53 protein-coding genes and 1 tRNA gene (1 of these 54 cut by a window edge) are annotated in these 57034 nt (G+C 64.3%); 33 read left to right on the top strand and 21 right to left on the bottom strand.

Annotated features, from left to right (window positions below; genetic code table 11):
• The 6 genes from dapB to PT85_RS08225 form a co-directional block, all read left to right on the top strand.
• Positions 1 to 454, top strand: the 3' portion of a protein-coding gene (gene dapB, locus PT85_RS08250; RefSeq protein WP_039560875.1) for a 4-hydroxy-tetrahydrodipicolinate reductase. The gene continues 347 nt to the left of window position 1, outside the view; only the last 454 of its 801 coding nucleotides appear in the window; its start codon lies off the left edge, out of view; its stop codon occupies positions 452 to 454.
• 183 nt (positions 455 to 637) lie between these two features.
• Positions 638 to 1789, top strand: coding sequence for a glutamine-hydrolyzing carbamoyl-phosphate synthase small subunit (carA, locus tag PT85_RS08245; RefSeq protein WP_027588996.1), 1152 nt, complete (start codon positions 638 to 640; stop codon positions 1787 to 1789).
• A 15-nt stretch (positions 1790 to 1804) separates the two neighbouring features.
• A complete protein-coding gene (leuE, locus tag PT85_RS08240; RefSeq protein WP_139182059.1) occupies positions 1805 to 2452 on the top strand; it encodes a leucine efflux protein LeuE in 648 nt (215 codons plus the stop codon).
• A 19-nt stretch (positions 2453 to 2471) separates the two neighbouring features.
• Positions 2472 to 5693 (top strand): carbamoyl-phosphate synthase large subunit, encoded by a 3222-nt coding sequence (gene carB, locus PT85_RS08235; protein WP_039606414.1) that lies wholly within the window; start codon positions 2472 to 2474, stop codon positions 5691 to 5693.
• The gene (greA, locus tag PT85_RS08230) at positions 5690 to 6163 is read left to right on the top strand and encodes a transcription elongation factor GreA (protein ID WP_027588993.1); all 474 of its coding nucleotides are present in this window, start codon (positions 5690 to 5692) and stop codon (positions 6161 to 6163) included. Before carB ends, greA begins: the two co-directional genes overlap by 4 nt.
• Positions 6141 to 6572: a hypothetical protein gene (locus PT85_RS08225; RefSeq protein WP_027588992.1), complete on the top strand. Its 432-nt coding sequence runs from the start codon at positions 6141 to 6143 to the stop codon at positions 6570 to 6572. Before greA ends, PT85_RS08225 begins: the two co-directional genes overlap by 23 nt.
• Positions 6573 to 6596: 24 nt before the next feature.
• On the opposite strand, the gene yhbY is transcribed toward PT85_RS08225, so the two are convergent.
• Positions 6597 to 6908 (bottom strand): ribosome assembly RNA-binding protein YhbY, encoded by a 312-nt coding sequence (gene yhbY, locus PT85_RS08220; RefSeq protein ID WP_027588991.1) that lies wholly within the window; start codon positions 6906 to 6908, stop codon positions 6597 to 6599.
• Positions 6909 to 6980: 72 nt separating this feature from the next.
• On the opposite strand from yhbY, the gene rlmE reads away from it, so the two are divergent.
• From rlmE to PT85_RS08145, 15 genes are all read left to right on the top strand, one after another.
• Positions 6981 to 7613, top strand: a complete 633-nt coding sequence (rlmE, locus tag PT85_RS08215; RefSeq protein WP_039560881.1) for a 23S rRNA (uridine(2552)-2'-O)-methyltransferase RlmE — start codon at positions 6981 to 6983, stop codon at positions 7611 to 7613.
• 151 nt (positions 7614 to 7764) lie between these two features.
• On the top strand, positions 7765 to 9672 hold the full coding sequence (ftsH, locus tag PT85_RS08210; protein ID WP_039560882.1) for an ATP-dependent zinc metalloprotease FtsH: 1908 nt from the start codon (positions 7765 to 7767) through the stop codon (positions 9670 to 9672).
• 2 nt (positions 9673 to 9674) lie between these two features.
• Positions 9675 to 10526: a dihydropteroate synthase gene (gene folP / locus PT85_RS08205; protein ID WP_039606413.1), complete on the top strand. Its 852-nt coding sequence runs from the start codon at positions 9675 to 9677 to the stop codon at positions 10524 to 10526.
• 16 nt (positions 10527 to 10542) lie between these two features.
• A complete protein-coding gene (gene glmM, locus PT85_RS08200; RefSeq protein WP_027588987.1) occupies positions 10543 to 11877 on the top strand; it encodes a phosphoglucosamine mutase in 1335 nt (444 codons plus the stop codon).
• A gap of 99 nt (positions 11878 to 11976) precedes the next feature.
• On the top strand, positions 11977 to 12732 hold the full coding sequence (tpiA, locus tag PT85_RS08195) for a triose-phosphate isomerase (protein ID WP_027588986.1): 756 nt from the start codon (positions 11977 to 11979) through the stop codon (positions 12730 to 12732).
• A 2-nt stretch (positions 12733 to 12734) separates the two neighbouring features.
• Entirely contained in the window at positions 12735 to 13112 is a 378-nt protein-coding gene (secG, locus tag PT85_RS08190; protein WP_027588985.1) for a preprotein translocase subunit SecG, read from the top strand.
• A gap of 11 nt (positions 13113 to 13123) precedes the next feature.
• Positions 13124 to 13209 (top strand) — tRNA-Leu (locus tag PT85_RS08185).
• A gap of 293 nt (positions 13210 to 13502) precedes the next feature.
• The gene (gene rimP / locus PT85_RS08180) at positions 13503 to 13961 is read left to right on the top strand and encodes a ribosome maturation factor RimP (RefSeq protein WP_027588984.1); all 459 of its coding nucleotides are present in this window, start codon (positions 13503 to 13505) and stop codon (positions 13959 to 13961) included.
• A gap of 45 nt (positions 13962 to 14006) precedes the next feature.
• On the top strand, positions 14007 to 15488 hold the full coding sequence (nusA, locus tag PT85_RS08175) for a transcription termination factor NusA (protein WP_027588983.1): 1482 nt from the start codon (positions 14007 to 14009) through the stop codon (positions 15486 to 15488).
• Positions 15489 to 15515: 27 nt separating this feature from the next.
• Positions 15516 to 18008: a translation initiation factor IF-2 gene (infB, locus tag PT85_RS08170; protein ID WP_027588982.1), complete on the top strand. Its 2493-nt coding sequence runs from the start codon at positions 15516 to 15518 to the stop codon at positions 18006 to 18008.
• A 100-nt stretch (positions 18009 to 18108) separates the two neighbouring features.
• The gene (gene rbfA / locus PT85_RS08165; protein WP_027588981.1) at positions 18109 to 18492 is read left to right on the top strand and encodes a 30S ribosome-binding factor RbfA; all 384 of its coding nucleotides are present in this window, start codon (positions 18109 to 18111) and stop codon (positions 18490 to 18492) included.
• 2 nt (positions 18493 to 18494) lie between these two features.
• Positions 18495 to 19412: a tRNA pseudouridine(55) synthase TruB gene (truB, locus tag PT85_RS08160; RefSeq protein WP_027588980.1), complete on the top strand. Its 918-nt coding sequence runs from the start codon at positions 18495 to 18497 to the stop codon at positions 19410 to 19412.
• Positions 19413 to 19530: 118 nt separating this feature from the next.
• Positions 19531 to 19800 carry a 30S ribosomal protein S15 gene (rpsO, locus tag PT85_RS08155; RefSeq protein WP_027588979.1) on the top strand — a complete coding sequence of 90 codons (270 nt, stop codon included), beginning with the start codon at positions 19531 to 19533 and terminating at the stop codon, positions 19798 to 19800.
• 173 nt (positions 19801 to 19973) lie between these two features.
• A complete protein-coding gene (pnp, locus tag PT85_RS08150) occupies positions 19974 to 22082 on the top strand; it encodes a polyribonucleotide nucleotidyltransferase (RefSeq protein ID WP_027588978.1) in 2109 nt (702 codons plus the stop codon).
• 172 nt (positions 22083 to 22254) lie between these two features.
• Positions 22255 to 22614, top strand: a complete 360-nt coding sequence (locus PT85_RS08145; protein WP_027588977.1) for a BON domain-containing protein — start codon at positions 22255 to 22257, stop codon at positions 22612 to 22614.
• A 48-nt stretch (positions 22615 to 22662) separates the two neighbouring features.
• On the opposite strand, the gene PT85_RS08140 is transcribed toward PT85_RS08145, so the two are convergent.
• From PT85_RS08140 to dksA, 15 genes are all read right to left on the bottom strand, one after another.
• On the bottom strand, positions 22663 to 22965 hold the full coding sequence (locus PT85_RS08140) for a DUF2845 domain-containing protein (RefSeq protein WP_027588976.1): 303 nt from the start codon (positions 22963 to 22965) through the stop codon (positions 22663 to 22665).
• Positions 22965 to 25844, bottom strand: coding sequence for a DUF748 domain-containing protein (locus tag PT85_RS08135; protein ID WP_039606412.1), 2880 nt, complete (start codon positions 25842 to 25844; stop codon positions 22965 to 22967). Before PT85_RS08135 ends, PT85_RS08140 begins: the two co-directional genes overlap by 1 nt.
• A gap of 62 nt (positions 25845 to 25906) precedes the next feature.
• A complete protein-coding gene (locus tag PT85_RS08130) occupies positions 25907 to 26917 on the bottom strand; it encodes a class I SAM-dependent rRNA methyltransferase (RefSeq protein ID WP_039606411.1) in 1011 nt (336 codons plus the stop codon).
• A gap of 202 nt (positions 26918 to 27119) precedes the next feature.
• On the bottom strand, positions 27120 to 27998 hold the full coding sequence (locus PT85_RS08125; RefSeq protein ID WP_039606410.1) for an oxygenase MpaB family protein: 879 nt from the start codon (positions 27996 to 27998) through the stop codon (positions 27120 to 27122).
• Positions 27999 to 28052: 54 nt separating this feature from the next.
• Entirely contained in the window at positions 28053 to 29717 is a 1665-nt protein-coding gene (pgi, locus tag PT85_RS08120; protein ID WP_039606493.1) for a glucose-6-phosphate isomerase, read from the bottom strand.
• A gap of 132 nt (positions 29718 to 29849) precedes the next feature.
• Positions 29850 to 30230 carry an aspartate 1-decarboxylase gene (gene panD / locus PT85_RS08115; RefSeq protein WP_039560897.1) on the bottom strand — a complete coding sequence of 127 codons (381 nt, stop codon included), beginning with the start codon at positions 30228 to 30230 and terminating at the stop codon, positions 29850 to 29852.
• A gap of 78 nt (positions 30231 to 30308) precedes the next feature.
• On the bottom strand, positions 30309 to 31157 hold the full coding sequence (panC, locus tag PT85_RS08110) for a pantoate--beta-alanine ligase (RefSeq protein ID WP_039606409.1): 849 nt from the start codon (positions 31155 to 31157) through the stop codon (positions 30309 to 30311).
• Complete coding sequence (panB, locus tag PT85_RS08105) at positions 31154 to 31951, bottom strand: 3-methyl-2-oxobutanoate hydroxymethyltransferase (RefSeq protein WP_039606408.1); 798 nt, start codon at positions 31949 to 31951, stop codon at positions 31154 to 31156. The genes panC and panB overlap by 4 nt, the downstream gene beginning before the upstream one ends.
• A 201-nt stretch (positions 31952 to 32152) precedes the next feature.
• Positions 32153 to 32650 (bottom strand): 2-amino-4-hydroxy-6-hydroxymethyldihydropteridine diphosphokinase, encoded by a 498-nt coding sequence (folK, locus tag PT85_RS08100; RefSeq protein ID WP_027588968.1) that lies wholly within the window; start codon positions 32648 to 32650, stop codon positions 32153 to 32155.
• Position 32651: 1 nt separating this feature from the next.
• Positions 32652 to 34043, bottom strand: a complete 1392-nt coding sequence (locus tag PT85_RS08095; protein WP_027588967.1) for a polynucleotide adenylyltransferase PcnB — start codon at positions 34041 to 34043, stop codon at positions 32652 to 32654.
• Positions 34044 to 34714: 671 nt separating this feature from the next.
• Entirely contained in the window at positions 34715 to 36118 is a 1404-nt protein-coding gene (locus PT85_RS08090; protein WP_027588966.1) for a sigma-54-dependent transcriptional regulator, read from the bottom strand.
• Positions 36119 to 36141: 23 nt separating this feature from the next.
• On the bottom strand, positions 36142 to 39096 hold the full coding sequence (locus PT85_RS08085; protein ID WP_027588965.1) for a sensor histidine kinase: 2955 nt from the start codon (positions 39094 to 39096) through the stop codon (positions 36142 to 36144).
• Positions 39080 to 39256 (bottom strand): hypothetical protein, encoded by a 177-nt coding sequence (locus PT85_RS18030; RefSeq protein WP_027589012.1) that lies wholly within the window; start codon positions 39254 to 39256, stop codon positions 39080 to 39082. Before PT85_RS18030 ends, PT85_RS08085 begins: the two co-directional genes overlap by 17 nt.
• 108 nt (positions 39257 to 39364) lie before the next feature.
• Positions 39365 to 40252 (bottom strand): tRNA glutamyl-Q(34) synthetase GluQRS, encoded by an 888-nt coding sequence (gene gluQRS, locus PT85_RS08075; RefSeq protein WP_039606492.1) that lies wholly within the window; start codon positions 40250 to 40252, stop codon positions 39365 to 39367.
• 45 nt (positions 40253 to 40297) lie between these two features.
• Entirely contained in the window at positions 40298 to 40741 is a 444-nt protein-coding gene (dksA, locus tag PT85_RS08070) for an RNA polymerase-binding protein DksA (protein ID WP_027588963.1), read from the bottom strand.
• 207 nt (positions 40742 to 40948) lie between these two features.
• Here dksA and PT85_RS08065 point away from each other — a divergent pair, with 207 nt between their 5' ends.
• Entirely contained in the window at positions 40949 to 42130 is a 1182-nt protein-coding gene (locus PT85_RS08065) for a pyridoxal phosphate-dependent aminotransferase (protein ID WP_027588962.1), read from the top strand.
• Entirely contained in the window at positions 42120 to 42824 is a 705-nt protein-coding gene (gene sfsA / locus PT85_RS08060; RefSeq protein WP_027588961.1) for a DNA/RNA nuclease SfsA, read from the top strand. Before PT85_RS08065 ends, sfsA begins: the two co-directional genes overlap by 11 nt.
• On the opposite strand, the gene PT85_RS08055 is transcribed toward sfsA, so the two are convergent.
• Positions 42821 to 43138, bottom strand: coding sequence for a Rieske (2Fe-2S) protein (locus PT85_RS08055; protein WP_027588960.1), 318 nt, complete (start codon positions 43136 to 43138; stop codon positions 42821 to 42823). The genes sfsA and PT85_RS08055 overlap by 4 nt on opposite strands.
• 132 nt (positions 43139 to 43270) lie before the next feature.
• On the opposite strand from PT85_RS08055, the gene PT85_RS08050 reads away from it, so the two are divergent.
• Positions 43271 to 44134, top strand: a complete 864-nt coding sequence (locus PT85_RS08050; protein WP_039560907.1) for a ChaN family lipoprotein — start codon at positions 43271 to 43273, stop codon at positions 44132 to 44134.
• Positions 44135 to 44347: 213 nt separating this feature from the next.
• On the opposite strand, the gene PT85_RS08045 is transcribed toward PT85_RS08050, so the two are convergent.
• Positions 44348 to 44626 (bottom strand): TfoX/Sxy family protein, encoded by a 279-nt coding sequence (locus tag PT85_RS08045; RefSeq protein WP_039606407.1) that lies wholly within the window; start codon positions 44624 to 44626, stop codon positions 44348 to 44350.
• A gap of 71 nt (positions 44627 to 44697) precedes the next feature.
• The gene (locus PT85_RS08040) at positions 44698 to 46260 is read right to left on the bottom strand and encodes a bifunctional aminoglycoside phosphotransferase/ATP-binding protein (RefSeq protein WP_039606406.1); all 1563 of its coding nucleotides are present in this window, start codon (positions 46258 to 46260) and stop codon (positions 44698 to 44700) included.
• A gap of 211 nt (positions 46261 to 46471) precedes the next feature.
• On the opposite strand from PT85_RS08040, the gene mrcB reads away from it, so the two are divergent.
• From mrcB to PT85_RS08025, 3 genes are read left to right on the top strand one after another with little or no spacing between them, the layout of a single operon-like run.
• Positions 46472 to 48787 (top strand): penicillin-binding protein 1B, encoded by a 2316-nt coding sequence (mrcB, locus tag PT85_RS08035; RefSeq protein WP_027588956.1) that lies wholly within the window; start codon positions 46472 to 46474, stop codon positions 48785 to 48787.
• 16 nt (positions 48788 to 48803) lie between these two features.
• Entirely contained in the window at positions 48804 to 49514 is a 711-nt protein-coding gene (locus PT85_RS08030; RefSeq protein WP_052237642.1) for a tetratricopeptide repeat protein, read from the top strand.
• Complete coding sequence (locus PT85_RS08025; RefSeq protein ID WP_027588954.1) at positions 49514 to 49843, top strand: YqcC family protein; 330 nt, start codon at positions 49514 to 49516, stop codon at positions 49841 to 49843. The genes PT85_RS08030 and PT85_RS08025 overlap by 1 nt, the downstream gene beginning before the upstream one ends.
• Here PT85_RS08025 and PT85_RS08020 read toward each other — a convergent pair.
• The gene (locus PT85_RS08020) at positions 49827 to 50261 is read right to left on the bottom strand and encodes a DUF4124 domain-containing protein (protein WP_039606405.1); all 435 of its coding nucleotides are present in this window, start codon (positions 50259 to 50261) and stop codon (positions 49827 to 49829) included. The genes PT85_RS08025 and PT85_RS08020 overlap by 17 nt on opposite strands.
• Before the next feature lie 385 nt (positions 50262 to 50646).
• Here PT85_RS08020 and PT85_RS08015 point away from each other — a divergent pair, with 385 nt between their 5' ends.
• The 6 genes from PT85_RS08015 to msrQ all read left to right on the top strand — a co-directional run bounded on the left by PT85_RS08015 (position 50647) and on the right by msrQ (position 56568).
• Entirely contained in the window at positions 50647 to 52371 is a 1725-nt protein-coding gene (locus PT85_RS08015; protein ID WP_039560913.1) for an acetolactate synthase 3 large subunit, read from the top strand.
• A gap of 2 nt (positions 52372 to 52373) precedes the next feature.
• Positions 52374 to 52865: an acetolactate synthase small subunit gene (ilvN, locus tag PT85_RS08010; RefSeq protein WP_027588951.1), complete on the top strand. Its 492-nt coding sequence runs from the start codon at positions 52374 to 52376 to the stop codon at positions 52863 to 52865.
• 45 nt (positions 52866 to 52910) lie between these two features.
• Positions 52911 to 53927, top strand: a complete 1017-nt coding sequence (gene ilvC, locus PT85_RS08005) for a ketol-acid reductoisomerase (protein ID WP_027588950.1) — start codon at positions 52911 to 52913, stop codon at positions 53925 to 53927.
• 139 nt (positions 53928 to 54066) lie between these two features.
• Entirely contained in the window at positions 54067 to 54903 is an 837-nt protein-coding gene (pssA, locus tag PT85_RS08000; RefSeq protein WP_027588949.1) for a CDP-diacylglycerol--serine O-phosphatidyltransferase, read from the top strand.
• Positions 54904 to 54961: 58 nt separating this feature from the next.
• Positions 54962 to 55954 carry a protein-methionine-sulfoxide reductase catalytic subunit MsrP gene (gene msrP, locus PT85_RS07995; protein WP_039606490.1) on the top strand — a complete coding sequence of 331 codons (993 nt, stop codon included), beginning with the start codon at positions 54962 to 54964 and terminating at the stop codon, positions 55952 to 55954.
• Positions 55954 to 56568 (top strand): protein-methionine-sulfoxide reductase heme-binding subunit MsrQ, encoded by a 615-nt coding sequence (msrQ, locus tag PT85_RS07990; RefSeq protein WP_039560916.1) that lies wholly within the window; start codon positions 55954 to 55956, stop codon positions 56566 to 56568. Before msrP ends, msrQ begins: the two co-directional genes overlap by 1 nt.
• Before the next feature lie 251 nt (positions 56569 to 56819).
• Here msrQ and PT85_RS18205 read toward each other — a convergent pair.
• Positions 56820 to 57034 (bottom strand): hypothetical protein (locus tag PT85_RS18205; RefSeq protein WP_214442706.1); only part of this gene is annotated, 215 nt, incomplete at its 5' end.

Here is a 57034-nt window from a genome sequence, read left to right as displayed (position 1 = left end):
CCCGATCGTCTTCGCCGCCAACTTCAGCGTCGGGGTGAACCTGTGCCTGAAGCTGCTCGACACCGCGGCCCGGGTACTCGGGGACGACGTGGACATCGAGATCATCGAGGCCCACCACCGTCACAAGGTCGATGCGCCGTCGGGTACTGCGCTGCGCATGGGTGAGGTGGTGGCGGAGGCGCTGGGTCGCGATCTGCGGAAAGTGGCGGTCTACGGACGCGAAGGGCAGACCGGTGCGCGCGCTCGGGAAACCATCGGTTTCGCCACCGTGCGCGCCGGCGATGTGGTGGGCGACCACACCGTTCTGTTCGCCGCCGACGGCGAGCGGGTGGAAATTACCCACAAGGCATCCAGCCGCATGACCTTTGCCAAGGGCGCCGTCCGTTCGGCGTTGTGGCTGCAGGGTCGCGCGCCGGCCCTGTATGACATGCAGGATGTGTTGGGCCTGCGCTGAGCGGTCACGCATCGGTCTGCAGTTTGGGTAGACCCAAAAAGGCCGTTTCTGTATGATTCGCGCTTTAGTGTGTCCACTAAAGTTACGCAGATGGCCGAATTCAAAAAAAGCGGGATGACCTTCACACGTCATCCCGCTTTTTTACAACCTGCGTACGCACCAGGCAGATTTACCGGAGGTCTCTTGACTACGCCAGCCACTACGCCAGCGATTCTGGCCCTTGCTGATGGCAGCATTTTTCGCGGCGAATCCATCGGCGCCGATGGGCATACCGTCGGCGAGGTAGTGTTCAACACCGCCATGACCGGCTATCAGGAAATTCTCACCGATCCGTCCTATGCCCAGCAGATCGTCACCCTGACCTATCCGCACATCGGCAATACCGGCACCACGCCGGAAGATGCCGAGTCCAGCCAGGTCTGGGCCGCCGGCCTGATCATCCGCGACCTGCCGCTGCTGGCCAGCAGCTGGCGCAATAAGCAGCCGCTGGATGCCTACCTGAAGGCAAACGGTACCGTGGCCATCGCCGGGATCGATACGCGTCGCCTGACGCGCATCCTGCGCGAAAAGGGCGCTCAGAACGGTTGCATCCTGACTGGTGCGGATGCGACCGAAGAAAAGGCGCTCGAGCTGGCGCGAGCATTTCCGGGCATGAAGGGGCTGGATCTGGCCAAGGTGGTCAGCACCAAGGCGCCGTACGAATGGCGCTCCTCGGTGTGGTCGCTACAGACCGACAGCCATCCGGAAATTCCCGCCGAGCAGCTGCCGTACCACGTGGTGGCCTATGACTACGGCGTGAAGCGCAACATCCTGCGCATGTTGGTCGAGCGCGGCTGCCGGGTGACCGTGCTGCCCGCCCAGGCGCCGGCCAGCGAGGCGCTGGCGCTGAATCCTGACGGTGTGTTCCTGTCCAACGGCCCAGGCGATCCGGAGCCGTGCGACTACGCCATCAAGGCGATCCAGGACATTCTGGAAACCGACATCCCGGTGTTCGGTATCTGCCTGGGACACCAGCTTCTGGCCCTGGCCTCCGGCGCCAAGACCGTGAAGATGGCTTGCGGCCACCATGGCGCCAACCACCCGGTGCAGGACCTCGACAGCGGCGTGGTGATGATCACCAGCCAGAACCATGGTTTCTGTGCCGACGAAGCCACCCTGCCGGCCAACCTGCGCGCCACCCACAAGTCGCTGTTCGATGGCACCCTGCAGGGCATCGAGCGCACCGACAAGGTCGCCTTCAGCTTCCAGGGACACCCGGAAGCCAGCCCCGGCCCGAACGACGTGTCTCCGCTGTTCGACCGCTTCGTCGCCGCCATGGCGGCCCGCAAGCAATAAGGGCTGTCGCGCATGCTGGCAAGCCTGGGAATCGTCGACCTCTGGACCTATGTCCTGGGGACGGTGCTGGTGATCCTGCTGCCCGGCCCGAACTCCATGTTCGTGCTGGCCAGCGCGGCGCGTCGCGGTATCGCGGCGGGTTACAGCGCCGCCGCCGCCGTGTTCGTCGGCGATACCCTGCTAATGCTGGCCGCCGCACTGGGCGTTGCTTCGCTTCTGAAGGCCGAGCCGATGCTGTTCACCGGGCTCAAGTACCTGGGTGCCGCATACCTCTGCTACATCGGCATTGGCATGTTGCGCGGCGCCTGGCGCCAGTGGCGGCATCCCGCGGATGCACGGGTCGAACCCGAGCAGGACCTGGGTCAGCCGTTCCGCCGCGCCCTGCTGCTCAGCCTGTCGAACCCCAAGGCGATCCTGTTCTTCGTGTCCTTCTTCATCCAGTTCGTCGACCCGGCCTACGCCCATCCGGGATTGTCGTTCCTGGTGCTGGGCGCGATTTTGCAAATCATCAGTCTCAGCTACCTGAGCCTCCTGATCTTTACCGGCGCCCGCCTGGCGCACTGGTTCCGCCGACGGCAGCGTCTGGCCGCCAGCGCCACCAGCGGCGTGGGCGCCCTGTTCGTCGGCTTTGGCGTGAAGCTGGCCACCGCAACCCTGACCTGATTACCGCTACGAGACTCCCATGCCAAAACGTACAGACCTCAAAAGCATTCTGATCCTCGGCGCCGGCCCCATCGTGATCGGCCAGGCGTGCGAGTTCGACTATTCCGGCGCCCAGGCCTGCAAGGCCCTGCGCGAGGAAGGCTTCCGCGTCATCCTGGTGAACTCCAACCCGGCCACCATCATGACCGACCCGGCCATGGCCGACGCCACCTACATCGAGCCGATCAAGTGGCAGACTGTCGCCAAGATCATCGAGAAGGAGCGCCCTGACGCGCTGCTGCCGACCATGGGCGGCCAGACCGCGCTGAACTGCGCCCTGGACCTGGAACGCCACGGCGTGCTGGAAAAGTTCGGCGTGGAAATGATCGGCGCCAACGCCGACACCATCGACAAGGCCGAGGACCGTTCGCGCTTCGACAAGGCCATGCGTGACATCGGGCTGGCGTGCCCGCGTTCCGGCATCGCCCACAACATGGAGGAAGCCTACGGCGTCCTCGACCAGGTGGGCTTCCCGTGCATCATCCGTCCGTCCTTCACCATGGGCGGCACCGGTGGCGGCATCGCCTACAACCGTGAGGAATTCGAGGAAATCTGCAACCGCGGTCTGGATCTGTCGCCGACCAAGGAACTGCTGATCGACGAATCGCTGATCGGCTGGAAGGAGTACGAGATGGAGGTGGTCCGCGACAAGAAGGACAACTGCATCATCGTCTGCTCCATCGAGAACTTCGACCCGATGGGCGTGCACACCGGCGACTCCATCACCGTGGCGCCGGCGCAGACGCTGACCGACAAGGAATACCAGATCATGCGCAACGCCTCGCTGGCGGTGCTGCGCGAGATCGGCGTGGAAACCGGCGGCTCCAACGTGCAGTTCGGCATCAACCCGAAGGACGGCCGCATGGTCGTCATCGAGATGAACCCGCGCGTGTCGCGTTCCTCGGCGCTGGCCTCCAAGGCCACCGGCTTCCCGATCGCCAAGATCGCCGCCAAGCTGGCGGTTGGCTACACCCTGGACGAGCTGAAGAACGACATCACCGGCGGCCGCACCCCGGCGTCCTTCGAGCCGGCCATCGACTACGTGGTCACCAAGGTGCCGCGCTTCGCCTTCGAGAAGTTCCCCAAGGCCGACGCCCGCCTGACCACCCAGATGAAGTCCGTGGGCGAGGTCATGGCCATCGGCCGGACCTTCCAGGAGTCCATGCAGAAGGCCCTGCGCGGCCTGGAGGTCGGCGCCACCGGTTTCGATCCCAAGCTGGATCTGGCCGATCCGGAAGCCGAGAGCGTCCTCAAGCGTGAGCTGACCGTGCCCAGCGCCGAGCGCGTCTGGTATGTGGCCGATGCCTTCCGCGCCGGCAAGACCGTCGACGAGGTGTTCGAACTCACCAACATCGACCCCTGGTTCCTGGTGCAGATCGAGGACCTGGTCAAGGAAGAGGAGCGGGTCAAGACCCTCGGCCTGGCCAGCATCGACCGTGACCTGATGTTCCGCCTGAAGCGCAAGGGCTTCTCCGATGCCCGCCTGGCGACCCTGCTGGGCGTGAGCGAGAAAAGCCTGCGCAGCCACCGTCACAAGCTGAAGGTGTTGCCGGTCTACAAGCGCGTCGACACCTGCGCCGCCGAATTCCAGACCGACACCGCCTACATGTATTCGACCTACGAGGAAGAGTGCGAGGCCAACCCGTCCAGCCGCGACAAGATCATGGTCATCGGTGGCGGTCCGAACCGCATCGGCCAGGGCATCGAGTTCGACTACTGCTGCGTGCATGCCGCGCTGGCCATGCGTGAAGACGGCTACGAGACCATCATGGTCAACTGCAACCCGGAAACCGTCTCCACCGACTACGACACCTCCGATCGCCTGTACTTCGAGCCGGTGACCCTGGAAGACGTGCTGGAAATCTGCCGCGTCGAGCAGCCCAAGGGCGTGATCGTGCAGTACGGTGGCCAGACCCCGCTGAAGCTGTGCCGCGCTCTGGAAGAGGCCGGCGTGCCGATCATCGGCACCAGCCCGGACGCCATCGACCGCGCCGAAGACCGTGAGCGGTTCCAGCAGATGGTGCAGCGCCTGAACCTGCGCCAGCCGCAGAACGCCACCGCACGCAGCGAAGACGAAGCCCTGGCGCACGCCAAGGCCATCGGCTTCCCGCTGGTGGTGCGTCCGTCCTACGTGCTGGGCGGCCGGGCGATGGAAATCGTTTACCAGGAAGAAGAGCTCAAGCGCTACATGCGCGAGGCGGTGAAGGTCTCCAACGACAGCCCGGTACTGCTGGACCATTTCCTGAATTCGGCCATCGAAGTGGATATCGATGCCGTATGCGATGGCAAGGACGTGGTGATCGGCGCCATCATGCAGCACATCGAGCAGGCCGGCATCCACTCCGGCGACTCGGCGTGCTCGCTGCCGGCCTACTCGCTGCCCCAGCACATTCAGGACGAAATCCGCGACCAGGTGAAGAAGATGGCGCTGGAGCTGGGTGTGGTCGGTCTCATGAACGTGCAGATGGCCGTTCAGGGCGACGACATCTATGTACTGGAAGTGAACCCGCGCGCTTCGCGTACCGTGCCGTTCGTGTCCAAGTGCATCGGCGAATCGCTGGCCAAGGTCGCGGCCCGTGTCATGGCCGGCAAGACCCTGCAGGAAACCGGTTTTACCGAGGAAATCATTCCGGAGTACTTCAGCGTCAAGGAGGCCGTGTTCCCCTTTGCCAAGTTCCCCGGGGTGGATACCATCCTCGGCCCGGAAATGAAATCCACCGGCGAAGTCATGGGTGTCGGCGACAGCTTCGCCGAGGCCTTTGCCAAGGCTCAGCTGGGTGCCAGCGAGATCCTGCCCACCGGCGGTTGCGCCTTTATCAGTGTGCGAGAGGACGACAAGCCTTTCGTGGCCGATGTGGCGCGTGACCTGATCGCTCAGGGCTTCGAAGTGGTGGCTACTGCCGGAACCGCGAAGGTGATCGAGGCGGCTGGCTTGCCGGTGCGCCGCGTCAACAAGGTGACCGAAGGCCGTCCGCATGTGGTGGACATGATCAAGAACGAGGAAGTGACCCTGATCATCAACACCACCGAGGGGCGCCAGTCGATCGCCGATTCTTACTCCATCCGTCGTAACGCCCTGCAGCACAAGGTCTGCATCACCACCACCCTGGCGGGTGGTCAGGCAGTCTGTGAGGCCATCAAGTTCGGTCCCGAGCGGACCGTGCGCCGGCTGCAGGATCTGCACGCAGGAATCAAGGCATGACGAAATACCCGATGACCGTCCAGGGCGCTCGCGCCCTGGAAGAAGAGCTGAAGATCCTCAAGGCGGAGCGCCCGAAGATCAGCCAGGCCATCGCCGAAGCGCGTGAGCTGGGGGATCTGAAGGAGAACGCCGAGTACCACGCCGCCCGCGAACAGCAGGGGCTGGCCGAGGCGCGCATCCGTGACATCGAGGGGCGTTTGCAGAACGCCCAGATCATCGATGTCTCGACCCTTCCGCATACCGGCAAGGTGATCTTCGGCACCACAGTGGACATCGTGAACGTCGAAACCGACGAGGAAGTGACCTACCAGATCGTCGGTGACGACGAGGCGGACATCAAGTCCGGCAAGTTGTCGGTCAGCTCGCCGATCGCCCGCGCGTTGGTCGGCAAGTCCGAAGGCGACGTGGTGACGGTGCGCACCCCTAGTGGCGTGGTCGAGTACGAGATTGTCGAAGTCCGTCACGTCTGATCCGCCGCGCCTGCGCGCGCCGGTGATCGCCTGGCAGCTGGCCCAGACATTCTGGGTCGGCGGCCTGTGGCTGCTGCACTTCGTATTGCTGCCGGCACTCGGCAAGATCGGCCTCGCGCCGCTGCTGGTGCAGGAGGTGGCGAACGGCTTGCGGCCGCTGCTGGTGGGCTTTGCGGTGGTCTGCGTGCTGCTGCAGGCGCTGAGTCTGGCCGTCGCGCTGGGCGTGCGGGCCGTGTGGAAGGATATGCGCGGCCAGCTGCTGCTGGCGGTGCTGCTGCTGGCGCTTGGCTTTTTCGCCGCGCGCGCCGGCTGGCTCGTGTCCGACTACTGGCAGATGTTCAGCTACCTGGCCATGGCCTGCTGTGGCCTGCTGCTGGTGGTACAGGCGCCACCCGAGGCGCGGTCGTAGACGTTCCGCGCCTCGTCTTGCCGGTTACGCCTGGTGGCGCAGGATGTTGGAGAGGTGGCGGTTCGGTTTGGGGTTCTTGCGGTACACCAGTGCCACCTTGCCGATACTTTGCACCAGCTCGCAGCCCGCGCTACGGCAAAGCTCCTCGACCAATGCGTGACGGTCGTCGCGCTCGGCCACACGCAGCTGAATCTTGATCAGCTCGTGGTCGGCGAGGGCGCGCTCCAGCTCGGCCATTACCCCTTCGCTGAGACCGTTGTCGGCAATGGTCAATACCGGCTTCAGATGGTGGCCGATAGATTTGAACTGTTTCTTCTGCTCTTGCGAGAGCGCCATAATCAAGCCCTGACGTTTCACTGTACGAAAAAGGCGGCTAGTGTACCCGAGCCGCCGCCCAAGAGGTATTCCGTGGCCCGATCCAAGACCAGTCAACGCTGGCTGAAAGAACACTTCGACGACCCTTACGTAAAGATGGCTCAGCGCGACGGTTATCGCTCGCGGGCCAGCTACAAGCTGCTGGAGATCCAGGAAAAGGACCGCATCCTGCGCCCCGGCATGACGGTCGTCGATCTGGGCGCGGCCCCCGGTGGCTGGTCGCAGGTGACCAGCCGGGTGATTGGCGACAAGGGGCGGCTGATCGCCTCGGACATCCTGGAGATGGACTCGATCCCCGACGTCACCTTCATCCAGGGCGATTTCACCGACGATGCGGTGTTCGCCCGGCTGCTCGAAGCGATCGGTGATCATCCCGTCGACCTTGTGATTTCCGATATGGCCCCCAATATGAGTGGGGTGCGGGCCGCGGATCAGCCGCGTGCCATGTACCTGTGCGAGCTGGCGCTGGATCTGGCCAGTCGCGTGCTGCGGCCTGGTGGCGATTTCCTGATCAAGATCTTCCAGGGCGAAGGTTTCGATGCGTACCACAAGCAGACGCGGGAGATGTTCGAGAAGGTGCAGATCCGCAAGCCGTTGTCCTCGCGTGATCGCTCCCGGGAGCAGTACCTCCTGGCGCGTGGTTTCCGCGGCGCTCCGATGCAATGAAGTGCCGAACCGGTAGTCAAAGGTTCATAAAGGGTTACAGACGCCACCTGCCCCGGCAGGGGTTGTGTAGTAAGTTAGGCCGGGTAATCAACCAGCCGCGTGCGGGAGTTGCCTCGAACGGAGCGACTCAGAGGGTAGCGAATTGAACGATATGGCAAAAAATCTGATCCTGTGGCTGATCATCGCCGCCGTCCTGGTGACGGTGATGAACAATTTCTCCAGCCCCAGCGAGCCGCAGACGCTCAACTATTCCGAATTCCTGAGCCAGGTTCAGGATGGCCGTGTCGAGCGAGTCACCGTCGATGGCTTCGTGATCACCGGCAAACGCACCGATGGCGGTACGTTCAAGACCGTGCGTCCGGCGATCCAGGACAGCGGACTGATCGGCGACCTGATCGACAACAACGTGGTCATCGAAGGCAAGCAGCCTGAGCAGCAGAGCATCTGGACCCAGTTGCTGGTGGCCAGCTTCCCGATCCTGGTGATCATCGCGGTGTTCATGTTCTTCATGCGCCAGATGCAGGGCGGCGCCGGAGGCAAGGGCGGGCCGATGAGCTTCGGCAAGAGCAAGGCGCGCCTGCTTTCGGAAGATCAGGTGAAGACCACTTTCGCTGACGTTGCCGGTTGCGACGAGGCCAAGGAGGAAGTCGCCGAGCTGGTCGAGTTCCTGCGTGACCCGGGCAAGTTCCAGCGCCTGGGTGGCCGTATCCCGCGCGGTGTACTGATGGTCGGTTCGCCGGGTACTGGCAAGACTCTGCTGGCCAAGGCGGTCGCCGGCGAGGCCAAGGTGCCGTTCTTCACCATCTCCGGCTCGGACTTCGTTGAAATGTTCGTCGGCGTCGGCGCCAGCCGCGTGCGCGATATGTTCGACCAGGCCAAGAAGCACGCGCCCTGCATCATTTTCATCGACGAGATTGATGCTGTGGGTCGTCATCGGGGTGCCGGCCTCGGCGGAGGCCACGACGAGCGCGAGCAGACGCTCAACCAGCTGCTGGTAGAGATGGATGGATTCGAGATGAACGACGGCATCATCGTCATCGCCGCGACCAACCGTCCCGACGTGCTCGATCCGGCGCTGCTGCGTCCCGGCCGCTTCGACCGCCAGGTGGTGGTCGGTCTACCCGATATCCGTGGCCGCGAGCAGATCCTCAAGGTGCACATGCGCAAGGTGCCGGTGGGTGACGACGTCGACCCGGCCGTGATTGCCCGTGGCACCCCCGGCTTTTCCGGTGCCGACCTGGCCAACCTGGTCAACGAGGCCTCGCTGTTTGCCGCGCGGGTCAACAAGCGCCTGGTGGAAATGAAGGAGTTCGAGCTGGCCAAGGACAAGATCATGATGGGCGCCGAGCGCAAGACCATGGTCATGTCCGAGAAGGAGAAGCTCAATACCGCCTACCACGAGGCCGGCCACGCCATCGTCGGTCGCCTGGTGCCCGAGCACGACCCGGTCTACAAGGTATCGATCATCCCCCGTGGTCGTGCGCTGGGTGTGACGATGTTCCTGCCGGAGGAAGATCGCTACAGCTTGTCCAAGCGCGCGCTGATCAGCCAGATCTGCTCGCTGTTCGGCGGCCGTATCGCTGAGGAGATGACCCTGGGATTCGATGGTGTCACCACCGGTGCTTCCAACGACATCATGCGTGCCACACAGCTGGCGCGGAACATGGTCACCAAGTGGGGCTTGTCGGAAAAGATGGGCCCACTGATGTATGCCGAAGAGGAAGGTGAAGTTTTCCTGGGTCGCAGTGCCGGCAGTCAGCACACCAATGTGTCCGGCGAGACCGCCAAGCAGATCGACGAAGAGGTGCGCAGCATCATCGACACCTGCTATGCCACGGCCAAGCGTCTGCTGACCGAGAATCGCGACAAGCTGGAAATGATGGCCGAGGCGCTGATGAAGTACGAAACCATTGATGCCGAACAGATCGACGACATCATGTCCGGACGTCCGCCACGCGAACCGCGCGACTGGCAGGGTGGTACGGGTGCCTCTGGAAGCTCCGCACCGCAAGGTGAGCGTCCGGAGTCGCCGATCGGAGGCCCGGCGGGCGAACACTGAGCATGAGTAACATTTGTCTCCCGACCCGGCTGCCGTGTGGCAGTCGGGTTCTTGATCTGGCCCGTCCGCATGTGATGGGCATCCTGAATGTCACCCCTGACTCCTTTTCCGATGGCGGCAGCTACACTGAGCGCGACAAGGCGTTGCGGCACGCCGCGGCGATGGTCGAGGCAGGGGCGACCCTGATTGATGTCGGCGGTGAGTCGACTCGCCCCGGTGCGCGCGCGGTCTCTCCCAGCGAGGAGTTGGAGCGTGTGGCTCCGGTGGTCGAGGTCATTGCTCGCGAGCTGGATGTGGTGATCTCTGTCGACACCTCAACCCCCGCAGTGATGCGTGAATGCGGGCGGCTCGGTGCCGGGCTGATCAACGATGTCCGTTCGCTGCAACGCGATGGTGCGCTGGATGCGGTGGCGGACAGTGCCATGGCGGTCTGTCTGATGCACATGCTCGGCGAGCCCGGCAACATGCAGGACAATCCGTCCTATGGAGACGTTACTCGGGACGTTGAGCAGTTCCTGCGTGAGCGCATGGACGTCTGTCAGTCGGCTGGTATTGCTGCTGAGCGCATTGTTCTGGATCCCGGTTTTGGTTTCGCCAAGAGCCTCGACCACAATCTGGTGCTTTTCAAGCATATGGAAGAATTGCACCAGCTGGGTCGCCCGCTGCTCGTGGGTGTATCTCGCAAGAGCATGATCGGCCAGGTGTTGGGGCGCGACGTCAAGCAGCGCCTTCCCGGCAGTTTGGCGCTGGCGGCGCTGGCGGTGATCAAGGGGGCTCGAATCATCCGCGTTCATGATGTGGCGGAAACGGTCGATGTAGTCAGGATGATTGCAGCAGTCGAAACTGCCGATTGAGGCAGATGGAGTAGAGATGACGAGAAAGTATTTCGGTACCGACGGCATTCGCGGTCGGGTTGGCCAGTTCCCCATTACCCCTGACTTCGTGCTCAAGCTGGGCTGGGCGGCGGGCGTCGCGTTTCGGCGCGAAGGCATCTGCCGGGTACTGATCGGCAAGGACACGCGCATCTCCGGTTACATGTTCGAATCGGCCCTAGAGGCTGGACTGGTGGCCGCCGGTGCCGACGTGATGCTGCTGGGGCCAATGCCGACACCGGCCATTGCCTATCTGACGCGCACCTTCCATGCCGAGGCCGGCATCGTCATCAGTGCCTCGCACAATCCCTATTACGACAACGGCATCAAGTTTTTCTCTGGTCAGGGCACCAAGCTGCCCGACGATATCGAGGCGAAAGTCGAGGCGCTGCTCGACGAGCCGATGATTGTGGCCGAGTCGATCGGCAAGGTGTCGCGCATCAACGACGCCGCTGGCCGCTACATCGAGTTCTGCAAGAGCAGCGTGCCCACCAGCACTCGTTTTGCTGGTCTGAAGCTGGTGGTCGATTGCGCGCACGGTGCGACCTACAAGGTGGCGCCGAGCGTTTTTCGCGAGCTGGGGGCTACGGTGAGCGTGCTCTCGGCGCAGCCGGACGGGCTGAATATCAATGAAGGTTGTGGTTCGACCCATATGGAGTCACTCCAGGCTGAAGTGGTCAGTCAGGGTGCGGACCTTGGTGTTGCTTTCGACGGTGATGGTGACCGGGTGCTGATGGTCGACCACACTGGGCGCGTGGTCGATGGTGACGAGCTGCTGTTCATCATCGCGCGCGACTTGAAGGAGCGCGGCCTGATGGGGGATGGTGGCGTCGTCGGCACCCTGATGAGCAACCTGGGTCTTGAGCTGGCGTTGCGCGACATGCAAATCCCGTTCGCTCGTGCCAAGGTGGGTGACCGCTATGTAATGGCTGAGCTGCAGGAGCGTGGCTGGCAGCTCGGTGGGGAAAATTCAGGGCATATCGTCTGCTGCCGGCACACCACCACCGGAGATGCCATAATTGCCGCCCTGCAGGTCCTGCTGGCGCTCAAGCGGCGTGGCGAAACACTGCAGCAGGCCTGCAGTGGCATTCGCAAATGCCCGCAGGTGCTGGTCAACGTGAAGTTCAACGGCGGCAAGGATCCCGTCGATAATCCCTCAGTGCAGGAGGCATGTGATGAGGTTACCCGTAAGATGGCCGGGCGAGGTCGGGTCTTGCTGCGCAAGTCCGGCACCGAGCCATTGGTTCGCGTCATGGTCGAAGGCGATGACGAGGCCCAGGTGCGGCAGCATGCCGAAGCGCTTGCCAGGGTCGTCGCCGACGCCTGCGCATAAGCGAAATGGTCAGGCAGGTGAATCTATGTGTTTGATTCGCTTGCCTGTATTGAAAGTCTTGGGTAACATCTGCGCCCACTTTGACCGACGAGGTAAAGCATGCGTCGACCACTGGTAGCCGGTAACTGGAAGATGCACGGTACCCGCGCCAGCGTAGCTGAATTGATCAGGGGTCTTCGTCAGCTGGCTTTGCCGGTAGGGGTCGAGATTGCTGTGATTCCGCCCGCGCTGTACGTCACTCAGGTGGTGACTGGGCTCGAGGGGAAGGCGATCGGTGTGGGTGCGCAGAATTGCGCGGTCGAGCCGATGCAAGGTGCGTTGACGGGTGAGATAGCTGCTAGTCAGCTGGCTGACTCCGGGTGTGCCTACGTATTGGTTGGTCACTCCGAACGGCGTCAGATTCTCGGTGAAAGCGAGGCGATGCTGAGCCGAAAGTTTGCCGCTGCGCAGGCCTGTGGTTTGATCCCGATCCTGTGTATCGGTGAGACGCTGGCGCAGCGTGAGGCGGGTAAGACCCTCGAGGTCGTGCAGCGTCAGTTGGGCAGTGTGATTGAGCAGCTGGGTGTCGGTGCATTTGCACGAGCGGTAGTTGCGTATGAGCCGGTCTGGGCAATTGGTACCGGGCTGACGGCAAGTCCTGAGCAGGCTCAGGAAGTGCATGCGTCGATCAGGGCGCAGTTGCGAACCGAAAGTGCCGATGTGGCGCGCGGTGTAAGAATTTTGTATGGCGGCAGTGTGAAGGCTGCCAATGCGGCTGAGCTGTTTGCCATGCCGGATATCGACGGTGGTCTCATTGGTGGGGCCTCTCTGAATGCGGATGAGTTTGGTGCGATCTGTCGTGCCGCGGGAAGCTGAAGATGCTTGAGACTGTCGTGATCGTAGTTCATCTGCTAATGGCACTAGGCCTTGTTGGTCTTGTGCTGCTGCAGCAGGGCAAGGGTGCGGAGGCGGGTGCTTCCTTTGGTGCTGGTGCGTCTGGCACGGTGTTTGGAAGCCAGGGTTCTGCTACCTTTCTGAGTCGCGTTACTGGTATACTCGCCGCGGTTTTTTTCGTGACCAGTCTGGGTCTGGCGTATTTCGCCAGCCAGAAGGCGGAACAGCTCGGTCAGATCGGCTTGCCTGATCCGGCGGTGCTGGAAGTGCCGAAGAAGGTTGTCGAAGAAGATGTTCCTGTTCTTGAGGGGCGTTCGGCTCCGCAGGAAGCGGGTGATGTTCCGGAGGTTCCGGAACGGTAAGGCAAGGTTTTGCCGAGGTGGTGGAATTGGTAGACACGCTACCTTGAGGTGGTAGTGGCCATAGGCTGTAGGGGTTCGAGTCCCCTCCTCGGTACCATATCCAAGAGACCCGCTTCATGCGGGTCTCTTGCGTTCCGGCAGGTGCGATTGACCGTGTTGGGACTCCTGCGTATACTCGTGGCCCAGCTTTGTCGCGGCGTGGCGCCGGGAAGCCGGTCTTCCGTTTTTCCGGAGGGCTGATGGTTCCGGTCTCGCAACCCGCTGTAGCCAAGCCCCTGTCCAGGGGCTTTTTGTTGGCTGCGCAGTCTTCGAGTCATTCGTAAGGAATGGCAAGCATGGATGGGCGTCTCGCCCATTTTTTATTTCACAAGAAAAAAGAGGGGGCTCTCGATGTCGAGCAAGCTAGAACAGTTGCAGGCGATAGTTGCTCCTGTAATAGAAGCCCTTGGCTATGAGTGCTGGGGTATCGAGTTTCTCTCCCAGGGCAAGCATTCCCTGCTGCGAATCTATATTGATCATGCCGATGGCATCTTCATCGAGGACTGCGAAAAGGTCAGTCGTCAGGTGAGCGGTGTACTGGATGTGGAAGATCCGATCAGCAATGAGTACACCCTGGAAGTATCCTCCCCGGGAATGGATCGGCCTTTGTTCACCCTGGAGCAGTTTGCTGCTCATGCCGGAGAGCAGGTCAAGATCAAGTTGCGCGTGCCCTTCGAGGGGCGACGCAATTTCCAGGGTGTCCTGCGCGGGGTCGAGGAACAGGATGTGGTGGTGCTTGTAGACGATCACGAATTCCTCTTGCCGATCGATTCGATCGACAAGGCCAACATCGTTCCCCGTTTTGATTAAGGCACGGATCCCGCGGATCCAATGGATTGCGAAGGCGAGGCGTACATGAGCAAAGAAGTACTGCTGGTGGTTGAGTCGGTATCCAATGAGAAAGGTGTACCGGCTGGTGTGATTTTCGAGGCGCTGGAGCTGGCTCTGGCCACCGCCACCAAGAAGCGCTACGAGGAAGAGGTCGATCTGCGGGTCGCCATCAATCGTCAGAGCGGCAATTATGAAACGTTCCGCTGCTGGACCGTGGTCGCCGATGAGGACCTGGTCAACCCGGCTGCCGAGCTGACCGTCGAGCAGGCGCAGGAGCGCAAGCCTGACGCCAAAGTGGGCGATCTGATCGAGGAGCCCATCGAGTCCATCGAATTTGGTCGCATCGCCGCGCAGACCGCCAAGCAGGTCATCGTACAGAAGGTTCGCGAAGCCGAGCGTGCCCAGGTGGTTGATGCCTACCGTGGCAAGGTCGGCGAGATCGTTTCCGGCACCATCAAGAAGGTGACCCGTGACAGCTGCATCGTGGACTTGGGCAACAATGCCGAAGCCCTGCTGCCGCGCGAGGAAACTATTCCACGCGAGATCTTCCGTGTTGGCGGTCGCGTGCGCGCCCTGCTCAAGGAAATCCGCAGCGAGAACCGCGGCCCGCAGCTGATCCTGTCGCGCACCGATCCAAAGATGCTGATCGAGCTGTTCCGCATCGAGGTGCCGGAAATCGCCGAGGAACTCATCGAGGTCATGGCTGCCTCCCGCGACCCGGGTTCGCGCGCCAAGATCGCCGTGCGCTCCAAGGACAAGCGTATCGACCCGCAGGGCGCCTGCATCGGCATGCGCGGTTCCCGGGTGCAGGCCGTTTCCGGTGAGCTCGGCGGCGAGCGTGTGGACATCGTGCTCTGGGATGAAAATCCGGCCCAATTCGTCATCAACGCGATGTCGCCTGCCGAAGTGGTGGCGATCATTGTCGATGAAGACGCCCACGCCATGGATATTGCCGTGGCGGAAGACAACCTGGCCCAAGCCATCGGCCGCGGGGGTCAGAATGTGCGCCTGGCCAGCCAGCTGACAGGCTGGACCCTCAACGTCATGACCGAGTCGGACATTCAGGCCAAGCAGCAGGCTGAAACCGGCGACATTCTAAAGGCCTTTGTCGATGATCTGGAGGTCGACGAGGAACTGGCCCAGGTGCTGGTCGAAGAAGGCTTCACCAGCCTGGAGGAAATCGCCTACGTACCCATGGAAGAACTGCTGAGCATCGATGGATTCGATGAGGAAATTGTTAACGAGCTGCGTGCCCGCGCCAAGGATCGCCTGCTAACCAGGGCGATCGCGACCGAGGAAAAGCTCGCAGACGTACAGCCGGCCGAAGATTTGCTGTCGCTCGATGGGATGACCAAGGAGCTGGCGGTGGAACTGGCAGTGCGGGGCGTGGCTACCCGCGAAGACCTGGCCGAGCAGTCGATCGACGACCTGCTCGAGATCGACGGCATGGACGAAGAGCGTGCCGGCAAGCTGATCATGGCCGCCCGAGCCCATTGGTTCGAGTAAGCAGTCGCGGCCTGAGGAGAGAGATGCATGACGCAAGTCACGGTGAAAGAACTGGCCGATGTGGTCGCAACACCGGTCGAGCGCCTGCTGCAGCAGATGCGTGAGGCGGGTCTACCGCACACGAGTGCCGAGCAAGTGGTGACCGACAATGAGAAACAGACCCTGTTGAACCACCTGAAGGGGGACGGCTCCAAGGCCGAAGGTCCGCGCAAGATCACCTTGCAGCGCAAGACTACCCAGACCCTGAAGGTGTCTGGCAGCAAGACTATTAGCGTAGAAGTCCGTAAGAAGAAGACCTACGTCAAGCGCAGCCCTGCCGAGATCGAGGCCGAGCAGCAGCGCGAGCTGGAGGCCCAGCGCGCCGCCGAGGAGGCCGCCGCGCGCCAGAAGGCTGAGGAAGCCCGCCGTCAGGCGGAAGAAGAAGCGGCTCGCCAGGCACGCCTGGAAGCGGAAAAGAGGGCCGGTTCTCCGGTGGTCGCACCGACTCCGGCAGCTGCCAAGGCCCCGGCTGCCGTGGCCGTTGCCGCGCCGAGCGAAGAACGCAAGAAGGAAGAGCCGCGCCGCGTCGAGCGTGCCCGCGATGACGACGAGCGTCGTGACCGCAAGGGCGCCCAGCGTCCGTCGCTGAAGGACAAGGGTCCGGCGCCGCGTATCGCGCCGCGCAATGCCGAAGACGAGGGCGAAGCCTTCCGTCGTGGCGGTCGTGGCGGCAAGGGCCGCCTGAAGAAGCGCAACCAGCATGGGTTCCAGAGCCCGAGCGGCCCGGTCGTGCGCGACGTGGCCATCGGCGAAACCATCACGGTGTCCGAACTGGCCCAGCAGATGGCCATCAAGGCCGCCGAAGTCATCAAGTTCATGTTCAAGATGGGCTCGCCCGTCACCATCAACCAGGTGCTCGATCAGGAGACCGCTCAACTGGTCGCCGAGGAATTCGGGCACAAGGTCAAGCTGGTGAGCGACAACGCCCTGGAAGAGCAACTGGCCGAATCCCTGAAGTTCGAGGGCGAGAGCGCGCCGCGCGCACCGGTGGTGACCGTGATGGGTCACGTCGACCACGGCAAGACCTCGCTGCTCGACTACATCCGTCGTACCAAGGTGGCGGTCGGCGAAGCCGGCGGCATTACCCAGCACATCGGCGCCTACCACGTGCAGACCGATCGTGGCATGGTCACCTTCCTGGATACCCCCGGCCACGCCGCGTTCACCGCGATGCGTGCCCGTGGTGCCCAGGCGACCGATATCGTCATCCTGGTGGTGGCGGCGGACGATGGCGTGATGCCGCAGACCCAGGAAGCCGTGCAGCATGCCAAGGCCGCCGGTGTACCGATCGTGGTCGCCATCAACAAGATCGACAAGCCCGAAGCCAATCCGGACAACATCAAGAACGGCCTGGCCGCGCTCGATGTGATTCCGGAAGAGTGGGGCGGCGATGCTCCGTTCATCCCGGTTTCCGCCAAGCTGGGCACCGGTATCGACGATCTGCTGGAAGCCGTGCTGCTGCAGGCCGAAGTGCTTGAGCTCAAGGCCACGCCGTCCGCACCCGGTCGCGGTGTGGTGGTGGAGTCCCGTCTCGACAAGGGCCGTGGCCCGGTGGCCACCGTGCTGGTCCAGGACGGTACCCTGCGTCAGGGCGACGTGGTGCTATGCGGCGTGAACTACGGCCGCGTGCGCGCGATGCTGGACGAGAACGGCAAAAACGTGAAGGAAGCCGGGCCCTCCATCCCGGTGGCGATTCTCGGCCTGGACGGCACGCCGGAAGCCGGTGATGACCTCACCGTGGTGGCCGACGAGAAGAAGGCCCGCGAAGTGGCACTGTTCCGTCAGGGCAAGTTCCGCGAGGTCAAACTGGCTCGCCAGCAGTCCGCCAAGCTCGAGAACATCTTCGAGACCATGGGTCAGGACGAGAAGAAGATGCTCAACATCGTCCTCAAGACCGATGTGCGCGGAACCCTGGAAGCCTTGCAGGGCGCCCTGTCCGAGCTGGGCAACCAGGAAGTTCAGGTGCGCGTGGTCGCCGCCGGTGTCGGTGGTATCACCGAGAGCGATGCCAACCTGGCGCTGGCTTCCAATGCGGTGCTGTTCGGCTTCAACGTGCGTGCCGACGCCGGCGCGCGCAAGATCGTCGAGCAGGAAGGCCTGGATCTGCGCTACTACAACGTCATCTACGACATCATCGAAGACGTCAAGAAGGCGCTGACCGGCATGCTGGGCAGCGAGGTGCGCGAGCACATCCTGGGCATCGCCGAGGTGCGTGATGTGTTCCGCTCGCCGAAGTTTGGTGCGGTAGCCGGTTGCATGGTGGTTGAAGGCATCGTGCACCGTAACCGCCCGATCCGCGTGCTGCGCGAGGATGTGGTGATCTTCGAGGGCGAGCTGGAATCGCTGCGCCGCTTCAAGGACGACGTCGCCGAAGTGCGCGCCGGCATGGAGTGCGGTATCGGCGTGAAGAGCTACAACGACGTCAAGGTCGGCGACAAGATCGAAGTCTTCGAGAAGGTCCAGGTGGCCCGTACGCTGTAAGCGGACACCTGCCGGAAGCTGGAAGCCGTCAGCCGGAGCCGCCCTTGTGGGCGGCGCCGGCTGGGGTTTCCAGCTTTTGGCTTTTAGCGAGTAATGAATGATGGCCAAAGAATATAGCCGTACCCAGCGCATCGGCGACCAGATGCAGCGCGAGCTGGCCCTGTTGATCCCCCGTGAAGTGAAGGACCCGCGCCTGGGTTTCATCACCATCACCGCCGTGGATGTCAGTCGTGACATCGGCCATGCCAAGGTGTTCATCACCCTGATGGGCGACTTCGACGACGAGAAGCTGGCGCTGAACCTGGAGATCCTCAACGATGCCGCCGGCTACCTGCGCATGCTGCTGGGCAAGTCCATGAAGCTGCGTAGCGTGCCGCAACTGCATTTCCACTACGACGCCAGCGTGCGCCGTGGCGCCGAATTGTCGGCGCTGATCGAGCGCGCGGTGGCCGAAGACCGTCGGCACGATCAGGGCGAGGAGTGAGCGTGGCGCAAGTCAAACGTATTCGCCGCGCTGTGCATGGCGTGCTGATCCTCGACAAGCCACGCGGTTTCAGCTCCAACGCCGCGCTGCAGAAGGTGCGTTGGCTGCTCAACGCCGAGAAGGCCGGCCACACTGGCAGCCTCGATCCGCTGGCGACGGGTGTGCTGCCGCTGTGCTTCGGGGAGGCCACCAAGTTCTCCCAATACCTGCTGGATGCCGACAAGGCCTACGAGACCTTGGCCCAGCTTGGCGTCACCACCAGTACCGGCGACGCGGAAGGCGAGGTGCTGGAGCGTCGTGATGTCGCAGTGACCCGCGCCGATATCGAAGCGCTGCTGCCGCGTTTTCGTGGCGATATCCAGCAGGTTCCGCCGATGTATTCGGCCCTGAAGAAGGACGGCCAGCCGCTGTACAAGCTGGCGCGCGCCGGCGAGGTAGTGGAGCGCGAGGCGCGTTCTGTTACTATCTCGCAGCTCGAACTGCTGGCTCTGGATAATGACCAGGCACGCCTGGCCGTCAGCTGCAGCAAGGGCACCTATATTCGTACCCTGGTCGAAGACCTCGGGCAGATGCTCGGTTGCGGCGCGCACGTCGCCGAGCTGCGCAGAACCCAGGCCGGCCCGTTCACGCTGGCCCAGGCGGTGAGCCTGGAAACGCTGGAACAGGCCCACGCAGAAGGCGGCTCCGAGGCGCTGGATCGTTTCCTGCTGCCGGTGGATTGCGGCCTGCAGGACTGGCCGGTGATCCAGTTGACCGAGCACAGCGCCTACTACTGGCTGCACGGACAGCCGGTACGCGCGCCTGGCGCACCGGAGCAGGGGCTGATGCGGGTGCAGGATCATGCGGGACGCTTCATCGGTATCGGTGAGGCGAGCGACGACGGGCGCATCGCCCCGCGTCGACTGATTCGGTCGGAATGACCGTAACGCGCCGCCTCGTGCGGCGCACCCCGAGGGTGGCTGTCAACAGGCACGGTCATGCCTCTATTCATAAACACGGGAAGCGATTCCCGGCCTGTTCACTCAAGGAGCCCATACCATGGCACTGAGCGTTGAAGAAAAAGCCCAGATCGTTAACGAGAACAAGCAGCACGAAGGCGACACCGGTTCCCCCGAAGTGCAGGTTGCTCTGCTGACCGCCAACATCAACAAGCTGCAGGATCACTTCAAGGCCAACGGCAAGGACCACCACTCCCGTCGTGGTCTGATCCGTATGGTTAACCAGCGCCGCAAGCTGCTGGACTACCTGAAGGGTAAGGATGCCACTCGTTACAGCGCCCTGATCGCGCGTCTGGGCCTGCGTCGCTAAGACGTACGCGAGCTGGAAGGCTGGAAGCTGGGGGTGGGGAGTTGGAAGTGGGTTAGCTGTCCCGCTTGCAACTCTCCACTTCCAGCTTTCCGCTTTCTGTACTGGAAGGATCGGGTCCGACTCCCGGCATTCCAACCGATTTCCCCAAGGGCAACACAGAGAAGGAAAACACCGTGAATCCGGTTACCAAGAAATTCCAGTTCGGTCAGTCGACCGTAACGCTCGAAACGGGCCGCATTGCCCGCCAGGCCACCGGCGCCGTACTGGTCAGCATCGATAACGATGTGACCGTGCTGGTCACCGTAGTCGCCGCCAAGCAGGCCGACCCGGGCAAGGACTTCTTCCCGCTGTCCGTGCACTACCAGGAAAAGACCTACGCGGCCGGCAAGATCCCCGGTGGTTTCTTCAAGCGTGAGGCGCGCCCCTCCGAGAAGGAAACCCTGACCTCGCGCCTGATCGACCGTCCGATCCGTCCGCTGTTCCCGGAAGGCTTCATGAACGAAGTGCAGGTCATCTGCACCGTCGTTTCCACCAGCAAGAAGACCGATCCGGACATCGCCGCCATGCTCGGCACCTCCGCCGCGCTGGCCATCTCCGGCATTCCCTTCCAGGGCCCGGTTGGCGCCGCGCGCGTGGCCTTCCACCCGGAAACCGGCTACCTGCTGAACCCGACCTACGAACAGCAGCAGGCTTCCAGCCTGGACATGGTCGTGGCCGGTACCCAGGACGCTGTGCTGATGGTTGAATCGGAAGCCAAGGAGCTGACCGAAGACCAGATGCTGGGCGCCGTGCTGTTCGCCCACCAGGAGTTCCAGACCGCCATCCAGGCCATCAAGGAATTTGCCGCCGAAGCCGGCAAGCCGGCCTGGAACTGGAACGCTCCGGTCGAAAATACTGCGCTGCTGGACGCCATCAAGGCCGAGCTGGGTGATGCCGTTTCTCAGGCCTACACCATCACCGTCAAGCAGGACCGCTATGCCCGCCTCGGCGAGCTGCGCGACCAGGTGGTGGCCAAGCTGGCCGGTGACGAGAACGCCGCCTACACCCCGGCCCAGGTGAAGGAAGCCTTCGGCCTGATCGAGTACCGCACCGTGCGCGAGAACATCGTCAACGGCAAGCCGCGTATCGACGGTCGTGACACCCGCACCGTGCGTCCGCTGAAGATCGAAGTCGGCGTGCTGGACAAGACCCACGGTTCCGCGCTGTTCACCCGCGGTGAAACCCAGGCCCTGGTGGTCGCCACCCTCGGCACCGCCCGCGATGCGCAGATCCTCGACACCCTGGAAGGCGAGAAGAAGGATCCCTTCCTGCTGCACTACAACTTCCCGCCCTACTCGGTGGGTGAGTGCGGCCGCATGGGCGCTACCGGTCGTCGCGAGATCGGTCATGGCCGTCTGGCCCGTCGTGGCGTGCAGGCCATGCTGCCCAGCGCCGACGAGTTCCCCTACACCATCCGCGTGGTGTCCGAGATCACCGAGTCCAACGGCTCCTCCTCGATGGCATCCGTGTGCGGCGCTTCGCTGGCCCTGATGGACGCCGGCGTGCCGATGAAGGCTCCGGTAGCCGGTATCGCCATGGGTCTGGTCAAGGAAGGCGACAAGTTCGCCGTGCTGACCGACATCCTGGGTGATGAAGACCACCTGGGCGACATGGACTTCAAGGTGGCCGGTACCGCCAAGGGCGTCACCGCCCTGCAGATGGACATCAAGATCCAGGGCATCACCGAAGAGATCATGGAGATCGCGCTGAACCAGGCGCTGGAAGCGCGCCTGAACATCCTCGGCCAGATGAACCAGGTGATCTCGCAGTCCCGCAGCGAGTTGTCGGCCAATGCGCCGACCATGATTGCCATGAAGATCGATCCGGACAAGATCCGCGATGTGATCGGCAAGGGCGGCGCGGTCATCCGCGGCATCTGCGAGGAGACCAAGGCCTCCATCGACATCGAGGACGACGGCTCCGTCAAGATCTTCGGCGAGACCAAGGAAGCCGCCGAGGCCGCCAAGCAGCGCGTGCTGGCGATCACCGCCGAGGCCGAGATCGGCAAGATCTACACCGGCCGCGTCGAGCGCATCGTCGACTTCGGCGCCTTCGTCAACATCCTGCCCGGCAAGGACGGCCTGGTGCACATCTCCATGCTGAGCGATCAGCGCGTGGAGAAGGTCACCGACATACTCAAGGAAGGTCAGGAAGTGGAAGTGCTGGTGCTGGACGTGGACAACCGCGGCCGCATCAAGCTGTCCATCAAGGACGTCGCCGCCGCCAAGGCCTCCCAGGTCTAAGCGAAACCGGTACGAAAAGGCCCCGTAAGGGGCCTTTTTCGTTTCCGGACAGAGAAAGCGAGCGAGGCCAATCGGCAGGCTGCTCTGAACTGCGCGAGGGATTGCCGGGTCTACCCCTCCACTGCGGCCGGAGAGTGCCGTGGAGTCCCCTGAAAACACAGGAGTGAACAGCATGAAGAAAGTCCAGACAACGTTGAGCGCCTCCGCGCTGGCCCTGGTTCTCGGCCTCCCTCTCGTACCCGCCTGGGCAGACCAGCCCATGGCAGGTGTCCTGCTGGCGGCCGGCGAGTCGACCATGGACGAAGCGGGTGATGCGGTGTCCGACACCTGGATTACCACTAAGGTCAAATCCGCCCTGCTGGTGGATGACAGCACCCCTGGCATGGATATCGAAGTGGAGACCAAGGATGGCGTGGTCTCGCTGACCGGCACGGTGGCCACCGAGGCCGAGCGCGAGATGGCCATTACCAAGGCCAAGGAGATCAAGGGCGTGCGCGAGGTCATGGCGGATGGGCTGAAAACCATGGACTGAGCCCGCCATGCGGAAAGCCCGAAGCCGCCGTCCAGGCGGCTTCGGCGTTTACAGGTTGCGTTCGCTACGGATGTCCCGCAACCGTCCCCCTTCGAAGCGCAGGATGTGGTACATGCCGTTGCGTGGCCCGTAGATCCATTCCTCGACACCCACGTCGTAGCGCAGGCCGTATTCGTCACGTTGAAGCTTGAGGCCCAGCTGGGACTGATTCACCGGCTCGCCGCACTTGCGCAGTACCTCCCAGGCCGAGTCGCCCAGGCTGATCAGCTCGCTGCCGCAACGCAGCGTCGAGGATGCCTGCGCCAGGGACGCGAGTAACAACAGGGCGGCGAGCAGCGTTGTTTTCATCATCACTGACTGTCCAGATGCAAGGGTGTCTCCACGCTGCCAGTGGTGCCGACCGTGACCAGCGCACTGTCCAGCAGATAGATGCGTTTATCTTCGAGTCCGCCCTGATCCACCAGATACGCCTTGATGCCGGCCGCACGTTCCTGGGCCAGGCGGCGCAGGGCCGTGGGATTGTCGCTCCAGCGTGCCAGCAGGGCTTGGCGCATGTTGTCGTGGACCTGCTCGTCCGCAAGCTCAGCCCAGCCGGCGGGAGGTTGCCCCAGCTGGCTGCGGTAGATGGCCTGCAGCAAGGAATCACTCAGGTCCTCGTCGATCTCCAGATCGTCTGGGGTGGCGGGTACCGGCTGACCGCGGCGCTGCAAGCTGTTGTACCAGAGTTGCCGGTACTCACGCTGCAGGCGCCGCTCGGCCAGCAGTGGGCCATCGGCGCTCACCGCGCTGGCGCCTTCCACCTCCAGTCGTAACTGCGGCCGCTGCCTGAGCGCCGCCGCCAGGGTGTCCAGGCGCTGGCGAGCGGCATCGCCCAGTACGCTGCTGCCGGGCTCGAAGGGAACACGGTCGAGGTCCTCATCGCTGCCGCCCACCAGCCCGGCGACGAACTTGAAGGGCGCCTGCACAGCCCGCAGCACCAGATTGCGCAACGTCTGCCAGATGATCGGCATGACGCTGAACTGCGGGTCGTTGAGGTCACCCTGCACCGGCAGTGCAATGTCGATGTTGCCCTTGGTGTCCTTGAGCAGCGCCACGGCCAGGCGCACCGGCAGATCCACCGCGTCGTCGCTGTCGACCCGCTCGCCCAGCTGCAGGTTCTCCAGCAGTACATGGTTCTCGGCATTCAGCCGGCCCTCGTCGATGCGGTAGTGCAGATCCAGGTTGAGACGGCCGCGCCGGATGCGGTAGCCGGCGAACTTGCCGGAGTAGGGTGTCAGGGTGGTCAGCTCCACCTGTTTGAAAACGGTGGCGATATCCAGGCTGTGCAGCGGGTCGAACGGCGTCAGTCGGCCCTTGATGGTGACCGGCGCGTAGCGATCGACCTTGCCGGTGATGTCCACGCTGGCGGCCTGCTTGCTCCGGTTGTCGAGGGTGCCGATACGGCCGTTGAGTTGCTGGATGGCTGTGGCGAAGTTCGGTCGCAGGCTGAAGTCGGCAAAGTTGGCCGAGCCGTCGCGAATCGCGATGCCGCCGACGTGGATACCCAGAGGGGGTTCATTGGCGGAGGTGGCCTCGCCGGCTTCGGCCGTCGTGGGCTGCTCGACAATCAGTTCATTGAGGTTGGTGCTGAGGTCTTCCTGGATAATCAGCCGTGCGTAGGGCTGCTCCAGTTCGATGCCCTCGATGTGCAACTGCTCGCCGTGCCGGTAGTCCAGCCCGTCCAGGCGCAGCGCCTGCCATTTGAGAAGGTCGCGGTGACGCAGGGTGTCACGGGTATGCAGACCTTGTACGCTGGCCTGCCCCCTGACCTGCAGTGCCAGCTGTTCGCCGTGGGCGACCTGCACATCCAGGTTGCCTGCCAGCTCACCGCCGAGAAGTTCAAGACGTACATACGGCGAGAGGTAGGCCTGGGCGACGCGCAGATCGATGGCCTGCAGCGTCACCGCCAGCTGGGCGGCGAGCGGCTGCAACCCGGCCTCGCCCTCGGCGTGCACGCGTCCCTGCTCGCCGAGGCCGCTGTCCAGGCGCAGCTGGAAAGGCGCCTGTCCCGAGCTGTCGAACTGGCGTACGTCCAGGTCCAGCGGGCCGACCAGCAGTTCAACGGGTTGTTCCGTGGCGCGATCGGTCAGGTGGGCGCGGTAGCCGCGCAGTTGGGCGTCATTCAGCAGGATCTGCCAGGGCCTGCCCTCCGTGGTCGGGGCTTGCTCTGTTGCGCCGCCGTCCGCCTTGAGCAGGCGCAGCCAGTCGATTTCCCCGTCCGCTTCACGGGCGGCCCAGGTTTCCAGCCCGGCGCTGCGCAGCTGGCCGATTTCCAGCCGTTGCGCGGCCAGGTCCAGACTGGCTTGCTGGATGTCCAGATGCTCGAGGTTCAGGCGAGGTTGGCCGTCGAGGTCCTGAACCGCAAAGGGCGCCAGGCGCAGGCGGCCATTGGCCAGGGTGAGTTGCGTTCCCTCCGCCAGGTCGAGGCGGTAATCGGCGGCGGCGTTGAGCACGCCGTCACGCAGCGACACCGCGATGTTTTCCTGCACATAGGGCCAGATGCTAGCCAGGCGCAGATCCTTCAGTTCCAGATGGCCGCTGGAGCGGAAGGGCAGCAGATGCAGCTGGCCGCGCCAGTGGAGCGTGCCGCCCGCCGGCCCCTGTGCCACGAACTGAGCTTCGGCTTCATCATCGGAGCGGGTGCGCAGGTTGTGCAGCTCCAGATCGAGCGGGTCGTAGGTGAAGTCGACGGTTTCGCCAGGGCGTCGATCCTGGAAATGCACCAGACCGCGCTCCAGCAGCAGGCGATCGATGCGCAGCGGGAAGGGGCGGCTCGGTTCCGCGTTCACCGGCTTGGGGCTTTCCTCGCTGGCTGGAAAGGCGAAGAGCCGGCTGAGGTTGAGCTTCCCTTCAGCGTCGAACAGCACTTCCGTGTGCGGGCGGACCAAGCGCACCTCGGCCAGATGCAGGGTGCGCTGCCACAGGCTGCGCCATTCCAGGTCGACATGCAGGAGCTCGAAGGCCAGCTGCGGGGTTTCGGTATCGCCGATGCGCAGGTGGTAAAGGTCCAGCGTCAGGCGGAACGGGTTGAACTCCAGGCGCTCCAGGCGCGCCGGTTCGGTGGCATAGAGGGCCAGCTGCTGATTGACGATGCGCAGCGCCACCCCGGGCACGATGAAGAAGCCGATCAGCGCATAGAACGCCAGGAAGATGGCCAGGCCGCGAGCCAGGCGCAGGGGCAGGTTCGACATGAGGGTTCCGCCAGCTTTGACGGCGCCAAGTATGGCAGCTGAATGCGGGTCTGCCCGGGAACTCAGAGCCTCAGGATCAGCGTCTTCAGCGGCGGGTCCCCGGCGAGCGAGGGAAAATCACTGGCCGGGGGCAGGTACTGGCAGTCGCGCACCGGTCGGCCGGCTTTTTCGGCGCAGCGCAGCACCAGGCTGCGCCACTCGTCCAGCGGCACCTTGGCCAGGTTGTTGTTGCACACCAGCGTGCCGCCGTCGGCGGTCACCTGCAGGGCCGGCTTGAGCAGGCTCTGATAGTCGCGCAGCAGATCGACGGTGCCAAACGGGCTCTTCGCCCAGGCCGGAGGGTCGAGGAACACCAGGTCGAACTGCCGCGCCTCAAGGTGCGGGTAGACCGGCAGGCGCTGACCGCGGCGATGGGCGACGGGCTGCCCGGCCAGTTGACGGATGGCCGGGAAGTAGTCGGACTGCACGAAGCGCATGGTCGGTAGTTGCGGATTGAGTGCGGCATTCTCGCGACCGACGGCCAGGTTGCCGGCGGCGAAGTCCAGGTTCCACACCTCCGAGGCACCGCCAGCTGCCCCGCACAGGCCGACGCCGCAGGTGTAGGCGAACAGGTTGAGCATGGACAACCCCTGGCTGTTGGCTTTCACCCAGCCGCGGGCGTTGCGCAGGTCGAGAAACAGCAGCGGATCCTGTCCGGCATGCCGGCCACGCACCCGGTAGTTCAGTCCCCATTCATGTCCCACCTGCTCGGCGACGGCGTCCGCATCGGGGCGGTACGCTCCGCGATCGACCCGCGAGTTGCCGCGCGCGCGATCGTTGTATACCGGCAGCAGCGGATGCCCGAAGAAGGCCTCGACTTCGGCGACCAGCAGGGGCAGCTGTTGCGGATCCAGTGATTCGTGAAAGCTCTGGATCAGCAGCTGCGGGCCGTAGCGGTCCAGCGTGAGGCCGGGCGCGCCTTCCTGGCTGCCATGGAACAGCCGATAGCAGTCGGTACCTTGGCCATGCAGGCGCTCGATCAGTTCGCGGCGGGAGGCGAGGGCGGCGCGCAGCGCCTGTTGCAGAGCAGGCATGCGAAGCTACTCGGGAGGGACGGGGAGAGGCGGCGATTCTAACGGAAATCGCCCGCGACCAGCAGAACCCCCTTGTTCGTGGGTATGGTCCCGCCCGCTCCGCGGCGGGGCTGGCAGGGTGGTCAACGCAACACGTGGGCCACCTCGGCGGCCGGCGCACGTGCCCGGGATCGCAGCGATATGCCGAGCACGTTCTCGAAACCTAGCCGCCCGGCGGCATGCCCATGCGGCGCCGGGCACGGTGGATTGAGCCGTTGCGCACCGCCCAGCGCAGCACGGGCGCACTGTGGCGCACCGCCGTGCGGATCAGCTGGCGGCGTGGTGCCGCCAGGTGAAAGCCCAGCAGGTGAGTCGCCCAGTCGGGCAGCAGCTCGATGCCGGCCTGCAGCATCAGGCTGCCGAAGGGACGGGTCAGGGTGCTCGGGGCTGGCGCATCGAGCAGGGCATCCAGCACCTCCCGGCAGCGCCAGTCGCAAAGCAGTTCCGCCTGCATCGCCCGGAAGTAGTCGGCCACCTGCTGGCGTGAGCGCGGAATGTCGCGGGCACCGAGCAGTTCGCCGACCAGGGCGATCTCGGCGTAGTAGCGGTCCTGCTCGGCGCCGCTCAGATGGGGGTTGCGATAACGCAGGTGCGATTGCAGGAAGCTGTACACCTCGGCCACGTGCACCCAGGTGAGCAGGTGCGGATCGTTGGCCGCGTAGGGTCGGCCATCCGGCGCGATGCCGCTGACCCGGTCATGGATGGCGCACACCCGGGCGATCAGCCGTTCGGCATCGGCGCGGCTGGCGAAGGTGGTGCCGGCGATGAACTGGCCGGTGCGGCGCAGGCGGCCCAGCATGTCCTGGCGGAAGTTGGAATGCTCCCAGACCCCGGCCAGGGCCAGCGGATGCAGCATCTGGATCATCAGCGCGGAGATGCCGCCGATCAGCATCGAGGTGAAGTCGCTGTGTACTCGCCAGCACACCGAGTCCGGGCCGAACAGGCCGGGATCCCCCTTGGGGTGTTCCATGTCGACGCCGGAGAGGGTAAGCCCACTCAGGCTGAGCACATGGCGCTCGATGCGCTGGCGCAGGAATTCCATCGTGGTCGCCTCATGCTCTTGGGGGCCGGTGGACCTCCGGCCTACCCATTACCGCTAGCCGCGATGGCGGCTGCGGAAGAAGTCGATCAGTCCGCGGGTCGAGCCATCCTCGTCGCTGGCCGGGCGCTGGCCGGTGAGGCTGTCGTAGACGTTGCGGCCCAGTTCCTTGCCGAGCTCAACCCCCCACTGATCGAAGGCGTTGATGCCCCAGATGGCGCTCTGCACGAAGACCTTGTGCTCATAGAGCGCCACCAGGGCGCCCAGCCGGCGCGGGTCGATGTGCTCGATCACCAGGGTGTTGCTGGGGCGGTTGCCGGGGATGACCTTGTGCGGCGCCAGGCGCTGCACCTCGGCCTCGGCCAGGCCCTTGGCGCGCAGCTCCGCCTCGGCTTCCGCGCGGGTCTTGCCGAGCATCAGCGCCTGGCTCTGCGACAGGCAGTTGGCGTACAGCCACTGGTGGTGGTCACCCAGCGGGTTGTAGCTGACCACCGGGACGATGAAGTCGGCGGGAATGAACTGGGTGCCCTGGTGCAGCAGCTGGTGATAGGCGTGCTGGCCGTTGCAGCCGACGCCGCCCCAGACCACCGCGCCAGTGTCGCAGGGCGCCGGGCGGCCATCCTGCAGCACGCTCTTGCCGTTGGATTCCATGTCCAGCTGCTGCAGGTGTTTCACGAAGTTGCGCAGGTAGTGGTCGTAGGGCAGGAACGCATGACTGCGCGCGCCCCAGAAGTTCTGGTACCAGACGCCGAGCATGGCCAGCAGCACCGGCATGTTGCGCTCGAACGGCGCGTCGCGCAGATGGCGGTCCATGCTGTAGGCGCCGGTGAGCAGCTCCTTGAAGTTGGCCATGCCGATGGCCAGCGCGGTGGGCAGGCCGATGGCCGACCACAGCGAGTAGCGGCCGCCGACCCAGTCCCACATGGGGAAGATGTTCTCTTCGCGGATGCCGAAGTCGATGGCCGCCTGGCGATTGCTGGTGACGGCGATGAAGTGCCGATACAGCTTGCCCTCGCAGCCGCCGCTGGCCAGGTACCACTCGCGGGCGGCGAGGGCGTTCTTCAGGGTTTCCAGGGTGCTGAACGACTTGCTGGAGACGATGAACAGGGTAGTTTCGGCGTTCAGCCGCGCGGTCAGCTCGCGGAACTCGCTGCCGTCGATATTGGCCAGGTAGTGGCAGCGCACGCCGCGCTGGCGGAACGGCAACAGCGCCTCGGAGACCAACTCGGGACCCAGGTAGGAGCCGCCGATGCCGATGTTCACCACGTCGGTGATGCTCTTCTCGCTGTAGCCGCGCCACAGGCTGCTGTGAATGCGGCCGACCAGGTCGGTCATCTGCCCCAGCACCCGGTGCACCTCGGGCATCACGTCCTGGCCGTTGACCAGCACCTGCTCCCCAACCGGGCGGCGCAGGGCGGTGTGCAGCGCCGGGCGCCCCTCGGAGGCGTTCACCGGCTTGCCATCCAGCAGGGCCTCGATGGACGGCTGCAGACCTGCCTCGCGGGCCAGGCGCATCAGCAGCGCGATGGTCTGCTCGTTGACCAGATTCTTCGAGTAGTCGAGGAACAGCCCGCAGCTGTCCATGGAAAAGCTGGCAAAGCGCTTGGGATCCTCGGCGAACGCCTGGCGCAGGCTGAAGTCCCGCATGGTCTGGCGATGCTCGGCGAGCTGTTGCCAGGCGGGCAGGAGGGTGATGTCGTGCGGGGTCTGGTAGTACGGCAGCATGTCGTCCGGGTTCCTGGGGCGATGCCGCGAAGGCTGTGGCGCGGCGGGGCAAGTCCTGCGCGTAGGCGCGCTACTGTCCTTGGAGCGAAAAAACTCGCGGGGTTTCCCCCGGCCGACCGATGGCCGGCCTCAGGCCAGCTGCACCGGAATGGCGTTGCTGGTATGGCTCAGCGCACCGTCGGCGCCGATGTACAGCACCCGTGGTGTGTGGTCATCCAGCTCGGCTTCGGCGTAGTGAGCATAGGCACAGATGATCAGGCGGTGGCCCACGTCGGCCTTGTGGGCAGCGGCGCCGTTGACGGAAATGATGCGCGACCCGGCTTCGCCACGAATGGCATAGGTGGTGAAACGTTCGCCATTGTCGACGTTGTAGATCTGGATCTGCTCGTATTCGCGAATGCCGGACATGTCCAGCCAGTCGCCGTCGATGGCGCAGGAACCTTCGTAGTCGAGCACCGCGTGGGTAACGATGGCGCGGTGCAGTTTGGCCTTGAGCATGATGGCATGCATGGCGGGGTAATCCTCCAGGGATGCGGGCGGCGGCGAGTGTGCCTCACCCCCGGGGGGTGGGCAAGCCGCCGCGCGGGGTCAGCGTTCGACGCAGAGGTTGTCGATCAGTCGGGTGTTGCCAAGATAGGCAGCGGCCAGCAGGACCAGATTGCGGTCGTCCGCGGTGGCCGGGCGCAGGCTGCTGGCTTCGCGGATTTCCAGGTAATCCGGGCGGAAGCCGGCGGCCTCCTGGCTGCGACGGGCCTCGGCGACCAGCGCGGCATGGTCCGTCTCGCCGTTGCGCAGGCGCTCCGCCAGCTGTTGCAGGCTGCGGTACAGCGCCGGCGCAACGGATCGCTGCTCGGCGCTGAGATAGCCGTTGCGCGAGGACAGCGCCAGACCGTCCGCGGCACGCACGATGGGCGCGCCCTGGATCTCGATGGGCAGGTTCAGGTCGCGCACCAGGGTGCGGATCACCGCCAGCTGCTGGTAGTCCTTCTCGCCGAACACGGCCATATCCGGCTGCACCATGTTGAACAGCTTGCACACCACGGTGGCCACGCCCTCGAAATGGCCGGGGCGGCTGGTGCCGCACAGGCCTTCGGAGACACCGGGCACCAGCACGCGGGTCTGGCCGTCCATGCCATTGGGATACATCTCGGCGACGGTCGGGGTGAACAGCAGGTTGCAGCCGGCGGCCGCCAGCTTGTCCTGATCCTCGGCCAGGGTGCGCGGGTACTTGTCCAGATCCTCGTTGGCGCCGAACTGCAGCGGGTTGACGAAGATGCTGGCGACGATGAAGTCGGCGCTGCGGCGGGCCTGCTCGATCAGCGAGACATGGCCGGCATGCAGGTTGCCCATGGTGGGAACCAGGCCGATGCGCTGGCCCGCGCGGCGCGCCTGGGCGACGGCGTCGCGCAGTTGCTGGACGGTGGTGACGGTGTTCATGCGGAAAATTCGTGCTCGGGGGCGGGGAAGGTGACGGCCTTGACGGCCTGGACATAGGCGCTGAGGGCCGCCTGGATGCTCGGCTGACCCTCCATGAAATTCTTCACGAACTTGGGCGTGCGGCCGGTCAGCGACAGGCCGAGCATGTCGTGCATCACCAGGACCTGGCCATCGGTGCCGGGGCCGGCGCCAATGCCGATCACCGGAATGGAAACCGCCTGGGTGACCTCCGCCGCAAGGGCGCTGGGTACGCATTCGAGCAGCAGCATGGCGGCGCCTGCCTGCTCCAGGGCGATGGCATCGGCACGCAGCTGGCGAGCCTGGGCCTCGCTGCGACCCTGCACCTTGTAGCCGCCGAACACATTGACCGCCTGCGGAGTGAGGCCCAGGTGAGCGCACACCGGAATGCCGCGATCGGCCAAATGGCGGATGGACTCGGCCAGCCAGCCGGCCCCCTCCACCTTGATCATGTGCGCGCCGGCGCGCATCAGCTCGGCGCTGTTGAGCAGGGTCTGCTCCAGGGAGGCATTGGCCATGAACGGCAGGTCGGCAAGGATCATTGTCTCGCTGTTGCCGCGCTTCACGCAGGCGGTGTGGTAGGCCATGTCGGCGACCGTCACCGGCAGCGTGCTGTCATGGCCCTGCAGGACCATGCCGAGGGAGTCGCCAATCAGCAGGATGTCGACACCGGCCGCGTTCGCCGCGGCGGCGAAGGTGGCGTCGTAGCAGGTCAGCATGGCGATCTTCTCGCCGTTCTGCTTGCGGCTTTGCAGCGTGGTCAGCGTGATGGGCATGGTGGATCCTCTTCGCGGAGCGGATGACTCCGGACGTCAACACGGGCCGGAGTGAACTGCAGGAAAGTGGGAGGCTCCGCGCCCCGTCCTTTCGCTGAGGCCCGGGTCGCGCGCCCGGGGCTGTTACCGCCATTGCCGGGTCTTGGGGCGCTTATAGTCCAGATGGGTCCGGGCGAAGTCAATTACGAATGTTACCGGGGGTTACTTCGTGGCTGCCTGGGGTAACCGTTCCAGTCCGGCATACGGGCAGTCGGCGAGCAGCGCGCGCAACGGCCGGCCATCCGGCAGGCTCAGGTCGGGGGCGATCTCCGCCAGTGGATAGAGCACGAAGGCACGGGCGTGCATATGGTAGTGCGGCAAGGTCAGGCGCTCGCTGGCAAGCTGCAGGTCGCCGAACAGCAGGATATCCAGGTCGAGGGTGCGCGGCCCCCAGCGCTCGGCCTTGCGAACGCGGCCCTGTTCACGCTCGATGGCCTGCAGGGCATCCAGCAGCGCCAGGGGCGCCAGTTCGGTGTCCAGCGCGGCCACGGCATTCACGAAGCGCGGCTGCTCCGGCGGGCCGAGCGGATCGCTGGCGTAGAAGGAGGAAACGGCCGCCAGTTGGCTGCCGGGCAGTGCGGCCAACGCCCGCAGTGCGGCGTGCAGTTGCTCGACCGGTGTCGCGAGGTTGCTGCCCAGCGCGATGTAGGCGCGTTCCATCTCAGTCGTCGCTGCCGCCCGATTGGCTGGCGGGACGGCGTTTGCGCGGGCTGCGCCGGCGCTTGCGCGGTGCGGCGCCGCCGTCTTCCTTGCTGAGGTCGCGAATCATGGTGCGACGGGTGCTGTCGTCCACCTCCTGATAGCGGGTCCACCAGTCGCCCAGGCCGCCGGTCTCCTCGCCGGCGCTTTCGCGCAGCAGCAGGAAGTCATAGCCGGCGCGGAAGCGCGGATTTTCCAGCAGCAGATCGGCGCGCTTGCCTTGGCGGCGCGGCAGACGTTCCTGCATGTCCCAGATTTCGCGGATCGGCAGCGTGAAGCGTTTGGGCACTGCGATGCGCCGGCACTGCTCGGCGATCAGGTCGTGGGCGGCTTCCTGCATGGCAGGGATCGGCGGCAGGCCGCGCTCCTGCTGCTGGAGCACGCGTGCCGGCAGGGCCGGCCAGAGCAGTGCGGCGAGCAGGAACGCCGGGGTCACCGGCTTGCCGAGGCGAATGCGCTCGTCGGTGTTGATCAGCGCCTGGCGGATCAGTGTGCCGGTGTACTCGGGGTTTTCCTTCAGGGCCTGGGCGGTCGCCGGGAACAGCGGTGCGAACAGGTCGTAGTGCAGCAGCAGCTCGAAGGTGCGTTCGGCCCGGCCGGCGAGGAACAGCTTGAGCACTTCCTCGAACAGGCGTGCGGCGGGGATGTCGCGCAGTAGCGGCGCCAGTTCTCTGATGGGCGCGGCGCTGTGCTTCTCGATGTCGAAGTCCAGCTTGGCGGCGAAACGCACCGCGCGGAGCATGCGCACCGGGTCTTCCTGGTAGCGCTGGCGCGGGTCGCCGATCAGGCGCACCAGGCGATTGCGGATGTCCGGCACGCCGTGGGTGTAATCGAGGATGCGCTCGGTGACCGGGTCGTAGTAGAGCGCATTGATGGTGAAGTCGCGGCGCTGGGCGTCATCTTCCAGCGTGCCGTAGACGTTGTCGCGCAGGATGCGCCCGCTTTCGTGGTGGGCCGCCCGGTTGCTGTCCTCTTCGGCGTCATCGGCGCCATGGCCGGCTCGGAAGGTGGCCACCTCGATGATCTCGCGCCCGAAATGCACATGAACCAGGCGAAAGCGCCGGCCGATGATGCGTGCGTTGCGGAACTCGGCGCGCACCTGTTCGGGCGTGGCGCTGGTGGCTACGTCGAAATCCTTGGGCGGCAGCTCGAGCAGCAGGTCGCGGACGCAGCCGCCCACGGCGTAGGCCTGATAGCCGGCCTTCTGCAGTCGCTCCACCACCATCACGGCGTTGCGGCTGATACTGGAACGGTTCACGGAATGCTGGCGGCTGCCCAGCACCTGGGGCGTGCTGCGCGGGTGCGCGGCGCGACGCAAGGGGAATCGGAATGACTGGAACAGCTTCTTCAGCATGGGCGCTACTGTGTCGGGAAGGGGTAACCGGCAGGGGGCTGGGCGGGAACGCGCAGGGGGCGATCATGGCCGCCGGTGACTGCCGGGCATGCGATGGCCGGGAATTCTAGCACCGGGGTGGGGCAATCGGGAACGCAAGGTTATTGGCCAATGGAAAGGGGAGCCGAAGCTCCCCCTGAAGTAGTGTTGCTGTTGTTGTTATTGTTTCGGCTGTTGGTGTTGTTATCGCCGAAGCGTAGGCCAGGCCGAAGCCCGCATACGCACCCCCAATCGGGGGCCAATAGCGAACGGATTACTTTGGTTGCTGACGTGGTCCTGATCGATGATCCGGCCATGCGCTTCGCTGCATCACAGGCAGTCTTGTTGTTTCGCATGTGCCCGGGGAAGCCCCGTAGACCGTTCTGCTCCAAAATGATCAGTTTGCTGCGTCTCCGCCTTTTTATCGTTGTTATGCAGGAGTCGTTGCGTGTTGTTCTTGTTATGGAGTTTCTTGGTTTTTGTTGTTGTTGTGCCTGAGATAAAGCAGAAGTTGTGCCAGAAAAATAAAAAGCTTTGTTTTCAATGAGTTAGCTGAATCCGGTGACCGTTCGTGCAGGTTGGGGATGGCATTTTCGTTACCGTCGGAACCTGGGTGCGTTACCCGTCGGGTTGCCGGTAACACCCGCTGCGACTCAGGAGCCGCTGCCCACCCCCGTGCGGCGCCGTGGGATGCCCAGGCGCTGGCGACGTTCCCACAGGCACTTGCGGCTGATGCCCAGCTTGCGGGCCAGTTCGGTTTCGGTCATGTGGTCCTGATGCTCGAGGACGAAGTGTTGGAAGTAGTCTTCCAGCGAAAGATTCTCGGCGGGCTCGTTACGCGGTTGCGGCGAGAGCATTGAGCTGTCCGGGAAGTCCTCGTCGCCGACGCCCAGGCTGTCCAGTTCCAGGTCGATGCCCAGCAGGTCGGCCGGGATTTTCTCGCTTTCGCAGAGAATCACCGCACGCTCGATGGCGTTTTCCAGCTCGCGCACGTTGCCGGGCCAGGCATAGTGGGTGATGACCTGGCGGGCTTCTTCGGTGAAGTGCATCGGTGTGCGACCCATGCGGGCGCACTGGCGGGCCAGCAGGGTGTCGGCGAGTTCGATGACGTCGTTGCCGCGCTGGCGCAGCGGGGGCAGCTTCAGGGAGATGACGTGCAGCCGGTAGTAAAGGTCTTCGCGGAACTGGCCCAGCTTGGCCAGGCTTTTAAGGTCGCGGTGCGTGGCGGCGATCAGGCGGACGTCGACCTTCTGCGACTGCACCGAGCCGACGCGGCGGATCTCGCCTTCCTGTAGCACGCGCAGCAGGCGCGCCTGTGCGTCCAGCGGCAATTCGCCGATCTCGTCGAGGAACAGGGTGCCCCCGTCGGCGGCTTCCACCAGGCCGGTGCGGCTGGCGCTGGCGCCGGTAAAGGCGCCCTTCTCGTGGCCGAACAGTTCCGACTCGATCAGGGTTTCCGGAATCGCCGCGCAGTTCACCGAGATCAGCGGCGCGCGGGCGCGGCGTGACAGATTGTGCAGGGCGCGGGCCACCAGCTCCTTGCCGGTGCCGGATTCGCCCTGGATCAGCACGGTGGAGTCGGTGGGTGCCACCTTGCGGATCTTGCCGAACAGGTCCTGCATCGCCGGGCAGGAGCCGATGATGCCGAGGTCGTTCGGGCTGGCCGGCTTCTCCTCGCGGGCCGGCGTAGCGGCTGGGACGGTGGCGGGACGCTCACTGAGAATGCGCGAAACGGCCTGCAGCATCTCGTCATGGTCGAACGGCTTGGCGATGTAGTCCACCGCACCGAGCTTCATGGAGTCCACCGCCGAGCGCAGGCTGGCATAGCTGGTCATGATCAGCACCGGCGTGCCTTCGGCCAGGCGGATCAGCTCGGTGCCGGGCGCGCCGGGCAGGCGCAGGTCGCTGATGATCAGGTCGAAGCCGGGAATGCTGTAGCGTTCCTGGGCCTCCTGCACGGAACCGGCCTCGCTCACCGCGTACTGGTTGCGCTCGAGCAGCCGGCGTAGGGCGGAGCGGATGATGGTTTCGTCTTCGACGATGAGAATGTGGGGCATGGAGCAGGGTTCTCCTCGACGGCTCAGGACGGGACGTTGATGGGCGTGACGTGACGCGGCAGGGTCACCCGGAAGCGGGTGCCGCGCTGGCGTTCCGGGTCGGCCGGACTGTCGATGGCGATGTGGCCATAATGCTCTTCCACGATCGAATAGACCAGCGCGAGGCCCAGGCCGGTGCCCTTGCCGGGATCCTTGGTGGTGAAGAAGGGTTCGAACAGGCGGTCCATGGCGCTCTTGGGGATGCCGCTGCCTTCGTCCTCCACGCACAGCACCACGCTGTGCTCGTCCGCCTCGCTGCTCACCCGGATGCTGCCACCCGGCTGGGAGGCGTCGCGGGCGTTGGACAGCAGGTTGATCAGCACCTGGGCGAGGCGCTGCGGATCGCCTTCCGCGCAGTGCTGCGGATTGCACAGGTTGAGGAACTGCACCTCGGTGCCTTCGCGGTTGAGTTGCAGCAGGGCGATGGCGTCGCGGGTGATCTCGGCCAGGCAGACGCGTTCGCTGCCTGGCTGACGCGCGCCGGCATGAGCGAAGTTCATCAGCGACTGGACGATGCGTGACACCCGCTTGGTCTGCTCGATGATCTGCGCGCTGCTTTCGGTAACTTCTGCGTCGCCGCTACGCTCCTCGCGCAGGTTCTGCGCCAGGCAGGCGATGCCGGTGATCGGGTTGCCGATCTCGTGGGCCACGCCGGCAGCCAGGCGGCCGATGCTGGCCAGGCGTTCGGCATGCACGAGTTTGTCCTCCAGGGCGCGGGTCGCGGTCTGGTCCTCGACCAGTAGCACCAGGCCCGTATGTCCCGGGGTCAGGGGTTCCTCGATGGCGGCCTTGTGCAGGTTCAACCAGCGCACCTCGCCATCCAGCAGCAGGCGGTGCTTGTGGATGTGTTCGTCGGGGGCGGCGATGAAGTCCATCAACAGGTCTCGCCAGGGCTCGTCGATGGCCGACAGCCGTTCGCCCAGCACACGCTGGGCGGGGATGCCGGTGAGTTCTTCCAGGCAGTGGTTCCACATGAGGATCTCGTGATCCTTGGCCAGGGAGCAGACCCCCACCGGCAGGTCCTGCAGGGTCTGTCGGTGGTAGCGGCGCAGGCTGTCCAGCTCGGCGGCCAGGCCGGTGAGGCGCGAGCGGTAGTCCTCCAGGCGGCTTTCGATGAAGTGGATGTCCTCGGAGACGTAGGCTTCGTTGCTCTTCTTGTAGGGCAGGAAGGTGGACACGATGTCCTGGGCGAAGCTGGGGCCCATCAGGCCGGACAGGTTGGCTTCGATCTGGTCGCGCAGGCGACGCAGGGCGTAGGGGCGGCGCTCGTCGAACGGCAGCTTCAGTTCATTGAGTGCGCGTTCCACTTCACGTTGGGCGGTCTTTGCGCCCAACGGCTTGCTCAGCTGCGAGGCGAAGTCCTGCGGTGAGGTGGCGATCAGCTCGCGGCGTGGCTGGCGCCGCACGTTGCCCACGGCGCAGGCTTCGGCGGCGCTGCGTTCGCGCGGATTCGGCTCGGTGAACAGCGACACCAGGGCGAAGACCAGTACGTTGGCGGTCAGCGAGGTGATGGCCGCCAGGTGCCAGCTGCTGTCATCTAGCACATAGATGAGGTCGAGGACGGGCAGGTACACCCCGGGCAGGTTGCCGACCAGCGGCAGCAGCATGCTCACCAGCCAGATGCCGAAGCCGGCCAGGAGACCGGCGATGAAGCCGCGCCGGTTGGCGCTTGGCCAGTAGAGCACTGCCAGCACACCGGGGAGGAACTGCAGGGTGGCGACGAAGGAGACGATGCCCAGCGCCGACAGGTCGCGCTCGGCACCCAGCATCAGGTAGAAGCCGTAGCCGGCGAGAATGATGGCGACGATCAGGCTGCGGCGGGTCCATTTCAGCCAGGCGTAGATGTTGCTCTCGCCGCTGGGCTGGAACACCGGCAGCACCAGATGGTTCAGCGCCATGCCGGAGAGCGCCAGCGTGGCGACGATGATCAGGCCACTGGAGGCCGACAGCCCGCCGATGTAGGCCAGCAGGGTCAGCGCCGGGTTGTCCAGTGCGAGGCCGACGCCCAGGGTGAAGAACTCCGGGTGGGTCCCGGCGCCCAGCTTGAGCCCGGCCCACAAGATCAACGGCACTGGCAGGCTGATCAGCAGCAGGAACAGCGGCAGGCCCCAGCTGGCGGAAGCCAGGTTGCGCGGGCGCAGGTTCTCGGTGAAGGTCATGTGGTACATGTGCGGCATGACGATTGCCGATGCGAAGAACACCAGCAACAGGGTGCGCCAGGGGCCTTCCTGCAAGGGCGTGTGCAGTGTGGCGAGGGCTTCCTGGTTTTGCAGCAGCCAGGCTTCCAGGCCCTGGGGGCCGTCGAACACCCGATAGAGCGCATACAGGCCGATGCCGGCCAGAGCGCTGAGCTTGACTACCGATTCGAAGGCCATGGCGAACACCAGGCCTTCGTGCTTTTCCCGGGTGGCGATGTGCCGGGCGCCAAACAGGATGGTGAAGAGGATGATCAGCGCGCAGTAGCTGAGTGCCACCCGTGCGTGCGGCGGCTCTCGGGTGAGGATGCCGATGGCGTCGGTGACCGCCTGGATCTGCAATGCCAGCAGCGGCAGGATGCCGATCAGCATGAAGGTGGTGGTCAGCCCGCCGGCCCAGCTGCTGCGAAAGCGGAAGGCAAACAGGTCGGCCAGCGAGGACAGCTGATAGGTGCGGGTGATGCGCAGGATCGGCTGCAGCAGTACGGGTGCCAGCAGGAAGGCGCCGCTCACCCCGAGGTAACAGGCCAGGAAGCCATAGCCGTACTGGTAGGCCAGGCCCACCGAGCTGTAGAAGGCCCAGGCGCTGGCGTATACGCCCAGCGACAGCGTGTAGATCATCGGGTGGCGCACCAGACCGCGCGGAATCGCGCCGCGTTCGCTCAGCCAGGCGACGCCGAACAGGGCAAGCAGGTACAGCGCGCTGAGCAGCAGCAGCTGGCTGAGGTTAAAGCTCATCGGCATCGCGGTTGCTCAGCAGCAGGAAGGTGACGACGATCAGGATCAGCCACAGCAGGTACGGACGGTACCAGGCGCTGCCCGGCTGGATCCAGCCGTCCATGATGGCCGGTGAGAACAGGTAGATGCCCACCACCAGAAGCAGGACCAGTCGATAGATGTACATGGTGGGGCAGGCTTCGCGGGTTGCGGTCGTCGGGCCCAACGTTATAAGCGATGGACGCCAGGCTGCAAGCGACGGTCGGTATTGCCGTTCGATTTCTGCGCGATAGGGCTAGCGAAGTTGCGCTTCGGCCAGGGTGGCTTGGCGGGGAATGCGTCCGGCGTCCCAGTGGGCGATACCCCAGGCCAGCACCTCCCGGGGAGTGGCCTGCTCCAGCGTGGGCTCGGGCGCCTGGCCCAGAGCGCGCAGGGCTCGGCACAGCAGGGGTGCGGCCTGCTCGGCCGGCAGCGGCGGCGAGCGGTAACGCTTGCCCAGCTTGTGGCCATCCGGCTGGGTCAGCAGGGGGACATGCAGGTAGCGGGGCTGGGGCAGGCCGAGCAGTTCCTGCAGGTAGAGCTGGCGCGGCGTGTTGTCCAGCAGGTCGGCGCCGCGCACGATATCGGTCATTCCCTGGAACGCGTCATCCAGGACCACCGCCAGCTGGTAGGCGTAAAAGCCGTCGCGGCGCTGGATGATGAAGTCGCCCACCTCGCGACCCAGATGCTGGCGGAACGCGCCTTGCACCCGGTCAACAAAGGCGTATTCACGGTCCGGGACACGCAGGCGGATGGCGGCGTCGTGGCGGTCCAGATGCGCATCGCGGCAGGTGCCGGGATAAATCGCCTGGCCCTCGAGCTGCTTGCGCGAACAGTGGCACGGATAGGCCAGGTCCTGCGCAAGCAGGCGGCCCACCACCTCGGCATAGGCCTCATGCCGGTCGCTCTGGCGCAGCACCGGACCATCCCATTCGAAACCGTAGGTTTCCAGGGTGTGCAGGATGGCATCCTGTGCGCCGGGTACTTCGCGGGGAGGGTCGAGATCTTCCATGCGCACCCGCCAGACGCCACCGACAGCGCGGGCGTCCAGATAGGACGCCAGGGCGGCGACCAGTGAGCCGAAGTGCAGATAGCCGCTGGGCGTCGGGGCGAAGCGGCCGGTGTAGGCGGGACGTTGGGGCATGGGCATCGGAAACGAAACGGGGCGCCGCTGGCGCCCCGTTCGGGATCAGGAACCGATCTGCTTTTCCTTGATTTCCGCCAGGGTCTTGCAGTCGATGCACAGCGTGGCGGTGGGGCGGGCTTCCAGCCGGCGCAGGCCGATTTCGACACCGCAGGAGTCGCACCAGCCGTACTCGTTCTCTTCGATGAGGGTCAGCGTCTCGTCGATCTTCTTGATCAGCTTGCGCTCACGGTCGCGGGTGCGCAGTTCCAGGCTGAACTCTTCTTCCTGGCTGGCGCGGTCGGCCGGATCGGGGAAGTTGGCGGCTTCATCCTGCATGTGGGTCACGGTGCGATCCACTTCCTGCATCAGTTCCAGCTTCCACTTGTTGAGGATATCGGTGAAGTGAGCGCGCATGGCATCGCTCATGTACTCCTCACCCTTGGCCGGCTGGTAGGGCTCGAAGCCACGGTTGAGTTGGCCTTGTTGCTCTTTTGCTTTGGTGGGCATGGATGTCCGCCTCTCGCTTTCTCAATTCCCCAGACGTGGGGGAAAGTCCTTCCGGTCAGTTGCAAACCGGACCCCCGCGCATCAAAGCGGGCGAAATTACCAGAACGTACCGGGGTGCGCTACTCCCGGACGGTCGTAACTGCCCGCGGTGCTCATGGTTCGCTAGAATCGCCGGTTTTCCCCATCGCCACGGCGGGAGAGATTGCATTGCTCAGCTCCTTCAGCGCGCGCAGTCGCGCCATCGAACCCTTTCATGTCATGGCGCTGCTGGCGCGGGCCAATGAGCTCCAGGCGGCGGGCCATGACGTCATCCACCTGGAGATCGGCGAGCCGGATTTCACCACCGCCGATCCCATTGTTGCCGCCGGTCAGGCAGCCCTTGCCGCCGGCCACACCCGTTACACCTCGGCCCGCGGCCTGCCACAACTGCGTGAGGCACTGGCCGGCTTCTATGCCGACCGTTACGGCCTGTCGCTGGACCCCGAACGCATCCTGATCACCCCCGGCGGCTCCGGCGCGCTATTGCTGGCCAGCAGCCTGCTGGTCGATCCCGGCAAGCACTGGTTGCTGGCCGATCCGGGCTATCCCTGCAACCGGCATTTCCTGCGACTGGTCGAAGGCGCGGCACAGCTGGTGCCGGTTGGCCCGCAGACGCGTTATCAACTGACCGCTGAACTGCTGGAAGGTTACTGGAATGCGGACAGTGTAGGCGCCCTGGTGGCGTCGCCGGCCAATCCGACCGGAACGCTGCTGCGCCGCGACGAGCTGGCGGCCCTGTCCGCGGCTGCGCGCGCACGCGGCGGTCACCTGGTGGTTGACGAGATCTACCACGGCCTGACCTACGGTACGGACGCGCACAGCGTGCTGGAGGTGGATGACGACGCCTTCGTGCTCAACAGCTTTTCCAAGTACTTCGGCATGACCGGCTGGCGCCTGGGCTGGCTGGTGGCGCCCCCCGCGGCCGTGCCGGAGCTGGAAAAACTGGCGCAGAACCTCTATATCAGCGCCTCCACCGTGGCCCAGCACGCCGCGCTGGCCTGCTTCGCGCCGGCCACCCTGGAGATCCTCGAGGCGCGGCGCGGCGAATTCGCCCGGCGCCGCGACTACCTGCTACCCGCCCTGCGCGAGCTGGGTTTCCGGATCGAGGTGGAGCCGGAAGGCGCCTTCTATTTATATGCGGATATCTCGGCGTTCGGTGGCAACGCCTACGACCTGTGTCGCCATCTGATCGAAACCGAGTACGTCGCCGTCACGCCCGGCATCGACTTCGGCCATCACTTGGCCGACCGGCATGTGCGTTTCGCCTATACCCAGAGCCTGCCGCGCCTGGAAGAAGCCGTGGCGCGCATTGCCCGGGGATTGCGCAGCTGGCGGCCCCATGCACTTTGAGCGACCGCTGGAGCGGGGGCGCCTGCGTCGTCGCTACAAGCGCTTCCTGGCTGACGTGGTGACCGAGCAGGGCGAGGAGTTGTGCATCCACTGCCCGAACACGGGTTCGATGCTCAACTGCATGCAGGCGGACGGGCGCGTGTGGTTCAGTCGCAGCGATGATCCCCGGCGCAAGCTACCCGGCACCTGGGAGTTGAGTGAAACGCCGCATGGCCGGCTTGCCTGCATCAATACCGCGCGGGCCAATCCGCTGGTCGAGGAGGCGCTGCGTGGGGGCGTCATTCGCGAGTTGGCCGGCTTCGATGGCCTGCGCCGCGAGGTGCGCTACGGCGTGGAAAACAGCCGGATCGACTTCTGCCTGGATTTTGCTGGTGAGGCAGTGTACGTGGAGGTGAAAAGCGTCACCCTTGGCTACGCCGGCGAGGCGGTGGCGGCCTTTCCGGATGCACGCACCGAGCGCGGCGCGCGCCATCTGCGCGAGCTGGCGGCCCTGGCGCGCAGTGGTATCCGTGCGGTGCAGCTGTATTGCGTGAACCTGTCCGGCATCGAGGCGGTCCGTGCCGCCGAGGAGATTGACCCTGCCTACGCGGCGGCGCTGCGCGAAGCGAAGCGCGCCGGGGTGGAGGTGCTGGCCTACGGGGCCGAGCTGACCCCAGATAGCATCAGCCTGGTGCGGCAGTTGGAGGTGCTTTAGGGGTCGACCCAGATGCCTTGCGCGTTCTCTTCACAGGGAATCAGGTTCAGCTCCTGCCCCACGCAGGGACCGGAGACGCATTCGCCGGTCTCGATGCTGAACAGGGCGCCGTGGCTGGCGCACTGGATGAGCGTGCCGCTTTGATCCAGGAAGCGGTCCGCCTGCCATTCCAGGGGCGTGTTGCGGTGCGGGCAGCGATTCTCGTAGGCATATACACGGCCAGCGCGGCGCACGGCCAGCACGCGGGTGCCGGGCAGGCTGAAGCCGCGGCTCTGGCCTTCGGCCAGTTCTTCGGGGGCACACAGTCGAATCATGGGGACCTCTGCGGGTGAGGCCGCGCATTATCCAGCCCTGCCGGCAAATGCCAAGCGGCCGGCCGACTGGTCGGCTGACAAACGGAAACTTATGCTTCGCCGCGTGGGTTCGTTTCATGAAGGGGGAACGACATGCGTCTGATAGTGCTGGCCATGCTCTGGCTGCTGACCGGTTGCCAGCAGCTGCCGCCGCTGCCGAGCGGGCAGATCGACAATGGAATCGTCGATCTGCGGAGCGGCGAGCGATTGACCCCCGAACAATTGGTAGGCGAGCTGGCCAGGGCGGACTGGGTGCTGGTCGGCGAACGCCACGATCACCCGGATCATCACGTCTTGCAGCGCTGGCTGCTGGAGGCGCTTGCGCAGCGGCGCCAGACCGGCAGCCTGTTGCTGGAAATGCTCAACCCCGATCAGCAGGCGCGCGTGGATGCCGTGCGCGCCCGCTGGGCGGCGGGTGAACGCCCTGGAGACCTGGTCGAGGCGCTGGCCTGGCAGCCTGGCTGGGATTGGGCGTTGTATGGCGAGCTGGTGGAGTACGCGCTGGGGCTGCCCAGTCCGCTGCTGGCGGCCAACCTGGATCGCAGCGAAATCCTCGACATTTATCGACGCCAGCCACAGCTGGGCGGCCAACGCAGCGGTGCGCCGGCGGTATTGGCCGCGCTGGATGTCCAGATCCGGGAGTCGCATTGCGGAATGCTGCCCGAGTCGCAGGTGCCGGCCATGCGCCTTGTCCAGCAGCAGCGCGACCGGCGCATGGCCGAGCGTCTGTTGCAGGCGCCACGGCCGGCCCTGTTGTTCGCGGGTGCCTTCCATGTGCGCCGTGATCTGGGCGTGCCGTTGCATCTCGACGACCTCGGGGCACGGGGCGTGACCCGAGTGCTGATCCTCGCCGAGGAGGGGGCCGACCTCAGCGAGCGGCAGGCGGATTTCGTCTGGTATACCCGCGCTCTGCCGGAAAAGGATCACTGTGCAGAATGGCGGGAACGGCGGCCCTGAGGCGTTGAGTGGGGCGCGTGGTCGGCGGACAAAAAAAGACCCGGCGGGTGCCGGGTCTAAAACCGTGATTAGCCTGATGAGGAGATAGTCTGAAGAACCGCCGCCCGATTGGGGCCAACTGCTCTTGCAGCTTACCGGCTGATCTCGCGATCAGTTGAAGCTAATAATAACGATTATCATTTGATAGTCAAGCGCGGTTGTGTTGCCGGCGCTTCAGTGTTTCGAGGCGGGTCTGGGAGGCCGCTGCTCCAGGGCCGCGTTTAGTGCTGCCTTGTGGTCATGCGGCAGTTGGCTCCAGGGAATGTCCAGCAGCGCGCCCTCGATGGCATACAGCAGGACGCGGGATGCACGAAACCCACGGGCCTGCACGGCTAGGTAGGCGTCTACCGAGCCGAGTCGGCGCAGATCATCGAGGTTGTGAATGCCGCTGGCGTGCAGCCATTGTGCAGATGTCTTGCCCAGGTTCTTCAGGCGCAGCAGTTCGTCGTTCATCGTGCCTCCTTGCCAGTGGCAAGTGTAGCGGCTGGCCCCGGGCAGGGGCCGGCCGCCGGCGAACGGACGGATCAGAGCCCTGGCAGGCGCTGGCGCAGATCGGCGATGGCCTGTTCCAGGCCGCTGCCATCCTGCGTGTTGATGACCCGCTGGCGGGATAACTCGTCTTCGGCGAGGGGCTCACGCGAGGCCTGCTGCGCATGCATCACTTCCAGGGTGGCGTCGGACGGATCGCCGCCCTCGCGCTGGCGCTGCGCCAGACGCTGCTCAAGAACCGGTTCGGGCGCCTGGCAATCCAGGATCAGAAAGGGCACGCCATTCTCTTCGGCAACGTGCCGTGCGGCGTCCCGTTGCGTGCGCTTGAGAAAGGTGGCGTCGAGAACCACCGGATAGCCGGCGCGCAGCGCCAGGCTGGCCAGGTCGGCCAGGCGCTGGTAGGTGGCCTGGCTAGCGCTGGCCTGATAGATGCCACTGGCGAGTTGGCCCTGCTGGTCAGTGGGCTGACTGCCGAACAGCCGCTTGCGCTCCACGTCCGAACGCAAGCGGATGGCGCCCAGTTCTTCCACCAGGCGCAGCGAGACATGGCTCTTGCCTACGCCTGCCACACCGTGGGTGATGGCCATGAAGCGCGAGGGAATGGCGCAGTATTGTTCGGCCAGGCTGGCGTAGCGGCGGTATTCGGCCAGGGCGGTGGCCTGACAGGTGGCATCCGGCTCGTGACTGAGGCTGAGCAGATTGATCTTGGCGCGCACCAGGGCGCGATAGGCCTTGTAGAAATTGAACAGTTCCAGGGCGGCGTAATCGCCTGTGAGTTCCAGCCAGCGATTCACGAAGCGTCGGGCCAGGGCCTTGAGGCCGCGCGATTCCAGGTCCATGGCCAGGAAGGCGGAGTCGGCGACGATGTCGGTCAGGCGGAACGGTTCATTGAACTCGATGCAGTCGAAGAGCACGACCTCACCGTCCAGCAGGGTGGCGTTGCCCAGGTGGATGTCGCCGTGGCATTCGCGAATGAAGCCATCGGCCTTGCGTGTGGCCAGCAGCGGATACAGACGTTGGTAGGTGCTCTGTGCCCAGTGCTCGAGGGTGTCCAGCTGAGCCAGATCGGCCGCATCGCTGAGCAACGGGCGGATCTGGTCAAAATTCTGCTGGACCGGCGCCATCACCGCCTCGGGTGAGCCCAGGGCATGCTCGACCGGAACACGAGGTGCCTGCAGGTGGAAGTGCGCGATCAACTCGGCCAGGGCATCGATGTGCTCGCTGCGCAGTTCGCCGCGGCTCTGCAGCTCCGCCAGCAGCTGGCTCTGCGGGAACTGGCGCATCTGCAGGGCATATTCGATGACCGGAGCGTCGCTGCCGAACTGTGGGGCCTGTTCGCTGCCGCAGATCGGCAGAACCTGTCGGTAGAGCGACGGCGCGAGACGCTGGTTGAGACGCAGCTCTTCGTTGCAGAAGTGCTGGCGGCTGGCCAGTTCGGTGAAGTCGAGGAAGCCGAAATTCACCGGCTTCTTGATCTTGTAGGCGTAGGGGCCGGTGAGCAGAACCCAGGAGATGTGGGTTTCGATGACCTGGAAACCGTCCACGGGGTGGGGGTAAAGGGCTGGATTTTGCAGGGCGGAGATCAGGGCTAGGCTCACGGGTCAGTCCTTACGTCTCGTCAGGAAAAGGCGACATTATGGCGGCTGTGCCGGCCTGCGGGAAACTCTGCGACCTTTTTCCATGTCTTAGCTCGATCATCCGGGCCTTACCGGCTCAGGCCATCCATTACCCATTTTGCGAACGACTTACCCACAGCCACGGCCGGTGGCCGTCTGCGCATTGTGGATAAACTGCGTATAATCCGCCGCCATGAAGCATTCCCCTACTCCTCGTTCCCGTGGCAAGAAACCTTCCAGGCCTCGCCGTAGATGGCTTGGCTGGGTGGTCAAGCTGGGTCTGGTCGGCCTGGTGGTACTGGCCGGTTTTGCCATCTATCTCGATGCGGTCGTGCAGGAGAAATTCTCCGGCAAGCGCTGGACCGTGCCAGCCAAAGTCTACGCGCGGCCGCTGGAGGTATTCGGCGGGCTCAAGCTGAGCCAGGCGGATTTCCTGCGCGAGCTGGAAGCGCTCGGCTATCGACGTGAGTCGAGCGTGGCCGGGCCGGGCGCCTTCGCCGTGACCGGGGGTGCCGTAGAGCTGCAGACGCGCGGCTTCCAGTTCTACGAGGGCGCCGAATCGCCTCAGCATATTCGCGTGCGCTTCGCCGGTGACCGGGTCGCAAGCATGAGCCGTCCGGGCGGCGGCGAGCTGGCCGTGGTGCGTCTGGAGCCGCTGCTGATCGGCGGTATCTACCCGGCGCATCAGGAAGACCGCATTCTGATCAAGATCGACGAGGTGCCGCCGCTGCTGGTCGATGCGCTGGTGGCCGTCGAGGATCGCGAGTACTTCAATCATTTCGGTGTGTCGCCCAAGTCCATCGCCCGGGCCATGTGGGTCAACGTTAGTGCCGGTGGCCTGCGCCAAGGCGGCAGCACCCTGACCCAGCAGCTGGTGAAGAACTTCTTCCTGACCAGCGAGCGCACGCTCAGCCGCAAGGCGATGGAAGCGGCGATGGCCCTGCTGCTGGAGCTGCATTACGACAAATGGGAGATTCTCGAGGCCTACCTCAACGAGGTGTTCCTCGGTCAGGACGGTCAGCGCGCCATCCACGGTTTCGGCCTGGCCAGCCAGTACTACTTTGGCCAGCCGCTTTCCGAGCTCAAGGCGCATCAGGTGGCCCTGCTGGTCGGCATGGTGAAGGGGCCTACCTACTACAACCCCCGACGCCAGCCCGAGCGGGCGCTGGCGCGCCGCAATCTGGTGCTCGACCTGATGGTCGAGCAAGGCAACCTGGATGTCGCCCAGGCGGCCCAGGCCAAACAGCAGCCGCTGGGTGTCACACCGCGCGGCCGGTTGGCCGATACCTCCTTCCCGGGCTTCCTCGACCTGGTCAAGCGTCAACTGCGTGAGGACTACCAGGAACAGGACCTCACCGAGGAAGGGCTGCGCATTTTCACCAGCTTCGATCCACTGCTGCAGTTGAAGGCCGAGGAAGCCTTGGCCGAGACGCTGCAACGGTTGGGCGCGCGCAAGGGCGTCGATGAGATCGAGGCGGCCATGGTGGTCGCCAACCCGGAAACGGGGGAGCTGCAGGCGCTGATCGGCGGTCGCCAGCCGCGCTTTGCGGGCTACAACCGTGCGCTGGATGCGGTGCGCCCGATTGGCTCGCTGGTGAAGCCAGCGGTGTATCTGGCCGCGCTGGAGCGGCCCAGTCAGTACACACTGACGTCGCTGATCGAGGACGAGCCGTTTTCCGTGACCGCGCGCGACGGTCAGGTCTGGCAGCCCCAGAACTACGATCAGAAGGCTCATGGCACCGTCTACCTGTACCAGGGGCTGGCCAACTCCTACAACCTGTCCACAGCCAGGCTCGGTCTCGACCTGGGCGTCGAGAATGTACTGCGCACCCTGCAGCGCCTGGGCGTGTCACGGCAATGGCCGGCCTACCCCTCGATGCTGCTCGGCGCGGGCGGCCTGACACCGATGGAGGTGGCCGGCATGTACCAGACGCTGGCCAACGGCGGCTTCAATACGCCGCTGCGGGCCATTCGCAGCGTGCTCGACGGCAATGGCGAACCGCTCAAGCGTTATCCGTTCGAGATCCAGCAACGTTTCGATCCTGGCGCGATCTATCTGATTCAGAACGCCATGCAGCGCGTCATGCGCGAGGGTACCGGTCGCTCCGTCTACAACCAGTTGCCGACATCCCTGACGCTGGCCGGCAAGACCGGGACCAGTAATGACTCGCGCGACAGCTGGTTCGCCGGTTTCAGTCAAGACCTGCTGGCGGTCGTCTGGATGGGGCGTGACGACAACGGCTCAACGCCGCTGACCGGCGCCAGTGGAGGGTTGCAGGTCTGGGCGCGGTTCATGGCCAAGGCCGATCCGATGCCGCTGGAGATGCCGGTACCGGACAACATCGTGCTGGCCTGGGTGAATGCGCATACCGGCGAGGGTTCCGCCGAACATTGTCCGGATGCCGTGCAGATGCCCTACATCCGTGGCAGCGAGCCGCTGCCGGGCGTCTCCTGTGGGATCCCGCCGGCCGAATCGGTCATGGATTGGGTGCGCGGTTGGCTGAACTGACGACAGAGGTGTGCTTGTGAACAGATGGCTTGTCACCGTGGCGGTTCTGCTGGTGCTCTCGGGCTGTGCGAGCAATCCGCGCGGGGTGGTCCCGGTGCAGGAGAATGGCGCCTCGATCTATCAGGAGCAGGAGTGGATGGGCGCCGAGCCGCTTGGTCGTCAGTCCACGCCGCGCACGCCCGCTGCGGCTCCCGCGCCCGCCGAGGAGGAAGATGCCGGTGTCGTGGTGATGGTGCCGCAGGATGCCGGTTCGGCACCGCTGCAGACCGCACCGGGTGCTATTACGTTTCCCGGTGCAGGGCAAGGGCAGTCGACCGGTGGGGTGTCTCCGGTGATATCCGCATCGCCGCGCGTGCCGGCACCGACCGGGATTCCCCAGGGTGAGCTGGCGCCGGATGAGCAGTTGGACGGTCCGGTCCTGGCGCTGCTCACATCCGCCCGGCAGATGCAGAATGGAGGGGACCTGAATGGCGCCGCCTCCAGTCTGGAGCGCGCACAGCGCATCGCTCCCCGCGAGCCGCAGGTGCTCTACCGGCTGGCGGACTTGCGCCTGGCGCAGGGTGATCCTGCCCAGGCCGAGCAGTTGGCCCGCCGGGCGCTCACCTACGCCGGTGGTCGACCCGCGCTGCAGGCCAGTCTCTGGGAGCTGATCGCCAAGGCCCGTGAGCGTCAGGGCGATCCCGCCGGGGCCGCGCAGGCCCGACAACGAGCCAAGGTGAGCAGTTGATGGACAATCGAGTTTCGGCCGTCGCCGATCAGTTGTTGTTGATCGAGCGGGAGCTGCGGCTGCTGGGGTGGTGGAGTAGCGTCCCGCCGAGTGCCCAAGCCTTGTCCAGTGAGCAGCCGTTCTGTGTGGACACCCTCGAATTGCATCAGTGGCTGCAGTGGATCTTCCTGCCGCGCATGAAGATCCTGGTGGAGAGTGGTCGTCCATTGCCGGCCGTTTCCGGTATCACGGAAATGGCCGAAGTGGTGTATGCCGAGCGACTCGGCGAGGTGCGCACCCTGCTGGTGGCCCTGACGGAATTTGATCGCCTGATCACCGCGGGCAACTGATCCTCAGTCGTTCCCGCGTGTCGCGGATCAATACCTCCCGCTCGGCTTCGTCCAGCGGCCGTGGGGAGCCTGCGGCATCAGCCAGTCTCAGGCGTGGCCGGTCGCGCAGCATTGCCAGTTGTTCCTCCAGCGTTCTGCAGCGTTGCTGGCGTGCCTGCTCCTCCCTGAAGGCATCCCGGCGCAGAACGTCGTTGAAGCGGCGTTGCTCTGCGGCCGCGCGTTGCGCGGTATTGTCTCTTCGCTGCTGGCTGGGGCCGGGCGATGGTGCGCTGGGCAGGGGCTGTGCTTGCGTACTGTGCAGTGCGCTGGGGCGGTCGCTGAAATGGCGGATGCCATGCTCGTCCGTCCAGCTGTGGACGGCAGCCGCCAGGGCAGACGAGGCGTTGAGCAGCAGCAGGGTAGAAAGCAGTCGATGCATGGTAGGTTCCGGGTGGGTGGAGCGTGCCTGAATAACAGATGGCGGACGGCTCTGTCGGCGCGAGGGCGCACAATGCCCGCCTCGCAGCACGTGCGACTTGACTTGCTCGCGCCTTATCCGAACAATTCCACGCTCGCTGCATCTTGAGCCGACGGCTCCGATTCACGCGACTCGAGGCGCCTACCCGTGCCGAATCTGTAACACCCGCAACGCGTTACCTCGCGCTGGGTGGGAGCCATCCGCAACACACCAGGGTTGCTCCCAGTACTTGCTCAGTAGAGCTGTTTCCATTTGCGGCCAACCGTCGCACATGCTCTGCCGAGGAGTAGACCTAAACAGGCTGCCTGGCCCCAGGCGGCATTCTGGCGTTCTAGAGGGGAATAACGTGGAGCTTCTATCCGGCGCTGAAATGGTCGTCCGCTTCCTGCGCGACGAAGGCGTGAAATATGTTTACGGGTACCCGGGCGGTGCCCTGCTGCACATCTACGATGCACTGTTCAAGGAAAAGGAAATCACCCATATCCTGGTCCGCCACGAACAGGCCGCCACTCACATGGCCGACGGCTATGCCCGCGCCACCGGCAAGGCCGGCGTGGTGCTGGTGACCTCCGGTCCTGGTGCGACCAATGCCATCACCGGTATTGCCACCGCCTACATGGACTCCATTCCGATGGTGGTGATCTCCGGCCAGGTGCCCAGCACCATGGTTGGCACCGACGCCTTCCAGGAAACCGACATGGTCGGCATTTCCCGGCCGATCGTGAAGCACAGCTTCATGATCAAGCATCCCTCGGAGATTCCCGAAACCCTGAAGAAGGCGTTCTACATCGCCGAGTCCGGTCGTCCCGGCCCGGTGGTGGTGGACATTCCCAAGGACATGGGTACTCCGGGCGAAAAATACGAATACGTCTACCCGAAGAAGGCCAAGCTGCGCTCATACAGCCCGGCGGTGCGAGGCCATTCCGGACAGATCCGCAAGGCCGCGGAAATGCTGCTGGCCGCCAAGCGCCCGGTGCTCTACTCCGGCGGCGGTGTGATCATGGGCAATGCGTCCGCGCAGCTCACCGAACTGGCGCAAATGCTCAACCTGCCGGTCACCAATACCCTGATGGGCCTCGGTGGCTACCCTGGCAGCGACCGCCAGTTCATCGGCATGCTCGGCATGCATGGCAGCTACACCGCCAACGTGACCATGCACCATGCCGACGTGATCCTCGCCGTCGGCGCGCGTTTCGATGATCGCGTGGTCAACGGCCCGGCCAAGTTCTGCCCGAATGCCAAGGTCATCCACATCGACATCGACCCGGCCTCCATCTCCAAGACCATCAAGGCCGATATCCCGATCGTCGGTCCGGTGGACAGCGTGCTGACCGAGATGGTCGCCGTGCTCAAGGAAATCGGCCAGACGCCGAACAAGGACGCCGTGGCCAGTTGGTGGAAGCAGATCGACGAGTGGCGCGGCAGCGGCCGGCTGTTCCCCTACAACGAGGGAGACGGCTCGATCATCAAGCCGCAGAAGGTCATCGAGACCCTCTACGAAGTCACCAAGGGCGATGCGTTCGTGTCGTCCGACGTGGGCCAGCACCAGATGTTCGCTTGCCAGTACTACCGCTTCGACAAGCCCAATCGCTGGCTGAACTCCGGCGGCCTGGGCACCATGGGCTTCGGTCTGCCGGCGGCCATGGGCGCCAAGCTGAACTTCCCGGATGTGGACGTGGCGTGCGTGACCGGCGAGGGCAGCATCCAGATGAACATCCAGGAGCTGTCCACCTGCCTGCAGTACGACCTGCCGGTGAAGATCGTCAATCTCAACAACGGCGCGCTGGGCATGGTGCGTCAGTGGCAGGACATGCAGTACAACAGCCGCTACTCGCATTCCTACATGGAATCGCTGCCTGACTTCGTCAAGCTGGCCGAAGCCTATGGCCACGTCGGCATGCGCATCACCGAGCTGAAGGATCTCAAGCCGAAGATGGAAGAGGCCTTCGCCCTCAAGAACCGCCTGGTGTTCCTCGACATCGCGGTGGATACCAGCGAGCACGTCTACCCGATGCAGATCAGGGACGGCGCGATGCGCGACATGTGGCTGAGCAAGACGGAGCGGACCTGAGCATGCGACACATCATCTCCCTGCTGCTGGAAAACGAACCGGGCGCCCTGTCCCGCGTGGTCGGCCTGTTCTCCCAGCGCAACTACAACATCGAAAGCCTGACCGTGGCGCCGACCGAGGATCCGACCCTGTCGCGCCTGACGCTGACTACCATCGGCCACGAGGAGGTGATCGAGCAGATTACCAAGAACCTCAACAAGCTGATCGAGGTGGTAAAGCTGGTAGACCTGTCGGAAAGCGCCCACATCGAGCGCGAGCTGATGCTGGTCAAGGTCAAGGCCACCGGCGCCCAGCGCGCCGAGGTCAAACGCACCACCGACATCTTCCGTGGGCAGATCGTCGACGTGACGCCGAGCGTCTATACCATCCAGCTGGCCGGCACCAGCGACAAGCTGGACAGCTTCATCCAGGCCATCGGCACCACGTCGATCCTGGAGACCGTGCGCAGCGGTGTCACCGGAATTGCCCGTGGCGACAAAGTGCTGAGCATCTGACGTTTTATTGAAGTGGCCCAGACGGCCAGATACCGAGGAAATTTCATGAAAGTTTATTACGACAAAGACTGCGACCTCTCCATCATCCAGGGCAAGAAGGTCGCCATCATCGGTTACGGTTCGCAGGGCCATGCGCATGCGTGCAACCTGAAGGACTCCGGTGTGGATGTCACTGTCGGTCTGCGTGCCGGTTCTTCCTCCATCGCCAAGGCCAAGAACCATGGTCTGAAAGTCGCCGAAGTGGCCGAGGCGGTCGCCCAGGCCGACGTGGTGATGGTGCTGACCCCGGATGAGTTCCAGGGCAAGCTGTACCGCGAGGAGCTGGAGCCGAACCTGAAAAAGGGCGCCACCCTGGCCTTCGCCCACGGTTTCTCCATCCACTACAACCAGGTGGTGCCGCGCGCCGACCTGGACGTGATCATGATCGCCCCGAAGGCACCGGGTCACACCGTGCGTTCCGAATTCGTGCGCGGCGGCGGCATTCCTGACCTGATCGCCGTCTACCAGGACGCTTCCGGCAATGCCAAGAATGTCGCTCTGTCCTACGCGTCTGGCGTGGGTGGCGGCCGTACCGGCATCATCGAAACCACCTTCAAGGACGAAACCGAAACCGACCTGTTCGGCGAGCAGGCCGTGCTGTGCGGCGGTTGCGTCGAGCTGGTCAAGGCCGGTTTCGAAACCCTGGTCGAAGCCGGTTACGCGCCGGAAATGGCCTACTTCGAGTGCCTGCACGAGCTGAAGCTGATCGTCGACCTGATGTTCGAAGGCGGCATCGCCAACATGAACTACTCGATCTCCAACAACGCCGAGTACGGTGAGTACGTCACCGGTCCGGAAGTGATCAACGAGCAGTCCCGTGCCGCCATGCGCAACGCCCTGAAGCGCATCCAGAACGGCGAGTACGCCAAGATGTTCATCAGCGAAGGCGCCACCAACTATCCGTCGATGACCGCCTACCGCCGCAACAATGCTGCCCATGGCATCGAAGTGGTCGGCGAGAAGCTGCGCGCCATGATGCCGTGGATCGCTGCCAACAAGATCGTCGACAAGAGCAAGAACTAAGCGCTTGCACGATCCGAAAAGACGCGGCCTGGTGCCGCGTTTTTTCGTTGTTCTCGAAGCATCTGGTATAAAGCCCGGCGGTGATATCCGGCATACACTGGATCACTGTCTTCTTCCTTCTGTTTCAAGGTAATCGTCCATGAGCGAAAGTCCCGAGGAGCCGAACAAGGACTCCGCCGTTGAAAGCCTGCTGCCGATCGACGAGCACGTCGAGGAGGGCCAGGATGCAGAAGGGCGCAAGGTGCGTCACCGTGGCGTCTACCTGCTGCCCAACCTGTTCACCACCGCCAACCTGTTCGCCGGCTTCTTCGCCATCGTCAGTGCCATGAACGGCAAGTTCGAGGTGGCGGCCATCGCCATTTTCGTCGCGATGCTGCTGGACAGCCTGGATGGTCGCGTGGCACGCCTGACCAACACCCAGAGTGCCTTCGGTGCAGAATACGATTCGCTGTCGGACATGGTGGCCTTCGGTCTGGCGCCGAGCCTGCTCGCCTATCAGTGGGCGCTCTCGGAGCTGGGCAATGTCGGCCTGACCGTAGCCTTCATCTACGCCGCCTGTGCCGCACTGCGTCTGGCTCGTTTCAACACGCAGATCGGCAAGGTCGACAAGAAGTGGTTCGTGGGTCTCGCCAGTCCGGCGGCGGCCGGTGTGGTGGCTGGTACCGTCTGGGCCTTGAAGGATTTCGGTGTTGAGGGCGTCGACATGCCTGTCGCCACCGTAATGCTGTTTGCCCTGCTGGTGGCGTTGGCCGGCGTGCTGATGGTCAGCAACATCAAGTACTACAGCTTCAAGGATCTGGACCTGAAGGGGCGCGTACCCTTCGTGGCTATTCTTGTCGTGGTGCTGGTGTTCGCTGTGGTGTTCAGCGACCCGCCGCGAGTGCTGCTGCTGATCTTCCTGGCCTACGCGGTATCCGGCCCGGTGCAGTTCGTGCTTCAGCTTCGTCGTCGCCAGGGGCGCGCGGGGCAAGAATAAGGTCTGTTCCAATCTCGCTCGCGGGTGCATCATGCGCCCGTTGAGCGAGGTGCGCAGTATGTTGATCAAGTCCCCCCCTTCAAGTGACTGTCGCGAAGGCGAGGTCACCCCCGAATCTGTCTATCTTTCCCGTCGCGGGCTGATGCAAGGCGCGTTGCTGGGGGTTGCCAGTGGCGCACTGCCTCGTGTCGGCTGGGCGCAGTACTCCGACGTGGAGCCGGCCATTGCGCCGCCCTGGCTGCAGCGGCGCCTGGCCGACGTGCAGTGGTCGTCTTCGGATGAGCGGGTCGCGCCCTTCAACGTTGCCAGCCAATACAACAACTTCTACGAGTTCGGGCCGGGCAAGACCGACCCGGCACGCTACGCCTCGACGATGCAGACCGAACCCTGGTCGGTTCGCATCGATGGCTTGGTGGCCAAGCCGGGTACTTACGATCTGGACCAGCTCTGTGCACAGAGCCGATTGCAGGAGCGGATCTACCGGCTTCGTTGTGTAGAAGCCTGGTCGATGGTGATTCCCTGGCTGGGGTTTCCACTGGCAGACCTCATCCGGCGGGTCGAGCCGTTGGGTGATGCCCGCTACGTGCGTTTCGAAACGCTCCATAGGCCGGCGGAAATGCCCGGTACCCGGTCGCGGTTCTCGGTGATCGACTGGCCCTATGTGGAGGGGCTGCGGATGGATGAGGCCATGCATCCATTAACGATCCTGGCAGTCGGGATGTATGGCCGCGTGTTGCCTAACCAGAACGGTGCGCCTCTGCGTCTGGTGGTGCCATGGAAGTATGGCTTCAAAAGCATTAAATCGATCGTGCGTATCAGCTTCGTCAGCGAGCAACCGGAGAGCTCCTGGATGGGTATTGCCCCTGACGAGTATGGCTTCTACGCCAATGTGAATCCCTCGGTCAGCCATCCGCGCTGGTCCCAGGCCCAGGAGCGCCGTCTGCCCAATACGTTGTTCAGCCCTAACGTGCGGCCGACCGAGTTATTCAACGGCTATGGTGAACAGGTTGCGGACCTCTACCGGGGCATGGATCTGCGGAAGCATTACTGATGAAACATGCCTGGTTGCGTATTGCCGTTTTCCTCGTTGCGCTGGGTGTGCCGCTCTATTGGTTGTACCTCGGTTGGCTGCTGGCCCTCGGTCCCGAGCCGGGTAAGTGGCTATTGGACCATTTGGGGCAGGGGGCGCTTGTGTTGCTGTTGCTCACGCTGGCCATGACGCCGCTGTCACGACTGACAGGCTGGCCACACTGGCTGGCGATCCGGCGACAGCTGGGGTTGTGGAGTTTCGCGTACGCCACCCTGCATATTGCCTGCTTTGTATTGTTCATCATGGGTGCCCAATGGCAGCGCCTGCCCGCGGAGCTGCTGGAAAGACCTTATGTGATGGTAGGGGCGCTGGCTTTCCTGGGGTTGCTGGCGCTGGCTCTGACTTCTAACAGGTGGAGCATGCGTCGCCTAGGGGCCGGTTGGAAGAGCTTGCACCGCCTGGTCTATCCGATTCTGCTCGTGGTTCTGCTGCACATGCTCTGGGTTGTGCGCTCCGACCTCGGGTTGTGGGCGCTCTATATGTGCCTCGCTAGTGCGCTGCTGTTTTTCCGCACCCCTTGGGGGCGGCGTTGGCTGGGTAGGGTGGTAGCTGCTCGGCGCAATTTGGTTCAGTGAGTCAAATAGTGGTTGACGGTCTGTTGGATAGGCTTATAATGCGCCCCACTTCCAGCGTAGAGCTGCTGAAAACTCCTTGTAAATCAACGAGTTGGATGTTCAGATCTACCTGGTAGGGCTCGCTAGAGGAAGCGGGCTGCTGGTCGAGGCGGGGTTGACAGTGTCGTTTGGCGCTGTATGATTCGCCTCCCGCTGCAGAGTCTGGTTGAACCGGCTCTGGGTGGTAAGCAGTTGAGATGAAACGAAAAAGTTCAAATCAACGCTTGACAGGCAAAACGGCCGCTGTAGAATGCGCGGCCTCGGTTGAGACCTTCGGTCAGATCGAAACGCTCTTTAACAACTGAATCAAGCAATTCGTGTGGGTGCTTGTGGGTGCATCGAGTGATAGTCGCAAGATTATCAGCGTCACAAGTAACACTCGTGAATTCGAGAGTTTTTTGCGATTGCTGAGCCAAGTTTAGGGTTT

Source organism: Pseudomonas flexibilis, assembly GCF_000806415.1.
Lineage (GTDB): Bacteria > Pseudomonadota > Gammaproteobacteria > Pseudomonadales > Pseudomonadaceae > Serpens > Serpens flexibilis.
The sequence above is the reverse complement of the archived record's forward strand: the minus strand, read 5'-3'. Positions and strand labels throughout refer to the sequence as shown.

Excerpts from the sequence above, each read along its gene's own strand:
- carB (WP_039606414.1), top strand. The coding sequence starts at position 2,472 with ATGCCAAAACGTACAGACCTCAAAAGCATTCTGATCCTCGGCGCCGGC.
- greA (WP_027588993.1), top strand. The coding sequence starts at position 5,690 with ATGACGAAATACCCGATGACCGTCCAGGGCGCTCGCGCCCTGGAAGAA.
- yhbY (WP_027588991.1), bottom strand. The coding sequence starts at position 6,908 with ATGGCGCTCTCGCAAGAGCAGAAGAAACAGTTCAAATCTATCGGCCAC.
- ftsH (WP_039560882.1), top strand. The coding sequence starts at position 7,765 with ATGGCAAAAAATCTGATCCTGTGGCTGATCATCGCCGCCGTCCTGGTG.
- folP (WP_039606413.1), top strand. The coding sequence starts at position 9,675 with ATGAGTAACATTTGTCTCCCGACCCGGCTGCCGTGTGGCAGTCGGGTT.
- glmM (WP_027588987.1), top strand. The coding sequence starts at position 10,543 with ATGACGAGAAAGTATTTCGGTACCGACGGCATTCGCGGTCGGGTTGGC.
- tpiA (WP_027588986.1), top strand. The coding sequence starts at position 11,977 with ATGCGTCGACCACTGGTAGCCGGTAACTGGAAGATGCACGGTACCCGC.
- secG (WP_027588985.1), top strand. The coding sequence starts at position 12,735 with ATGCTTGAGACTGTCGTGATCGTAGTTCATCTGCTAATGGCACTAGGC.
- rimP (WP_027588984.1), top strand. The coding sequence starts at position 13,503 with ATGTCGAGCAAGCTAGAACAGTTGCAGGCGATAGTTGCTCCTGTAATA.
- nusA (WP_027588983.1), top strand. The coding sequence starts at position 14,007 with ATGAGCAAAGAAGTACTGCTGGTGGTTGAGTCGGTATCCAATGAGAAA.
- infB (WP_027588982.1), top strand. The coding sequence starts at position 15,516 with ATGACGCAAGTCACGGTGAAAGAACTGGCCGATGTGGTCGCAACACCG.
- rbfA (WP_027588981.1), top strand. The coding sequence starts at position 18,109 with ATGGCCAAAGAATATAGCCGTACCCAGCGCATCGGCGACCAGATGCAG.
- rpsO (WP_027588979.1), top strand. The coding sequence starts at position 19,531 with ATGGCACTGAGCGTTGAAGAAAAAGCCCAGATCGTTAACGAGAACAAG.
- PT85_RS08145 (WP_027588977.1), top strand. The coding sequence starts at position 22,255 with ATGAAGAAAGTCCAGACAACGTTGAGCGCCTCCGCGCTGGCCCTGGTT.
- PT85_RS08140 (WP_027588976.1), bottom strand. The coding sequence starts at position 22,965 with ATGATGAAAACAACGCTGCTCGCCGCCCTGTTGTTACTCGCGTCCCTG.
- PT85_RS08135 (WP_039606412.1), bottom strand. The coding sequence starts at position 25,844 with ATGTCGAACCTGCCCCTGCGCCTGGCTCGCGGCCTGGCCATCTTCCTG.
- PT85_RS08130 (WP_039606411.1), bottom strand. The coding sequence starts at position 26,917 with ATGCCTGCTCTGCAACAGGCGCTGCGCGCCGCCCTCGCCTCCCGCCGC.
- PT85_RS08125 (WP_039606410.1), bottom strand. The coding sequence starts at position 27,998 with ATGGAATTCCTGCGCCAGCGCATCGAGCGCCATGTGCTCAGCCTGAGT.
- panD (WP_039560897.1), bottom strand. The coding sequence starts at position 30,230 with ATGCATGCCATCATGCTCAAGGCCAAACTGCACCGCGCCATCGTTACC.
- panC (WP_039606409.1), bottom strand. The coding sequence starts at position 31,157 with ATGAACACCGTCACCACCGTCCAGCAACTGCGCGACGCCGTCGCCCAG.
- panB (WP_039606408.1), bottom strand. The coding sequence starts at position 31,951 with ATGCCCATCACGCTGACCACGCTGCAAAGCCGCAAGCAGAACGGCGAG.
- folK (WP_027588968.1), bottom strand. The coding sequence starts at position 32,650 with ATGGAACGCGCCTACATCGCGCTGGGCAGCAACCTCGCGACACCGGTC.
- PT85_RS08095 (WP_027588967.1), bottom strand. The coding sequence starts at position 34,043 with ATGCTGAAGAAGCTGTTCCAGTCATTCCGATTCCCCTTGCGTCGCGCC.
- PT85_RS08090 (WP_027588966.1), bottom strand. The coding sequence starts at position 36,118 with ATGCCCCACATTCTCATCGTCGAAGACGAAACCATCATCCGCTCCGCC.
- PT85_RS08085 (WP_027588965.1), bottom strand. The coding sequence starts at position 39,096 with ATGCCGATGAGCTTTAACCTCAGCCAGCTGCTGCTGCTCAGCGCGCTG.
- PT85_RS18030 (WP_027589012.1), bottom strand. The coding sequence starts at position 39,256 with ATGTACATCTATCGACTGGTCCTGCTTCTGGTGGTGGGCATCTACCTG.
- gluQRS (WP_039606492.1), bottom strand. The coding sequence starts at position 40,252 with ATGCCCCAACGTCCCGCCTACACCGGCCGCTTCGCCCCGACGCCCAGC.
- dksA (WP_027588963.1), bottom strand. The coding sequence starts at position 40,741 with ATGCCCACCAAAGCAAAAGAGCAACAAGGCCAACTCAACCGTGGCTTC.
- sfsA (WP_027588961.1), top strand. The coding sequence starts at position 42,120 with ATGCACTTTGAGCGACCGCTGGAGCGGGGGCGCCTGCGTCGTCGCTAC.
- PT85_RS08055 (WP_027588960.1), bottom strand. The coding sequence starts at position 43,138 with ATGATTCGACTGTGTGCCCCCGAAGAACTGGCCGAAGGCCAGAGCCGC.
- PT85_RS08050 (WP_039560907.1), top strand. The coding sequence starts at position 43,271 with ATGCGTCTGATAGTGCTGGCCATGCTCTGGCTGCTGACCGGTTGCCAG.
- PT85_RS08045 (WP_039606407.1), bottom strand. The coding sequence starts at position 44,626 with ATGAACGACGAACTGCTGCGCCTGAAGAACCTGGGCAAGACATCTGCA.
- mrcB (WP_027588956.1), top strand. The coding sequence starts at position 46,472 with ATGAAGCATTCCCCTACTCCTCGTTCCCGTGGCAAGAAACCTTCCAGG.
- PT85_RS08025 (WP_027588954.1), top strand. The coding sequence starts at position 49,514 with ATGGACAATCGAGTTTCGGCCGTCGCCGATCAGTTGTTGTTGATCGAG.
- PT85_RS08020 (WP_039606405.1), bottom strand. The coding sequence starts at position 50,261 with ATGCATCGACTGCTTTCTACCCTGCTGCTGCTCAACGCCTCGTCTGCC.
- ilvN (WP_027588951.1), top strand. The coding sequence starts at position 52,374 with ATGCGACACATCATCTCCCTGCTGCTGGAAAACGAACCGGGCGCCCTG.
- ilvC (WP_027588950.1), top strand. The coding sequence starts at position 52,911 with ATGAAAGTTTATTACGACAAAGACTGCGACCTCTCCATCATCCAGGGC.
- pssA (WP_027588949.1), top strand. The coding sequence starts at position 54,067 with ATGAGCGAAAGTCCCGAGGAGCCGAACAAGGACTCCGCCGTTGAAAGC.
- msrP (WP_039606490.1), top strand. The coding sequence starts at position 54,962 with ATGTTGATCAAGTCCCCCCCTTCAAGTGACTGTCGCGAAGGCGAGGTC.
- msrQ (WP_039560916.1), top strand. The coding sequence starts at position 55,954 with ATGAAACATGCCTGGTTGCGTATTGCCGTTTTCCTCGTTGCGCTGGGT.